Genomic DNA, 57,130 nt, shown 5'->3' with positions numbered 1-57,130 from the left:
CTTCCCGGTGTTCGCCTGGGTGCGACGCGCCGGCAGGCCGCTGCTGGCGGAACGCTTCCAGCTGCCGACCAAGCGCGATCTGGATCCGCAACTGCTGGCCGGCGCGGCGCTGTTCGGGATCGGCTGGGGTATCGCCGGCCTGTGCCCGGGCCCGGCGATTGCCAACCTGGCCGCCGGTTCGCCGGAAGTGCTGCTGTTCGTCGTCACGATGGTGGCCGGCATGTGGCTGCGTGACCGGACAGCGGCCATCACCGGCTAGCCCGCGCGGCCACAAAAAAGGCGGCGCGGTGCCTGAGGCACCGGGCCGCCCTGGTGGCGCCGGAGCGCCGCCGATCAGCTGGCCTTCGGAATCACGAAGCGGCCGTCGTAGCAGAACTCGTGGATGCGCACGGCGTTGCCGACGTTGACCGAAAGCAGGCCCGGCACCAGCGACACCGTCACCTTGTCGTACGGCCGCGTGGCCTTCAGGCCGATCCAGGCCGACGGAACAGTGCTGCCGTTGATGCCCAGCAGCGAGATCGCCGACTGGTTCAAGGTCGCTACTTCCTGCGTGAGGCCGAGCAGCGAGGTCTGCACGGTGATGGAGTTGAACAGCGACAGGTTGGCGACGCCGCCCGGGAAGCTCAGGCCGGCGATCGCGTAGTAGCCGGACGGCACCGTGCCGCCATCGCGAACCACGGCGGTGAGGTCGACCGAGGTCAGCACGCCGCCGAGGAGGCCGGCGGTCAAGGTGACGCCAGCGGCGGTATCGAGATTGCCGTCGGCAGCCGCTTCCGGCGTCGAGACGCTGTTGAGCAGATTGGCCACCACATCGAGCCCGAGCGAGCCGAGCAGGTTGGTCAGCACGCCGCCGACCAGGCCATTGCTGCCGACGACCATGTCCGGCTCGGTGGCCGAAACGCTGTGCGAGCAGATGAAGTTGCCGGGTACCGCGTTGCCGCTGTCGGTGACGACGGTCGGGGCGCCGCCATCGTTGAGCAGGCCAGTGGCTGACTCCGGTTCGCCGCCGACAACATCGCCATTGAGGTTGTCACAGCCACCCAGCGCCAGGGCGACTGCGCCGGCGCCGATGACCTGGGTCGTGATCTTGAAAATTCGCATCATTGTGAAACTCCTGATCTTGAAGGGCGATTCATCAGCACTGATGTTGCCCGCGACCAGCCGGATCGGCGGCTCGTCATTTAGAAATGTCCCTTTGCTCATCCGGCCAGTCCCGGCCCCGCCGTTCTGTGGCGACCGACAGAAACCCTTGTTTCCTGAACGATTCGTCGGCACCGCTGCTCCCGATAATCATGGCGCGATCTGTTATCGACCCGACTATTTTCCGGGAAATTTTCATGAATCGCCCGTCAGAAGAAGAAAAAGCCGCCTCAGACCTGATCTGTGAATTTTTTGCCATGGTCAACAGACCGCCCACCGAGAAAAGAGGCTTGGCGGCTGCGGCGGCGGCAAACCAAAAAAAACGGCCCGAAGGCCGTTTTTTTCATCTGCAACGACAATCAGGCAGCCTTGCGGGCGGCATCCGGCGCGGTCATGCGGATCAGGTGATCGAAGGCGCTGAGCGCGGCCTTGGAGCCTTCGCCCATCGCGATGATGATCTGCTTGTACGGCGTGGTGGTGACGTCGCCGGCGGCGAACACGCCCGGCATCGAGGTGGCGCCGCGAGCATCGACGACCACTTCGCCACGCGGGCTCAGGTCGACCGCACCCTTCAGGAAGTCGCTGTTCGGCAGCAGGCCGATCTGCACGAAGATGCCTTCCAGCGCGATCGTGTGCAGCTCGCCGGTGCCGCGATCCTTGTAGACCAGACCGTTGACCTTGGCGCCGTCACCGGTCACTTCGGTGGTCTGCGCCGAGGTGATCACCCGCACGTTCGGCAGGCTGTTCAGCTTGCGCTGCAGCACGGCGTCAGCGCGCAGCTGGCTGTCGAACTCGATCAGCGTCACCTGCGACACGATGCCGGCGAGGTCGATCGCCGCTTCCACGCCCGAGTTGCCACCACCAATTACCGCGACGCGCTTGCCCTTGAACAGCGGGCCGTCGCAGTGCGGGCAGTAGGCCACGCCCTTGTTGCGGTACTGGTCCTCGCCCGGCACGTTCATCTGCCGCCAGCGCGCGCCGGTGGCGACGATCACGGTCTTGGACTTGAGCGTGGCACCGGACGCCAGCGCGATGCTGACCAGTTCGCCATCGCTGGAAATGCCGTCGGCGCGCTGCAGCTTCATCACGTCGACATCGTAGTGGCCGACGTGATTTTCCATCGCCGCGACCAGCTTCGGGCCTTCGGTTTCCGGCACCGAGATCAGGTTCTCGATGCCCATGGTGTCCGCCACCTGGCCACCGAAGCGCTCGGCAACCAGACCAGTGCGGATGCCCTTGCGGGCGGCGTAGATCGCCGCTGCTGCGCCGGCCGGGCCGCCGCCGACGATCAGCACGTCGTACGGCGCCTTGTCCTTGAGCTTCTCGGCTTCGCGAGCGGCCGCGCCGGTGTCGAGCTTGGCGAGAATCTCGTCGACACCCATGCGGCCGGCCGCGAACGGTTCGCCGTTCAGATAAATGCTCGGCACCGACATCACCTGGCGCGACTCGACCTCGCTCTGGAAGGCGCTGCCTTCGATCGCGGTGTGCTCGATGTTCGGGTTCAGCACCGCCATCAGGTTCAGCGCCTGCACGACATCCGGGCAGTTCTGGCAGGACAGCGAGAAATAGCTTTCGAACTTCAGCGGCCCCGGCAGCGCCTTGATCGCGGCGATGACGTCGTCGCTGACTTTCGGCGGGTAGCCGCCGGCCTGCAGCAGCGCCAGCACCAGCGAGGTGAACTCATGGCCGAGCGGAATGCCGGCGAAACGCAAGCGGATGTCGTGGCCTGGGCTGCCGATCGCGAACGACGGCGCGCGCAAGGCGGCGTCCGAGGTTTCGCGCACGGTGATGCGGCTGCAGACATCGGTGATGTCGGCCAGCAGCGCCATCATTTCCTTCGAGGCGTCCGAGCCATCGGTATTGGCCACGATCTCGAGCGGGCGGGTCAGGCGCTCGAGGTAGCCCTTCAATGTTTCCTTCAGGTCCTGGTCAAGCATGAGATTCTCCGTTCGAAACCACGACAGCCGACATCGTTACTGAATTCGGGAACTGCGGGATGCAAAACGCCCTGCCGCCACCCCGGTGAAGGTGCGGGCAACGGCAGGGCGCGGGTGTTGCGGAATCGGGCCAGCAGCGAAGCCGGCCCGAAGCAGGATCGCTTAGATCTTGCCGACCAGATCCAGCGACGGCGCGATGGTCTTCGCGCCTTCCTTCCACTTCGCCGGGCAAACCTGGCCCGGGTTGGCGGCGGTGAACTGCGCGGCCTTCAGCTTGCGCAGTGTTTCCGACACGTCACGGGCGATCTCGTTCGAGTGGATCTCGACGGTCTTGATCACGCCTTCCGGGTTGATCACGAAGGTGCCACGCAGTGCCAGGCCTTCCTCGTCGATATGCACGTCGAAGGCGCGGGTCAGCGCATGGGTCGGGTCACCGACCAGCGGGAACTGGGCCTTGCCGACCGCCGGCGAGGTCTCGTGCCAGACCTTGTGCGAGAAGTGGGTGTCGGTGGTGACGATGTAGACCTCGGCGTTCGCCTTCTGGAACTCGGCGTAGCTGTTGGCGGCGTCCTCAACTTCGGTCGGGCAGTTGAAGGTGAAGGCGGCCGGCATGAAGATCAGGACCGACCACTTGCCCTTCAGCGAGGCGTCGGTGACTTCGATGAACTTGCCATTGTGGAAAGCCTGCGCCTTGAACGGCTTGACCGCAGTGTTGATCAGCGACATGAACGTGTCCTTGGTGTGTGGGGTGGGTTGATTTGATAGCGAGATACTACTTACACGACCCGCGGGATTGAAATCATTTATCGGAATCCGGGCCATTGATGAAACCTATGGACCGGTGGCGGACAACCGCCTCGAACGCCGTACGGTGCATGGCGGCGGCCGTCCACGATTTCAATTGCCGCCGCCCCGGATCGTCGCGCGATGGATCGCTCCGGGGCCGAATCATCGCCGAATTCCGGTGCCGGACACAGGCAGCTGCATCGTCACGGTCGTCCGGTCGGCCGAGGCCGGAAACGACAACGGCCGCTCGCGCGGCCGTTGTCGATGCAGCACGCTGCGCTCAGGCCGCGCTGCGGTCCGCCATCATCGCGGCGGCGGCCGCCGGCGAGCCTTCGAGATAGGCCAGCGCTTCCTCGGTCGAGCCTTCCTTCGCCGGGTCGTACCAGGGGCTGAAGAACGGCAGCTGGCGAACCAGCAGGGCCGGCAGCGACGGCAGCATCCCGGTCTTCGACTGCCGCTGCCATTCCAGCCACACCCACGGCCGGAAGACGCTCGGACGCTTGGCGGCAAAGCGCGGGTCCTGCTTCATCAGGTGCGCAGCACCGTGGGCCCACAGGCCGAAGATCACCGGCATCGCGATCAGGCTCAGGTAGTAGCGCGACGGATAGGTGCCGCCCAGATGGCGGTAAAGGTCGAAAGCGACGCAGCGATGCTCGACTTCTTCGGCCCCGTGCCAGCGCAGCAGGTCGAGCAGCACCGGGTCGGCGCCGACGGCATCCCAGTTCTTGTTGTCGAGCGCGTACTGGCCAAGCACGCAGGTCATGTGCTCGACGGCGGCGATGATGCCGAGACGGAACACCAGCCACTGCTTCTTGGCCCAGTCACTTTTCAGTTCGCGGCCGGCCAGCTTGTCGCCGAGCAGGTTCTCGAACAGCCAGTCTTCCTGCCGGGTGTTCGATTCAGTCTCGATGCCGCGCTTGTTCAGATAGTCGGCCACGGCACCGCCGTGGGCGCGGGCATGCATCGCCTCCTGGCGAATGAACATCTGCACGTCGTCTCGAAGCTTGTCGTCGGTGACCATCGGCAGCGCCTGGTTGTACAGGCGACAGAACCAGAACTCACCGGCCGGCAGCAGCAGGTTGATCTCGTTGATGAAATGGCTGGCGAACGGATGGCCCGGAATCCAGTCGACCGGGGTGTCCGACCAGTCGAACTTGACCTTGCGCGGAATCAGCCGGCCACGGGTCTTGGAAGCCCTGGCGGGCTTGCCGGAGGTGACTTTGCCGAGCAGCGCGGTGATGGGAGTGACGGCCATGGGAATGCTCCGTGGGCGATGGTGAAAGGGAATCAGGGCAGCAGATCGAACCGAGCGAGGCCGCGCGACAGCTTCGGGAACAGCCGGGAGATGAGGCGAGCGCCTTGCGCTTCAGCACCCACCGGCACTTCGTCGCGCCGGTTCTCGACGGCATCGAGGATGGCCTTGGCGATCTTGTCCGGCGTCAGGTTGCGTCGCTGGTAGAGCCTGGTCGCCCGCGCCTGCTTCTCGGCTTCGGCTCGGGCATCGAGGCCGACGAAACGCGTGCTCTGCGTGATGTTGGTGATCGACAGGCCCGGACAGATGGTCGCCACGTGGATGCCCTTGTCGGCGAGTTCGGCGCGCAGGCAGTCGCTGAGCATCATCACTGCCGCCTTGCTGGTGTTGTAGGCCGACATGAACTTCGACGGCGTGAAGCCGCCCATCGACGCGACATTGACGATATGGCCCGTTCGGCCGGCCTTGATCATTTGCTGGCCGAACAGCTTGGAGCCGTGGATCACGCCCCAGAGGTTGACCCGCAGCACCTTTTCCCAGTCTGCATCGGAAGTATCGAAGAACGAGCCGGCGACCCCGATGCCGGCGTTGTTGACGACGATGTCCGGCGCGCCGAAATCGGCTTCGACCCAGTCAGCAAGCGCGGTCATCTGTTCGACATTGCCGACATCGACCTTGCGCGCCCAGGCCTGGGCGCCGAGCAGGCGCACCAGTTCCACCGTCCGCGCCGCCGCTTCAAGGTTCAGGTCGACGCAGATGACATCCGCGCCGTGTTCGGCGAACAGCAGCGCGGTCTCGCGGCCGAAGCCGGAACCGGCGCCGGTGACCACGACCAGCCGGCCACGCTGGCGATCCGAAATCCGGCCGCTGCGCGACTCACGCGCATGTACGCGAGCCCGGGCGAGCGCCGGCGTCTCTGCAGCACCTTCGACGTGGTCGATGAACTCGGACGCCCAGTCGATCACCAGCTGCGGATGGCTGGCCTGAATCCAGTGGCCGGCATCGGCTTCGCGCCGCCACAGGTTCGGCACCCATTGCGGCAGGTCGTCCCAGATCTCGGCGACCATGAACTTGTCCTTGCGCGGCACGATCAGCTGCACCGGCACCTTGGTGCGTCGCTCGCCGGGCTTGAGCAGGCGCCTGGCGAAATTGGCGCGATACAGGTTGACGCCGTTGGCGCCATCCTTGCGCTGGCTGTCGCTGGCGTCGACACGCACGCCGTCGAGCTTTTCCAGCAGGCCCGGCCACAGCTTGTCGAGGCCGGCTTTCCACAGCGTCGGCGCGACGGCCGGCAGGTGGAACATGCCGACATACCAGGAATGGGCGATCTGCCGCGCGACCTGGGCCATCTGGTCCGGCGCGCCGCTTTTCAGCCGCTGCATGATCCAGTAGGCCGCGTGATCGAGACTGGGGCCGGAGATCGTCGTATACGAGGCGATCCGCCCCGCCATGCGCTCGGTGGTCACCGCTTCCCAGCTCTGGATCGAGCCCCAGTCGTGGCAGATCAGATGCACCGGCTGGGCCGGGCTGGTGGCGTCGACGACGGCCGCGAGATCGGCGACTAGGTGGTCGAGGTCGTAGGCCTGGGTGTGATCAGGCACCGACGAGCGGCCGGCACCGCGCACGTCATAGGCGATGACGTGATAGCGCTCGGCCAGCCCTTCGGCCACGGTGGACCAGATGCTGGCGGCATCCGGATAGCCGTGCACCAGCACCACCACCGGCTTGGCGCCCGGCGCGGCGGGCGGCGTGCCCCAGCTGTAGACGGCGAGTTCGACGTCGCCTGATCGGACAATCTGCACCGGCTCGAGCGCCATGGTTCAGGCCGCCCTTTTCACGTTGTCCAGCAGGCCCCGCTCGCGCCAGCGGCGTACATGCGGCACATCGTCATCGAGCCAGAAGGCATCGTCCTCGGTGACCACCAGCAGCTCTTCCCACTTGGCGCCGACATCGCGGAAGCCCAGATGCGGCTCCACCGCCCACAGGCCCGGCGTCGGCGGATGATCGGACTTCGCGTTGCTCGACCACAGCGGCGAATGGCCTTCGCGACGGCCATCGGCCACGCCTTTCAGCAGTTCGCTGATGTTGCGGACGCCAAAGTTGAACAGGCTGAGGTGCGACTTGGCGCCATCGTCGGCGAGCTTCTCGACCCGATGCGCCAGCACCTCGAACGGGTACGCCTTGTGGCGAGGATCGTAGCCGTGGCGCTGACACAGACGATCGACCGCCTGGCTGACTTCCGACAGATGCTTGCGCTGGCGGACCAGGCTGACGATCAGTTCGCGGTACTCGCGCAAGTCGTCCATCAGCCGGTCAAGCACGCGGTTCTCGCCGATCACGCCGCAATAGCCGATATCGGCGGTATAGCCGTTCATCGACGGCGCGCAGTCGAGAATGTAGGGCATGCCTTCCTCGAGTCGGCGCAAGCCTGGATAGAACGCCGGATTGAAGCCGCCCAGCTGCTTGAAGCCGACGGCGCCGCGGAACGCCGTGCGATCGCCGAACCAGGCGAACGGCTGATGGAACCAGTCGTCGACGCCGTGATCGAGCAGCCAGGTCTTCATGCGCGCTGCCGCCTGCCGCTCGGTCATGCCCGGCACCAGCTCGGCCCCGATGGTTTCGGCGCAGCGATAGGCGAGGCGCTGGATGGCGCGAAAGCCGTCGAGATCCTGCTGGCTGGGTGCGGCGTGTCGCGTCGTTGTCATTGTCATGGCGCCCTCCTCATCTGACATTGCCATTGATCAATGTTACTTTGACATCAAAGCGCAGCGCCAGCGCCGCCAATCAGCCCGCCGCGTACCCCCCCCCGCCACAGCCTCAAGGAAATCGGGGTCAGATACATATTGTTTGCGTTCGGCGGCAACGCCGGAACGACGCGTATCGGCTTGAATGATTCACCTTGGCCGACCGACATGAACGCCCGATCACTATTCGATCCGCGCCGTGCCTCGGGGGGTTGATGCGCCGGTCGCCGGCCCCGCCCAAAGGCTTGTAACGATAGAACGATTCCGGCAGACTCCGCCCACGTCGAAACAACAAACACAAAGTCGACGCCCAAAAAAAAACCCCCTGTTGCAGGGGGCAAGGTGCGAGAAAGGCCGAAGCCTTTCTGGAGGAGACATCCACAACGCGTTCGAATTCTTGTTCGCGTTGTGGTGAGTGACTGTTGTTGCGGTGCAGTATAAGTACGTTGCGACGGTTCGTCAAGAAAACGCCGATTTGAGATTTTCAATTGAATCAATAGTTTGTCGCAATCGCACAAAATATTTGACGTCGGCGTCAAAAACATTGGGACAAACGGTGGGGTAAAAGGGGTTCAAAGGCGCTTCACGGGACAATCCCGGCCGGCGCTGGCACTACCGCCTTGCCGACTACTGAAAAGCCCCGGATCGGCAGCCGATCCGGGGCTTTCCTTTGCCACTCGCCGAACAACGCTCGCCGGCAACTGCCCGCGCGGCCGACTGGCCGGACGGGAGATCCGGCCAGCTGGCCTTTACATGTTGCGCCGGTACTCGCCGCCGACGTCGTACAGCGCGTGGCTGATCTGGCCGAGCGAGTTGTACTTCACCGCTTCGAGCAGCGCCTCGAAGATGTTGCGGCGATCGCGCGCGGTCTGCTGCAGCACCTGGAGGCTGTCGGCCTTCAGCTTGTTGCGCGCGGCACGGAACGACGCAACGTTGTCGATCTGCTGCCCTTTCTCGTCCTCGGTCGAACGGATCAGTTCGATGGTCGTCGCGATCTCGCCGCCGTGGTCCTTCGGCAGGAAGGTGTTGACGCCGATCAGCGGCAGGCTGCCGTCGTACTTCTTGTGCTCGTAGTACAGCGACTCTTCCTGGATCTTGCCGCGCTGGTACATGGTGTCCATCGCGCCCAGCACGCCGCCGCGTTCGCTGATCGACTCGAACTCCTTGTAAACCGCTTCTTCGACGAGATCGGTCAGCTGGTCGATGATGAAGCTGCCCTGCCAGGGGTTTTCGCAGTAGTTCAGGCCCAGCTCGCGGTTGATGATCAGCTGGATCGCGACCGCGCGGCGCACGCTCTCTTCCGTCGGCGTGGTGATCGCCTCGTCGTAGGCGTTGGTGTGCAGGCTGTTGCAGTTGTCGAACAGCGCGTACAGCGCCTGCAGCGTAGTGCGGATGTCGTTGAACTGGATTTCCTGCGCGTGCAGCGACCGGCCCGACGTCTGGATGTGGTACTTCAACATCTGGCTGCGTTCGTTGGCCTGATAGCGCTCGCGCATCGCCCGCGCCCAGATGCGGCGCGCCACGCGGCCGATCACCGAGTACTCCGGGTCCATGCCGTTGCTGAAGAAGAACGACAGGTTCGGCGCGAAGTCGTCGATCTTCATGCCACGCGCCAGGTAGTACTCGACGAAGGTGAAACCGTTGGCCAGCGTGAAAGCAAGCTGGCTGATCGGATTCGCGCCGGCTTCGGCGATGTGATACCCGGAGATCGACACCGAGTAGAAGTTGCGCACGCCGCGCTCGACGAACGACTGCTGGATGTCGCCCATCATTCGCAGCGCGAATTCGGTCGAGAAGATGCAGGTGTTCTGCGCCTGATCCTCTTTCAGGATGTCGGCCTGCACAGTGCCGCGGACAATCGCCATCGTCTCGCGCTTGATCTTGTCGTAGGTCTCGGCATCGACCAGCTGATCGCCGGTGACGCCGAGCAGCGCCAGGCCCAGCCCGTTGTTGCTGGCCGGCAGCTCGCCGGAATAGACCGGACGCGGCTGGTCCTTGAACAGCGCGGCGATCTTCTTCTCGGCTTCCGCCCAGCGCGCGGCATCGGCTTTCAGGTACTTCTCGACCTGCTGGTCGATCGCGGTGTTCATGAACATCGCGAGGATCATCGGCGCCGGACCATTGATGGTCATCGATACCGAGGTGCTCGGCAGGCACAGATCGAAGCCCGAGTAGAGCTTCTTCATGTCATCGAGCGTGGCGATGTTGACGCCGGAGTTGCCGATCTTGCCGTAGATGTCCGGGCGCGTTTCCGGATCTTCGCCGTACAGGGTCACCGAGTCGAAAGCCGTCGACAGGCGCGTCGGCATGCCCGGCTGGCTCAGGTAGTGGAAGCGGCGATTGGTGCGCTCCGGCGTGCCTTCGCCGGCGAACATGCGGATCGGGTCCTCGCCGACGCGGCGGTACGGATACAGGCCGGCCGTGTACGGATAGCCGCCCGGCAGGTTCTCTTTCAGCAGGAAGCGCAGCAGTTCGCCCCAGCCCTGGAACTTCGGCGCGGCGACCTTCGGGATCTTCGAGTGGCTCAGGGATTCGGTGTAGTTCTCGCCAGCCACCGGCTTGCCACGCACGTGGTAGACGTACTGCGAATCGGTCACGCCTTTGAGCCGTTCCGGCCATTCGCGCAGCAGCGCGATCGACTCCGACTTCAGGCCCTTGATCGCTTCGTTGTACCGGCTGCGCAGCACCAGCAGGCTCTTGTCGCCGCCAGCGCCGAGATCTTCGCCGGCGTAGACATCCAGCGGCTTCGGCAGCTTCGGATCGTCGAGTTCCTTCAGCGCATCCCACAGCGACTGGGCGCGATCGGCGATGTCATGCTGCTGCTCGACCTCGCGATTGAGGCCACGACCGTTCTCGGCGATTTCGGCGAGATAACGCGTGCGCTGACCGGGGATCAGCACCGTGGCGCGCGGCTCCTTGACGCTGGTGTCGAGCGCCGGCGTCCAGCGGTCGGCCGGCAGGCCGAGCTTGTCGCGCAGCAGGCGGCACAGGTTGGTGAACATCCAGGTGACGCCCGGATCGTTGAACTGGCTGGCGATCGTCGGGTAGACCGGCACGTCTTCATCTTTCAGGTCGAAGCGCACGCGGTTGCGCTTCCACTGCTTGCGCACATCGCGGAGCGCGTCCTCGGCACCGCGACGGTCGAACTTGTTGAGGATGACCAGCTCGGCGTAATCGATCATGTCGATCTTCTCGAGCTGGCTGGCCGCGCCGTAGTCGCTGGTCATCACGTAGATCGGGAAGTCGACGAGGTCGACGATTTCCGAATCGCTCTGGCCGATGCCGGCGGTTTCAACGATGACCAGGTCGTAGGTCAGGCTCTTCAGGAAGGCGATGCAGTCCTTCAGCACCGTGTTGGTCGAGGCGTGCTGGCGGCGGGTGGCCATCGAACGCATGAAGGCGCGCGGATTGCGCAGGGAATTCATGCGGATGCGGTCGCCGAGCAGCGCGCCACCGGAGCGGCGACGCGTCGGGTCGACGGCCAGCACGGCGATGCGCATCGTCGGGAACGCCTGCAGGAAGCGCAGCAGCAGTTCATCGACCGCCGACGACTTGCCGGCGCCGCCGGTGCCGGTGAAGCCGATCACCGGGGTCTTGGCGCCGGCCACCTTCCATTCGGCGCGCAGCTGGGTCAATTCGGCCTCGCTGAACAGATCGTCTTCCAGCGCCGACAGCCAGCGGCCGACGGTGATTTCGTCGTCGATCGATGCCGCACCGGGCTTGATGCTGCCCTTGCGGTGCGTCTCGGCGCGCTTGATCAGGTCCTCGATCATGCCGACCAGGCCGAGCTTGCTGCCGTCGTTCGGGTGGTAGATGCGCTCCACGCCCTGCTCGTGCAGCACGGCGATCTCTTCCGGCGTGATCGTGCCGCCGCCACCGCCGAACACGCGGATGTGGCTGGCGCCGCGCTCGGCCAGCATGTCGACCATGTACTTGAAGAATTCGTTGTGGCCGCCCTGATAGCTCGACAGGGCGATGCCGTCGGCATCTTCCTGCAGCGCGGCGCGAACCACGTCCTCGACCGAACGGTTGTGGCCAAGGTGGATGACCTCGGCGCCCTGGGCCTGGATCAGCCTCCGCATCACGTTGATGGCGGCGTCGTGACCGTCGAACAGGCTCGCCGCCGTGACAAAGCGCAGCGGATTGCGGGTCTGGGACAGGTCGGCGTCCAGCGGCTTCAGCGAAGGGGAGTCAGGCATGGCGAAGGTCTTCGGTAATCGAAACTGGATAACAGGCGGACCCCGCCCCGGAACGAACCGGGGGCGGGTCGAACATCATGCAACAGACCCCTGATGCGAGCGGGTCATCGACATTACGGAACGCGCTTCCGAGGGTGCGCCACCCGAACGGGCAGAAATCAGGATTTCCCCGCAGCGGCACGCGCCAGCTCATCGCGCACCACGCGCTTCAGCACCTTGCCGGTCGCGGTCATCGGGAAAGCGTCCACCAGCCGCACTTCCTTCGGCACCTTGTAGCCGGCGATGTGCTGACGACAATGGGCGATGATCTCCTCCTGCGTCGGCCGCTGGCCGTCGCTCGGCATGATCATGGCAACCACGCGCTCACCCCATTTTTCATCCGGCAGGCCGATGACGGCGCACATCCGCACGCCCGGATGCTTGGCCAGCACCTGCTCGACTTCGGCCGAATAGACGTTCTCGCCGCCGGTGACGATCATGTCCTTGACCCGGTCGACCAGGTACAGCAGGCCTTCGGCGTCGCGGCGGCCGGCGTCGCCGGTCTTGTACCAGCCGTCCTGGAGCACGGCGGACGTGGTGTCCGGCTGCTTCCAGTAACCGCCGAACAGCGACGGCGAACGGACCACCAGTTCACCGATCGCGCCTTCCGGCACCTCGTCACCATTGGCGTCGACGAACTTGACGTCGATCAGCGGCAGCGGCGTGCCGCAGGACTTGAGCTTGGCCTCGTCGTCGATCACATGCTGTTCCGGCCGCAGCAGCGAGATCGCGCCCGAGCTTTCGGTGGCGCCGTAGAACTGCATGAACTTGCACTTCATCTCGCGCAGCGCGCGCGCCAGCAGGTGAGAGCTGATCGGCGAGCCGGCGTACATCACCAGCCGCAGGCTGGAGAAATCGGCGGTGCTGGCGGCCGGATGATCGAGCACCATCTGGATCGCGGTCGGCACCAGCGCGACGATCGACGGGCGATCGCGCTGGATCACCTGGATCAGCTGGCCCGGATCGAGCTGCGGCAGGATCGACAGCGTGCCGCCGTTGTACAGCGACTGGATGCTCAGGCCACTGCCGACCAGATGGAAGTTCGGCATCACCATCATCATCACGTCGTCGTCCTGCCACTGCAGCGCCGGCTCCAGATGTTCGCAGAGCCGCATGTAGTGGAAGCCGCGATGGGTCAGCTCCACGCCCTTCGGCTTGCCGGTGGTGCCCGAGGTGTAGATCAGCAGCGCCGCCTGCTCGGCATCGAGCGGCATTCGCGGATCGACGTCCGAGACGCCCGCCAGCGCCTGATCAAGCGCGCTGTCGGTATTGAGCGGATCCAGGCTGATGACCTTGAACGGCCGGGGGCTGATCGCCTGCACGGCTTCGATCAGCGGCGTCAGATCACGGTCGACGAACATCAGCGGCGCTTCGGCATCGGCGATCACCGCCGCCAGTTCCGGCGCCGCCAGCCGCCAGTTCATCGGCGACATCGTGCTGCCGGCCTTGTTGATGCCGAACAGCAGCTCGAAATACAGCGACGAGTTCTTGCCGAGAAAGCCGATGTTCGAGCGCGCCGGAATGCCGTGGCCGAGGATGAGGTTGGCGACGCGATTGGAGCGCTCGTCCAGCCTGGCGAAGCTGATCGCGCCGCGGCCATCGACCAGCGCAGTCTTCTCCGGCCGGGTCTTGCCGTACAGGCGGGGGATGTCGGCGAGAGTCTTGATGTCGGCATACAACCACATGGTGTCGTTCCTCCTCGCTACCGCATGATGGCGCTGCTTGCTCGCAAGCCCGATGACGCCCGTGGGCCTGTGGTTCAGCGTCCCTTGAAATCCGGCGCTCGTTTTTCGACGAACGCGGTGATGCCCTCGCGGGCGTCGGCGCTGGCCGCGCAGCCCGACAAGGCCTGCGCCTCGTCTTCCAGCTGCGATTCCAGCGGCGTGCGCAACGCCTTGTCGATCAGGCGGCGAATCTCGCCGAAGGCGCGCGTCGGCCCCAGCGCCAGCTGCCTGGCGGCCTGCTCGGCGGTGTCGGCCAGCGCGGCATCGTCGACGACGTAGTCTGCAAGACCGGCCGTCAACGACTGGTTAGCGGTGAGCATTTCGTTGAACAGCAGGAAGCGGCGGGCGCGGGCGATGCCCATGCGCGAGGCCAGCGCAAACGAGGCACCGGCGTCGCAGGAGTAGCCGATCTGCGGGTAGGCCGCGCCGAAGCGCGCGCTCTTGCCCGCGTAGACCACGTCGCAGGCGCCGACCAGCGCTACGCCGCCGCCCATGCAGATGCCGTGGACGCTGGCGATCAGCGGCGCGTTGAGGCGCTTGATGCGGGCCAGCCCCATGTGCAGGGTCGAGGTCCACTCCAGGATCTGCGTCGGCAGCGTGTCGAGCTGTTCGGCGAACATGCGGATGTCGCCACCGACCGAGAAGAACTTGCCGCGCGCCGACAGCAGCACGGCGCGGACATCGCCACGGCCCAGCAGTTCGGAGCCGACGCGGCCCATGTCGGCGCACATCTGCGCATTGAACGGGTTACCGAGCGCCGGCTGGTTCAGCACCAGCCGCGCCAGGCCATCTTCCACCGTCAGTTCCAGCGTTTCGTATTGCATGTTCGACTCCGTGGCATGGCGTGGCAGCGGAACCTCAAGTTCCGCGCGGCGCCACCGGCCGGTGCGTCATCGCTGCACGCGGCGCGGTCGTGATCCAAACAAAAGCCCGCCCCGGTGACGGTCGGCGGGCTGTTCCTTCACCGCACTGGCCTCAACCGGCCAGCCGTTTCCGGTCGGCGCCGGAGTCGATCGCCTTGACCTTTTCGTGACCCTGCTGACGACCGAACAGCGAGCGGCCGATGATCAGCTTCATCACTTCGATCGAACCGCCAGCGATCTTGACGATGCGGCAGTCGGCGAAGGCGCGCGAGATCGGGTACTCCCACATGTAGCCCCAGCCGCCGAACAGCTGCAGGCACTCGTCGGCGCACTTGCAGTGCAGGTTCGACAGCCACATCTTCGCCATCGCGGCGTCGACCTCGTCGAGCTCGCCGTTCATGAACTTGGTGATGCAGTGATCGGTGAACACGCGGCCGATCGTCGCCTCGGTATGCAGCTCGGCGAGCTTGAACTGGGTGTTCTGGAACGCGCCGATGGTGGTGCCGAAGGCCTTGCGGTTGGCGGTGTAATCGACCGTCATCTCGATCAGCGTCTCGGCGACCGTAGCTGAACGGATCGCCTGGGCCAGACGTTCCTGCGCCAGCTTGGTCATCATCAGCTTGAAGCCTTCGCCTTCCTTGCCGAGCATGCAGCTGGCCGGAATGCGCATGTCCTCGAAGAACAGCTCGGACGTGTCCTGCGCCTTCATGCCGAGCTTTTCGAGATTCTTGCCGCGCTTGAAGCCCGGCGTCTTGGTGTCGACCAGGAACAGCGTCACACCCTTGGAACCGGCGTCGCTGTCGGTCTTGGTGGCCAGCACCAGCACGTCGCAGAGCTGGCCATTGGAAATGAACACCTTCTGGCCATTAATGATGAAATCGTCGCCGTCGCGCACGGCGCGGGTGCGGATCGCCTTCAGATCCGAGCCGGCATGCGGCTCGGTCATGCCGAGGCTGCCGATGGCTTCGCCGGACACCATCTTCGGCAGCCACTGCTGCTTCTGCTCCTCGGTGCCGAACGATTTCACGTAGGTGGCAACCAGATCGCAGTGGATCAGGAAGCCCGGGCCGGTGAAGCCGCTGCGCGCCATTTCCTCGAAGACGACGACGTCGAACAGGTAATCGAGGCCGAGGCCGCCGTACTCCTCCGGAACGGTGCAGCAGAGCATGCCGGCCGCGCCCGCCTTGAGCCAGAGATCACGCGGCACGATGCCATCGTGTTCCCACTGCGCGTGGTACGGCGCGATCTCGCGTTCGATGAACTTGCGGACCGTATCGCGGAACAGTTCGTGCTCGTGGGTAAACAGGGTGCGCTTGAACATGGGCCGATCCCGATGGAAATCTGAGAGTAATCGTAGGGTACCGTACGACTATTGTAAAGCCGCGTCGCCAGGCAACCGGACCAGCAGCCGGTGCCCGATGGCGGCGCCGATCAGTACGACTTGGGCTGGTCCAGCACCTTTTCGGCGATGAACGACAGGATCAGCTGCTCGGTGATCGGCGCGATGCGGGTCACGGTGACTTCGCGCAGCAGTCGTTCGACGTGGTACTCCTTGGCGTAACCGAAGCCGCCGAAGGTCAGCACCGCCTGCAAGCAGGCGTCGTAGCCGGCGCGCGCGCCGAGGAACTTGCCGGAGTTCGCCTCGGCACCACAGGGCAGGCCGTTGTCGTACAGCCATGCCGCCTTCTCGACCATCCGCTGGGCGGCTTCCAGGTACATCCACTTTTCCGCCAGCGGATGCTGGATACCCTGGTTCTGGCCGATCGGGCGCCCGAAGACGACCCGTTCGCGGGCGTACTTGGACGCGCGACGCAGCGCGTCCTGACCGATGCCGATCGCCTCGATGCCGATCAGCACCCGCTCCGGATTCAAGCTGTGCAGGATGTAGCCGAAGCCCTTGCCTTCCTCGCCGATCCGGTCGGATTCGGGGATGAACAGGTCGTCGATGAAGATGGCGTTGGAATCCACGGCCTTGCGGCCCATCTTCGGAATCTTCTTGACTTCGATCTTGCTGCGGTCGAGGTCGGTGTAGAAGATCGTGATGCCGTCGGTCGGACGCTTGCAGTCCTCGAGCCGGGTGGTGCGCGTCAACAACATGATCTTGTTGGCGACCTGGGCGGTCGAGGTCCAGACCTTCTGGCCGCGCACCACGTAACCGCCGTCGACCTTGGTTGCGAAGGTCTTGATCGCCGTGGTGTTCAGGCCGGCGTCCGGCTCGGTGAAGCCGAAGCAGCACTGATCCTGGCCGGCGATCAGCCTCGGCACCCAACGGGCCTTCTGCTCAGGCGTGCCGTGCACCACGATCGGGTGCGGCCCGAACAGGTTGATGTGCACCGACGAGGTCGCCGCCATGCCGCCGCCGTGGCTGGCGATCTCATGCATCATGATCATTGCTTCGGTGACGCCGAGGCCCGAGCCGCCGTACTCCTCCGGCATCGTCAGGCCCAGCCAGCCGCCGTCGGCCATGGCCTTGTGGAATTCGCGCGGGAACTCGCCGTCCTCGTCGCGCGCCAGCCAGTATTCATCGCCGAACGAACGAACCACGGCGCCCACGCCGTCACGGATCGCCTGATGATCGGGATTGATCGAGAAGTCCATCGGGAAAAACTCCGGAGAGATTGAGAATTCGGTGACCAGCGACGGGGGCGCGCAGCAGCGGCGCTCAGGCGGCCGGCTTGCGCAGCATCAGCGCCTGGCGCTGGGTGGTGCAGATGATTTCGCCGCGCTGGTTCAGGCCTTCGTGCAGGAAGGTCACGATGCCGGCGTTCGGCCGCGACTTGGACTCGCGCACTTCCAGCACCGTGGTCCGCGAACGGATGGTGTCGCCCGCGAACACCGGCTTCGGGAAGCGGGTGTCGGTCATGCCGAGATTGGCCACCGTGGTACCGAGCGTGGTGTCCTGGATCGACAGGCCGATCACCAGGCCCAGCGTGAAGATCGAGTTCACCAGCGGCTGGCCGAACTCGGTGTTCTTGCAGTACTCGGCGTCGATGTGGATCTGCGCCGGGTTGTAGGTGGCGCCACAGAACCAGACGTTGTCGGATTCGGTGACCGTGCGGCGGATCTCGTGCTCGATGACCCGACCGACCGTGAACTGCTCGAAGTACAGACCCGCCATTGCCGACTCCCGGGAAAGGCCGGCCGATGGCCGGTGGTTATTTAGTATGGTGCCATACTATCACGACCGTCCAGCAGATCAACAGGGCCGGCGCGCCCGGCATCACAACGTTCGCGAGATCAGTTCACGCATGATTTCGGAGGTGCCGCCGTAGATGCGCTGCACGCGGGCATCAGCGTACAGCTTGCAGATCTCGTACTCGCGCATGAAGCCGTAGCCGCCGAAGAACTGCAGGCAGGTATCGACCAGGCGGCCGTGCATCTCGGTGCACCACAGCTTGGCGATCGACGCCTCGGAGGACGTCAGCGCGTGGCGATCGTGCTTGTCCAGGCACTGGTCGACGAACGCCCAGCCCACCGACAGCTCGGCCTTGAGGTCGGCCAGCTTGTAGCGGGTGTTCTGGAAATCCATGATCGACTTGCCGAACGCCTTGCGGTTATTGACGTAGTCGCGGGTGATGTCGAACGCCTTCTGGGCGGCGGCGAGCGACGACACCGCGAGCGTCAGCCGCTCCTGCGGCAGTTCGTTCATCAGGCTCGCGAAGCCGGTGCCTTCGGCACCGAGCAGGTTGTCGACCGGGACCCGTACGTCGTCAAAGAACAGCTCCGAGGTGTCGGACGACAGGTGACCGAGCTTGTCCAGATTGCGACCGCGACGGAAGCCGGGCCGGTCGGCCTCGACAACGATCAGGCTCATGCCTTTCGAGCCCGGCGCGTCGGAGGTGCGGGCGACGACGATGACGATGTCCGAATGCTGGCCGTTGGAGATGAAGGTCTTCGAGCCGTTGATCCGGAAATGATCGCCGTCACGCTCGGCCCGGGTCTTGATGCCCTGCAGGTCGCTGCCAGTGCCCGGCTCGGTCATGGCGATGGCGCAGACGGTCTTGCCGCTGACCATGCCGGTCAGCCATTTCTGCTTCTGCGCTTCGCTGCCGAGGCTCAGCAGGTAGCCGGCGCAGACATCGTTGTGGACCGACAGGTCGGTCTGCGGACCGGCCATGCCGGCGTAGGCCAGCTCCTCGACGACGATGGCGTTGTGGCGGAACGTGCCGCCGACGCCGCCGTAGGCCTCGCCGACCTGCGGGCACAGCAGGCCGGCCGCGCCGGCCTTGTCCCACATCCAGCGGTCGACGATGCCCTGTTCCTCCCAGCGGGCGAAATGCGGCGTCAGCTCGGTCCTGATGAAGCCGCGAACGGCGTCGCGGAACATTTCGTGCTCTTCGGTATAGACGGCGCGGGCGGGCAGCATGGGCGTTCTCGGTCAGGTGGGAAGCGGTTCAGGGCGCTCAGGCGCGGAAGCGGGTGGCGAACGAGGCGGCTACCGACTGGTATTCGTCGATCAGCTGGGCCGCCACTTCGGCCGTGGTCGCCGCGCGATCGACCTGTCCAACACCCTGGCCGGCGCCATAGATGTTCTTCCACGGCTTCAGTTCGCCGTGGACATCGCTGAAGTCGATCTTGGCGGTCGACGCGATGCGGGTGTCGTCGAAACCCGCGGCCACCAGGCTTTCCTTGAGCCAGCTGCACTGCACGCCGGTGACCGATTTGGTGGCGACCACCCCATCCATGTTGGCGGTGATCATCATCCGCCGGTAATCGTCGTTGATCATGGTTTCCGGGCAGGCGATGAACCGCGTGCCCATGTAGACGAGATCGGCGCCCAGCACTTCGGCGGCGAGCACGCCGCGGCCGTCGGAGATCGCGCCGCCGACGACGATCGTGCCGTTGAAGAAGCGGCGCACCTCGGATACGAACGCGAACGCGCTGTTGGCGCCGGTGTGGCCGCCAGCGCCGTGGCAGACCAGCACCAGGCCGTCGGCGCCGGCATCAGCCGCCTTGCGCGCATGTTCCAGCGACATCACATCGGCGAACACCGCGCCGCCGTAGCCGTGCACCTGGTCGAGCACCCGCTTCGGGCTGCCGAGCGCGGTGACGACGATGTCCGGCCGATACTCCTGCAGCATTTCCAGCTCTTCCGGAAAGCGGTCATAGCTGTTGTGCACCAGCACGCTCGCCGCCCAGCCGCCGGGCGTGTGACCCGCCGCACGGAAGGCGGCCAGTTCATCGCGGATCTCGTCGAACCATTGGCGGAGCTGGGCCGTGGTGCGGGCGTTCTGGGTCGGCAGCGAGCCGATCAGGCCGGCCTTGCAGGATTCCAGCAACAGCTTCGGCGTGGAGACGAGGAACATCGGTGCGACGATCACCGGCAGCTTCAGCGGCTGGCGCAGGCGGCTGGCGGTGGTCGGGGTGGCAGGGGACATGGCGAACTCGGGTTCCAGTGGCGGCCCGCACCGTAAGTCGTCACGGCACGGCGGAAAAGGCCAACCCCGTAACTAAAGCCGGCGCTCGCCGTTTCCCTGGGGCGATCCCCTGCCGTTCGTCGCCTACCATACGATCTCCGTTGACAGGGCCCAAGAACGCCCTGCTAGTATCGAAACTGAACACGGTGTTTAATTTTGTTGTGCAGTGCGTTTCGCACCCGCAGCATCGACACCGCGCCCCATTCGAACCTGCATGCAAGGCCTCGAACGCTCCATGCAGCCGCAACACGGACAAACAGCAGCCTGAGGAGGCGATCACGATGGACTACTTGAAATATTGGATCCCGGTCGGCGTCGTCGCCGCCGCGTTCTACGGCTTCGTTGTCGGCGGCGATGCCGTGTGGATCGGCATCCTGTCGTTCCCGGTACTGGCCGTGCTCGACACGCTGGTCGGCCGCGACTACAGCGTCCGCAAGATGAGCAACGCGACGCTGGCCAACATCCCGATCTGGCTGTGCGCGATCGGCCCGGTCAGCCTCTACTTCGCGATGGCCTGGCGCGTCGCCCAGGGCGATCTGAGCACGATGCAACTGGTCGGCTCGGTGCTGAGCCTTGCCTGGATGGGCGTGATCCCGCTGGTGCCGGCGGCACATGAGCTGTACCACATGCGCGGCGCGCTGCCGCGCACGGTTGGTCGCTACTCGCATCTGTGCATCCTCGACTGCACGCGCGACATCGGCCACGTCGTCGGCCATCACATCGACGTCGCCACGCCGGACGACGGCGACACGGCCGCCCGCGGCACCAACCTGTACTCGTTCACCTGGAATGCGTTCCTGGAATCGACGCAGTACGCGATGAACATGGAAGCCAATGCGCTGCGCAAGAAGGGCAAGGCGCCGTACGGCATCAGCCACCGCCTGTGGCGCGCGCTGCTGGCGCTGGCGCTGTTCCACGGCGCGATCTTCCTGATCGGCGGCCCGCTGGCCAATCTGGTGGCCTTCGGCGGCCAGATCATCGCCCGCTTCTGGGTCGAGTCGTTCAACTACTTCCAGCATTACGGCGTGGTCCGTCTGAAGGGTGCGCCGATCGGCCGCCGCCACCTGTGGAACCACCTCGGCTGGTTCAGCCGCGTGATGGCGTTCGAGATCACCAACCACGCCGACCATCACCTGAACTCGTATCAGGTCTACTACAAGCTGGTGCCGCACAAGGAAGCGATCACCATGCCGAGCGTGTTCGTCTGCTTCCTCGCCGCACTGGTGCCGCCGCTCTGGCACAACGTGATCATCAAGCCGGCGCTGAAGCGCTGGGACCTGGAGTTCGCGACCCGCGAGGAACGCGCGCTTGCCGCCGAGCAGAACCGCAAGGCCGGCTGGCCGGACTGGCAGAACGAGCCGGGCGCCGAAGTCGGCCGCGCGGCAACGGTCGGCGTCTGATCCGGAACTGATCCGGGCCTGATGTGGAAAAGGCGGCGTCCTTCGGGACGCCGCCTTTTTCATTCATGCCCGCCGGATGTCCTGGCGCTGCAGCACGCAGGCTGCTTTCCGGGCGTCAGGATTTCTCGTCGGCGAAGATCGCGCTGGCGCAGATGTCGGCCACCGCCTTGATCAGCCGTTCCAGCGCTTCGCCCTCGCGCAAGGGGCTGAAGCGGCCGAGGTAAGTGACGACGAACCAGGACAGTGCATCGGCCACGTCATCGCCGGTGCCGGGCCGGCAGCCGCCGCTGCGGTTGACGGCCGAGATCGCGGCCCGGCAACGGCCGCAGATGGTGTCCATCATCTTCTGGAACTGCTGGCCGAGCGCATCGTCCTGGCGGGCGCTGTCGGCAAACGCCGACAGGATCGCCCGATGCTTCCGGAACGTGCGGCTGACGCCGACCATGGTCGTCTGCATTTCCTCGCGCCTTGGCCGCTGGCCACCGGGATCGGGGCCCAGCCAGTTGCCGGCGCTGTCGACGATTTCGTCGGTGATCAGCGCCATCAGCCGGGCGATCAGCTCGTTCTTGTCGCGAAAATGCGAATAGAAGGTGCCGCGCGACATGCCGGCCTCGGCGGCCAGCTCCTCGACCGACAACGACACATAGCGCTGGCCCTGCTCCAGCATCCGCTCCATCGCCGCCAGCAGGCGCTCCTCGATGGTCGGCTTCTTGCCGCCATGCTTGGAACGGGTGCGGCGCGTGGGGCGGGGTGCAATCGGCAGCATTCGGCTTTTCGTCAGGGGGCGAACGGACAGACAGCGCGAGTGTAGCGTCCGCAGCCTGCTTCAGGCCGTCTTGCGCCAGGCCCGGGTGAACAGCGTGACCAGCGATTCCACCCAGCGACGCCGGCTTGCCGGATGCCGTCCGGGCGTCAGCAGCACATAGCGGCCGGCGCCGCTGGCCAGCCCGGAAATCTGCGCCGCCGCGTCGTACGGCGAATCGAGATCCACCTGCCCGGCATCCTTGAGCCGCTGCAGGTAGGCCACCAGCGGTGCCGACACCTGCGCGGAATCGTCGAGCATCGCCCGCCCCAGCTTCGGGAAGCGGCCGGCTTCGGCGATCACCATCCGCATCACCGCCAGGTACTCCGGATGCGTGTAGCCGTCGTAGAGCTTGCTGATGATCTGCCGCAATGCGGCTTCCAGCGGCACGCCGGCATCGGCCACCGTTCCCAGCCGTTCGCGGACGCCGAGCTGGGCGCGCCGCGCCACCTCGACGAACAGCTGCTCCTTGCTTTCGTAATGCCGGTACAGCGTGATCTTGGCGACGCCGGCCGCGCGGGCGATGCCCGCCATGCTGGCGGCCTCGAAGCCGCGGGCGATGAACACCGACAGCGCGGCGTCGAGGATGGCCTTGCGCAAGGCCTCGCCTTCCTCCCGCGTCGGCCGGCCACGGGTACGGCGTTGCGCGCCCGCAAGGGCCTGGCTGTCGAGCGGTGGGGGAGCGGCCGTCATGGCGTGATCATGCGGCATCGCGCGGCTTCGTCGCAGCACCCGTTGCAGGGGTGGCACATTGAAGCATCGCCGCAAATATCGTATGGTGCCATATTAATTAACCCCACCCGCAGGAACTGAACATGGCGCTTTATTCGTCGGATGCACTGGCCGGCAAACGCATCCTCGTCACCGGCGGCGGCACCGGTCTCGGCAAGGGCATGGCGAAGCATTTCGCGGCGCACGGCGCGACCGTGCATCTCTGGGGTCGCCGGCTGGACGTGCTGGAGGCCGCTGCCGCCGAGATCAATGCCGAACACGCCAGTCCGCGCGCCTTCGTGCAGACCGTCGACATCCGCAAGGCCGAGCTGGTCGATGCCGCCGTCGGCGAGATCTTCGAGAAGTTCGGCCCGCTGACCGGCCTGGTCAACAACGCCGCCGCCAACTTCATCGCCCCGACCAAGGACCTGTCGCCGCGCGGCTTCGAGGCCATCACCTCGACGGTCATGAACGGCGGCTTCTTCACCACCCACGCGGTGGCCAAGCGCTGGATCGCGCAGGGCCTGCCGGGCTCGGTGGTCTCCACGCTGGTGACCTGGATCTGGACCGGCTCGGCCTATGTCGTGCCGAGCGCGATGGCCAAGGCAGCGATCAATGCGATGACCATGTCGCTGGCCGTGGAGTGGGCGAAGTACGGCATCCGCCTGAACGCCGTGGCGCCGGGCCCGTTCCCGACCGAGTACGCCTGGCAGATGCTGTCGCCGACCGGCGACGCCGCCGTCGGCGCGACGCAGGCCGACGAAGTGCCGGCCGGCCGCTACGGCCGGATCGAGGAGCTGGGCAACCTGATGACCCTGCTGATGAGCGATGGCGCCGACTACATCACCGGCGAAACCATCTGCATCGACGGCGGCCATCACCTGGCAGCGCCCTCGACCTTCGCCGGTCTGAACAAGCTCGACGATGCGGCCTGGGCCAAGATCAGGGAAGCGGCGCAGGCCGCGACCCAAGCCAGCAAGGCCCAGCGCTCGGTCTGACGTCAGGCCAGCCCGGTCCGCCGACCAGCCGCCTCGCACACCGTGCCAGGCGGCTTTTTCGCTTGTAGAGTCGCTGTTGCGGCAACAGCCGCGAACCGCCACGCCCGGCAGCAGCACAGACCAGAACAGGCGCACGGGCACGCCATCGAGGAGCGCACATGAACGCCTTGCACGCCAGCACCGCGAGCCCCGCGACCGTCGAACGGAAAACCTTCTGCGGCATCTGCGAGGCCGCCTGCGGCATCGTCGTCACTGTGCAGGGCGACGCGGTGCTGAAGATCCGCGGCGACGTCGACCACCCGAACTCGAAGGGCTTCCTGTGCCCGAAGGGTGCGGCATTCGGCGCCGTGCGCGACGACCCCGACCGCGTGCTGCAGCCGCTGCAGCGGCAGGCCGATGGCGGCTTCGTGCCGGTCAGCTGGGATGCGGCGCTCGATGACATCGGCGCCCGGCTGCGCGGCATCATCCGGCGTCACGGCCGGGAGTCGATCGGCGTCCACCTCGGCAATCCGAATGGCTGGAACTACGGCGCCTTCATGTGGCTGCTGGGCATGGCCGCCGCGCTGAAGACCAAGCACCTGTACACGGCCTCGTCGGTCGACATCAACAACTACTGGGTGGTCGGCGAACTGCTCTACGGCCACAACCTGGTGACACCGTTCCCGGACATCGCCCACACGCAATTCCTGATCGTGCTCGGTGCCAATCCGGTGGTCACCCACGGCAGCATGATGACCGCCGGCCGGGTCAAGGAGCAGATGGCGGCCATCGTCGAACGCGGCGGCAGAGTAGTGGTGATCGACCCGCGCCGCTCCGAGACCGCCGCCCAGTTCGAATGGCAGCCGATGCGCCCGGACGGCGATCCCTGGCTGCTGGCCGGCATGCTGAAGACGATCCTCGACGAAGGCCTGGCAGATACCGCCGCGCTGCATCGGCAGACCCGCGACGCCGACGCGCTGCCGGCGCTGCTGGCCGCCGTCAGCGGCGACCGGGTGGCGGCCGAAACCGGCATCGCCTGGGCCGAGGTGCAGGCGCTGGCGCGCGCGTTCGCCGCCGCGCCGGCGGCGGCGCTGTACGGCCGCTGCGGCGCCTCGCTGGGGCCGTTCTCGACCCTGACCAACTACCTGATCAACCTGCTGAACATCGTCACCGGCAACCTCGACAAGCGCGGCGGCATGGTGTTCGGCCAGCCGATGCTCGACACCGAGGGCTTCACCCGGCTGTTCGGCATCAACGGCTACGACCGCTGGCGCACGCGCGTCGACGGCATTCCGGAGGTGATGGGCACCTCGCCGCTGGCCACCCTGCCGCGCGAGATCCGCACGCCGGGCAAGGGCCAGCTGCGGGCGCTGCTGATCGCCTCCGGCAACATCGCCACCACGTCCTGCGCGTCGGGCGATGTCGGGGCCGCGCTGGACGAACTGGACCTGCTGATCTCGCTCGATCCCTACATCACCGAAACCAGCCAGCGCGCCCACTACATCCTGCCGCCGACCTTGTGGCTGGAGCGCGACGGCATGCCGATCTTCAGCCAGATGCACGCCGCCGTGCCGTACGCGCAGTGGACGCCGGCCAGCGTGGCGCCGCGCGGCGAAGCGCGTGACGACTGGTGGATCATCGACGAGATCTGCAAGCGCATCGGCCTGGTGCCGTCGGCTTCGCGCGCCGCGCAGTGGCTGGGCAAGCTTGGCATCCGCCTGACGCCCGCCACCGCCGTCGACCTGTTCATGCGCCTCGGCAGCGCCGGCGACCGTTTCGGCCTGAAAGCCGGCATCAGCCGCCGGCGGCTGTTCGAGCGGACCAGCGGCGTGGCCCTGGCCGATGCACCGGCGGTCGGCGTCAGCCGTCAGCGCGTGCACCATCCCGGCGGCCTGATTCCGTTGCGGCAGCCGCTGATGACGGCCGAGATGGCGCGTCTGGTTGCCCGCCCGGCAAGCCATGACCCGGCCTACCCGCTGCAGCTGGTGTCGATCCGCGAACTGCGCTCGCAGAACAGCTGGCTGCACAACGTGCCGAAGCTGACGCCCGGCGACCGCCGGCCGCACCTGCGCGTGCATCCGGACGATGCGCGGGCGCTGGCGCTGCAGGATGGCGACGAGGCGGCGATCACCTCGCCGTGGGGCGAGATCACGGTGCCGGTCACCGTCAGCGACGAGATGATGCCCGGCACCGTGGCGCTGCCGCACAGCTGGGGCCATGCCGGCGGCTGGCGGCGCGCGGTGGCGATCGGCGGCGGCCGCTACAACGATCTGACCTCCAATGCCGCGACCGAAATCGACCTGCCGTCCGGCAACGCGGTGCTGAACGGCCTGCGGGTGCGGGTGGCCCGGCGCAACGTGGCACTGGCGGCGGCCAGCTGAGGGCCGCAGCAGCGCGCGGGAATCAGGCCGCCAGCGGCGGCGTCGACAGGTAGATGCCGACGATCGCCGCCGTCGCCAGCAGCACCCAGGCTTCGAAGATCAGTCGCCACGGCCGTGGCGCCTGCTTCAGCTCCATGAAGTGGAGCAGCACCAGACGCACCTTGAAGGCGGCGATCGCGAAGATCGCCACGGTGCCGACGCGCGCCGAGAAGCCGTCCTTGGACAGCCACCAGGTGGTGGCGATGGTCGCCGCCATCAGGAACAGCCAGACAAGGGTTGTCGTGGACTGACGGATCATGGCCACGCTCAGCGCAGCAGGTACAGCAGCGGAAACAGCACGATCCACAGCAGATCGACCATGTGCCAGTAGCTGGCGCCGCATTCCAGCACCACACAGTTGCCGCGACTGAAGCGCCGTGCCCGGGCCTGCTTCCACAGCACGATCAGCAGGATGTTGCCGGCGAACACGTGCAGCAGGTGCAGCCCGGTCAGCGTGTAGTAGTACATGTAGAAATCATTGGTCAGCATCGAGATGCCGGCCTTGATCTTGCCGCCGTACTCCAGCGCCTTGGACACCATGAACGCCACGCCGAGCAGGAAGGCGCCGGCGATCAGATGCGGCACCCGCGCCAACGCATCGCGCTTGACCGCTTCCACCGCCAGCACCACGCACCAGGAGCTGGTCAGCAGGATCAGCGTGTTGATGCCGCCGAAGTTGATGTCCAGCGTCTGCCGCGACGCCTCGAAGACCGGCGTCGCTTCCTGCCGGCCGAGCATGAACGACACGAACAGCAGCGCAAAGAAGCACATGTCGGCGGCGATGAACACCCAGACGCCTTCCACACCGGGAAGGCGTCGGGCGGCTTCGGCGCCTCCGCGAACGGCGGCCACGGTCAGGCGCGGCGCCGCTCAGCGCGAGGCGATCGCCGCCGCGCCACGCACGGGGTGTTCCTTCGGCTGCGCTGCACCATCTTCGATCTCGATCCTGTTGACGGCCTTAATGATGAAGATCGACATCGAAACAATCCAGACGTACCAGGTCGGGAAGGCGATCCAGAAATTGAACAGGCCGTGAAACGCGAACGGGCCGGTCTTGAAGAACGGGATCAGGCTGACCGGGAAGAACGAGGCGACGGTGACGAAACCCCACCAGCTGACCCAGGCCGGCACCAGCTTCTTCTCGCGCTTGTCGCGCAGGAACACGATGGCGGCCGCGATGATCTGCCAGCTGGTCACCATGTAGGCGAGGTCGATGATCATCCAGGCGAGGTAGTACATCGTCTGCACCGCGTCCGGGGACAGGCGGTCGATCTGCATCGCACAGGTCAGCCAGATGCCGCAGGCGACGACGATCGGGCAGTAGGTGATGGTCGCGCCCATCATTTCGACGTTGGCCAGCATGCCGTCCTGGCCCTCGATGCGGCGCATCACCCGCGACACCGCCGCGCCGAAGGTCATGTAGCAGGAGCCGAGCACCATGCACACCGACATGCCGATCATGATCTCGGTCTGCAGGTCCTTGTAGTGCTGCCACATGTCCTGCGCACTGGTCGAGGCCGCCATCGGCGGGAAGTTGTCGGCCATCAGGCCCCACATGACGAAGAAGCCGATGAAGAACACCGGCCCGGTCCAGGCCAGCATCTTCCAGGTGCCGTAGTCGATGGGATTGGGACTCGTAGACATGGTGCTGCTCCTGCACGTCCGGCTGCCCCGATGGCAGCGGTTCTGGTCTGCCGATTGTTCCGATCCACGGCCCGCGATCTACCAGAATCGGCCCGCTTTCATGTCAAGATCGGCCCGCATTCGGTGTCGTGGAGACAAGCCCATGGGCGACGGATACACCCTGCAGTCGGCGGCGGCGTTCTCGTCGGCGTTCCGCGTGCCGCCGGACGTGGTCGAAGAAGCGGCGCCGGCCGATACCCGAGCCGGCCATGTCGGCATCTATGGCTGGAAGACGCCCCGGATGGATGGCTTCGAGCTGCCCGAATCCGACGAGCTGATCGTGGCCTTGCACCTGGGCGGCTCGCGCCAGGTCCGCGCGGTGACCGACCAGGGCCTCAGCCGCAGCCGCTCGGCACCCGGCCTGCTGACCATCCTGCCGCCGGGCCGCAGCGCCGCGTTTCGTACCGAAGGCAGCATCAGCCTCGTGTCGCTGCATGTGCCGCGTTCGCTGGCGGCGGAAATGTCGACCCCGGTCCCGGCCGCAGGCGATCTGCCGTGGCTGCCCCGCTTCGCCTTCCGCGATCCTTATGTCAGCGCCAGCTTCGAGGCGCTGCTGCGCACGGTCCGCGCCGGCTCGCGCCTGCGGCCGGACTACGTGGTCAAGGTGGTCGACGCCATGCTCTGCCACCTCGCGCAGTGGCGGCAGCCGGCCGAGGCGGCCGCGCTTCCGAGCTGCGATGCCGCCACCCGGATCGGGCGGACCACGCTGGGCGCGCTGTTCGCGCAGATCGATGCGCAGCTCGGCCGGCCGCTGCGCCTGGACGAACTGGCCCGCTGTACCGGCCTCAGCCGCACCAGCTTCACGCGCAGCTTCCGACAGGCCACCGGGCTGTCAGCCCATCAGGCGCTGAACCTGCGGCGCATCGACGCAGCCCGGCAGCTGCTGGACGAAACCGGGCTCGACCTGGCGTCGATCGCGCAGGAAACCGGCTGGTCCAGCCAGTCGCACTTCACGGCCAGCTTCCGCAAAGCCGTGGGCTGCACGCCGGCGCGCTACCGCGCGCGGCGCTGAGCGCGCGGTAGCGCGGCCGCTCAGGCCGCCAGACGCGGCTGCAGCCAGTCGGTCAGGTCCTTGAACACCCGCGCGCGATCGGCGGGCAGTTCGTTGAAGATCTCGTGGTACAGACCGTCGTAGACCTTCAGGGTCTTGTCCGGCGAGGAAATCCGTTCGAACACCATGCGGCTGCCGGCAACGCCCGCCAGCTTGTCGTCGCTGCCGTGCAGCAGCAGCGTCGGCACCGAGATCACCGGCAGCATCGCCGGCACGATCTCGACGAAGCGCACGATCTCCGCCAGCGTCCGCACCGGCACCTTGCCGTGCGCGTTGAGCGGATCGCCGGCGTACTTGGCGACCTCGTCCGGGTCGCGGCTGACCAGGCTCGGGTCGACCTGGAACATGCCGAGCTTCGGCGCGAACGAGGCCAGCGTCTTGGCGATCACCCCGAGCAGCGGCGGCGCGCCGTCCAGCGCCACGGCCGGGCCGGACAGGATCAGGCCTTCGAGCTTGCTGCCGTGCTTGATCGCATAGCTCAGCGACAGCGCGCCGCCCATGCTGTGGCCGAGCAGGAACAGCGGCACCGCCGGCTGCAGCCGGCGGGCGCGGTCGATCAGGGTGTCGAGATCGGCCACGGCATTGCTGAACTTGTCGATCAGCGTCCGCGCGCCGTCGGACTTGCCGTGACCGCGATGGTCGATCGCGTGCACCACGCAGCCGAGGCCAACCAGCTGCGCCGCCACTTCCCGGTAGCGCCCGCCGTGCTCGCCGAGGCCGTGGGCGATCACCACCGTCGCCTTCGGCGCGCCGGACGGCGCCCAGGTCTGGAAGTGGATGCGAATCTTGTTGACGCCGTCGAAATGACCTTCGCTGTGTTTCATCGGGACTCGGCTCTCGTCGTCTGGCTGCGGCTCTTGCTGCGGGTCTTGGGGGCGGCCGGCGCGGCCGGCGGCGGCTGATGATGCCTGTCCGGCGCGGTCGCCACACGGCCCAGCGCCAGCACCTCGTCAAGCCCTTCGCGGAAGCATTCCAGCAGCAGTTCCGGCTCGGTGACGGCGGCGCGGTCGCTGTTGATGCCGATGCAGCAGCGGCCGTCGTGCGACAGCATCGCGATCATCATTCCGCAGCCCGGCACCGGCGCGTACGGCCAGTACTGCACGACGCGGGCGCCGGCGAAGTAGACCGGATGCGGGATGCCCGGCACGTTGCTGATCTGCGCGTCCTGCGCGGTGGTGAAATCGGCGGTGAGCTTGGTGACCACGCCGATCGGCAGCCGGGTGACCACCGGCATCATCCGGATCATCACGTCCAGCGCCGGCTCGGCGCGGGTGTCGCGGACGAACTGCTGGATGTGGCGGATGCGGGCGATCGGGTCGCGTTCGGCCATCGGCGCGGCGTACTGCGAGCCGGCGAACTTGTTGCCGCCCATCGCATCGGCTTCGGTGCGCAAGGAGATCGGGAAGCCGATCGGCATCGGCCGGGGCGACACGCCGAGGCGCTCGTGATAACGGCGGAAGCCGCCGATCAGGCCGGCCAGGAACAGGTCGTTGATCGACGCTTCGGCGGCCTTCGACGCCGCCTTGAAATCGGCCAGCGGCAGCTCGATGCCATCGAGCCGCCAGGACAGGCTGCGGCGCTTGAACAACCCGGAACCGGGCACCGGCTTGATGCCCAGCATGCGCCGCGCTGAGGCGAGGTAGTCGAGTGTCTGCTGCACGTCCTCCGGATACTTGAGCAGCGCCGAAGCCTTGCGACCGAGCGCGCCGGCAGTGCCGACGGCGGTCGCCGGCAGCGCCGCCAGCCGGCTGCGCAGCGTCTTCAGGCCGAGGCGGCGGGCGCTGGCCGCCCGGCGCGCGCGCGGCACGGCCGGCGCTGGGCGCGGCAGCGCCTCGCGGTCCTTGTGGAAGATCCGCTGCAGCAGCTGGACGATGCCGAGGCCATCGGTGGCCGCGTGGTGCATCTTCAGCACCAGCGCCGCACGGCCGCCGTCCAGCCCTTCGAGCAGGGTCGCTTCCCAGGGCGGCCGGGCGCGATCGAACGGCGCCATCGCGATCAGCGCGGCGGCATCGAACATCTGCCGCTCGCTGCCCGGCGCCGGCAACTGCTGGCGGCGCAGGTGGTAGTCGAAATCGAAATCCGGGTCCTCGACCCAGGTCGGGTTGCCGATGCGCGCCGGCACCACCACCTTCTGCCGGAAGCGGCGCACCGCCGCGACCAGCCAGCGGAACTCGGCCTGCAGCCGCGCCCAGTCCGGCGTGCTGTCGAAGACCATGATCGAGACGATCGTCGAACGCAGCCGGGGATCGACCTCGGCCAGCCACATCACCGCCTCGAAGGCGCTCATCTCGTCCGGCCCGCCCCAGTGGCGCAGCTCGTCCAGCAGCGGGTCGGTTTGCCTGTTCGCCTTGCTCATCGTGTTCGGCTCGTGATTGACATCGTGGGTTGCAGGTTCAGCCGGCGCTGTCTTCGGCACCGGCCGCCAGCTTGCGCAGCCCCCGGAAGGCCTGCACCGCGCCGTGCTCGCCCTTGACCACCGCCGCGACCTCGGCGGCGATCGGCATCACCACGCCGTGCTGGGCCGCCAGTTCCATGACCACGCTGGACGTCTTGATGCCTTCGGCGACCATGTTCATCGAGGCGACGATCTCCGCCGTGGTCTTGCCGGCGGCGAACTGCACGCCGACCTGCCGGTTGCGCGACAGCGGGCTCATGCAGGTGGTCAGCAGATCGCCGAGGCCGGTCAGCCCGGCGAAAGTTTCGGCGCAGCCGCCGAGCGCCACGCCCAGGCGGGTGATCTCCGACAGGCCGCGGGTGATGACCATCGCCCGGGTGTTCTCGCCGACGCTCAGGCCCTCGGCCATGCCGGCGGAGATGGCGATCACGTTCTTCAGCGGCCCGCCGAGTTCGCAGCCGATCACGTCGCGGTTGGTGTAGACGCGGAACACGGCGCTGCTGAACAACGGCTGCAGCGCCTTGGCGACGTTCTCGTCGGTCATCGCCAGCACGGCGGCGGCGGCGTAACCCTGCAGCACCTCGCGGGCGATGTTCGGCCCGGCCAGCAGGCCGGCCGGATGGCCCGGCAGTTCCTGCTGGATGATCTCGGTCATCCGGCTGTGGCTGCCCTGCTCCAGGCCCTTGGCCAGGCTGATCACCGGCACCCAGGGTCGCAGCAGCGGCGATACCGCGCGCAGGGTATCGCGGAAGCTGTGCGAGGGCACGCCGACCACCAGCACGTCGCAGTCGCGCACCGCTTCGGCCATCGAGGCGGTCGCCAGCAGCCGCGAGCACAGCGGCAGATCCTTGAGGTAACGGGTGTTGCGGTGCTCGCGGTTGATCTCGTCGGCGGTCGCCGGATCGCGCGCCCACAAAGTGGTTTGCGTGTTGCGCGAGGCCAGCGAAGCCACCGTGGTGCCCCAGGAACCGGCGCCGAGCACGGCGATGCGGATGCGGCGGCTCATGCGCCGCCCGCCGGCCAGTGGTCCAGCGTGTCGATGTACTGCTGCCGCACCTCGGCGATCCGCATGTCGAGCTCCTCGTGGTGCCAGCCGCGGACATCGATCGGCGGCAGCACCGCCACCTGCACGGTGCCGGCGCGCATCGTCTGGTCGTTGCGGCCCATGATCTCCCCGGCGTTGCGGATCACCACCGGCACGATCGGCACGCCGGCCTGCATCGCCATGTGGAAGGCGCCCTTCTTGAACTTGCCGACCTTCGGCGTCCACGAACGTGTGCCTTCCGGCGCGATGCACATGCTCAGCCCCGCCTTGATGCGATCGACCGCCGGCTTCAGCGCATCGATCGACTTCTGGGTATCGGCGCGATCCAGGAACGCCACGCCGGCCATCTTCATGTAGCGGCCGAAGCCCGGCACCTTGGCGGCTTCCGCCTTGGCCACGCCGCTGAAGCTGCGGCGGACGATGTTCATCATCACGAACATGTCGAACTTCGACTGGTGGTTGATGATGAACACGCAGGGCCGGTGCGCCTGCAGGTGCTGTTCGCCGATCACCTCGATGGTCACGCCGAGCACCGCCATCGCCGCGTCGCTGGCGGTGGCGGTGATGAAATCGGCGGCGGCACGGCTGTCGCCGGTCAGCCGTTCCAGCCCCAGCCCGGCGACGAAGCTCGCGCCCATCGCCGCATAGGCGCCGACAGTGCGCGCCATCGCCTTGACCGGGCCGCGCGAACGGCGCGGGAAGCGCAGGATCGGCCAGCCGGATTCGCGCGCCACCTGTTCCAGCTGCGGCTTCGGCTGGATCGCGCTCGGAATGCCGACGGCCTTCAGGAAGGCGATGTCCTCGTTGCCGTTGGCGTAGCCGTAGCTCGCCTTCAGGTTCACGCCCTTCGCCTTGGCGAAGGCCCGCACGCCCGCCGCCTTGCCTTCGCCCCAGGCCGGCAGGCCGTCGAGGCCGCCGGTGAGCTTGCCGTTGCGGATCAGCGCCCGCGTGCAGACGATGTGCTCGATGCCGTACTCCTCGGCCAGCGGCTCGATCTGGTACAGCGTGGCCGACGAGGCGATGGCCACCGTGTGGCCCTTCTTCTGATGAGCGTCGATCAGCTTCCAGGATTCCGGGAACAGGGTCGTCGCGGTCTTTTCCAGCCACAGGCGCCGCCACAGCGCGCGCAGGTCGGCCTCGCTCTCGCCCGCCCAGTCGAGGATGCCGTTGGCGATCACCTCGAAGAATTCCTCGTCGCTCAGATCGCCCTTGCGGCTGAGCTTCAACGTCTCGACGATCTCCTTCGTGGCCATGTCGCCGCGCTTGATGCGATCGACGAAATAGGCGGCGGCCGAGTAGCCGTCGATCAGCGTGCCGTCGTAATCGAAGAAGGCGCCGATCTTCGGCCCCGACGGGCCGTCGGCGATCCGCTGCAGCTGCTGTTCGAGGATGGGGTTGGCCCTGGTCATGCGCTGATCGGATCCGGAGTGACGGCGTGTGCGGCGGCGTGGCGCGCCTGGTCCAGCGTGTCGATGGCGGCAAGTCGTTCGACGACGGAGGCGAGTTCGTCGGCAAAGGCGCGGCGGCGCTCGGCGAGGTTCGGCGCGCCCGGCTTCAGCAGGTCGCGGTTGGCGGCCAGCGACAGGGCGTTGCCGAACACTTCGCGCGACACGCATTCCGGGCTGCTGAGCCGTTTCTGCAGCACGTACTGGCGACCGACCTTGACGCATTCCTCGGTCAGCTTCTTCTTGTCGATCGCGGTGTCGACCGGCTGCGCGGCGAGCCGGTCGGCGACGATGAAGTAGGCCTCGATGAACGGCGTCAGCACCCGGTGAGCGATCAGGAACGGTGCGCCGAGCAGCAGCGCGCGGCGGCCCTCGGCGGTCACCGCTCGCTGGCGGAACTTGGCGTCGAACAGCCGCGACTCGGCCTTCTGCTCCTCGCGGTAGCTGGCCTTGTCGCTGAAGAAGAAATCGAACTTCAGCAGGTCGCGCAGCGCGAACGCCGACTGCCAGGCGCGTTCCAGCGGCCCGGTCAGCTCTTCGGTCGAGGTATCGAGCAGCGCCACTTCGAAGATCGCCCGGTTGATGAACCAGTGCACCGCGCTGTTGCGGTAGAACGCCGCCACCGAGTGCTGGCCGGGCTCGATGGCATAAACCGCCTCGGTGCCGCCGTCGTAGCGGCTGACCACGCCGCCCGCGTTGAGGTTGCCGAGCGTCTCCGCCACGCCGTCGCGGCTGCGCAGATCGTCGAGGTGCGAGTTCGGCAGGCCCCGGGCGTCGGCGTAGTCGAGCAACGGCAGCACCAGTTCGTGGACTTCGGCCAGGGTCAGCGCCCGATCCTTGACGCCGAGCAGCGCCAGCGTCACCAGCGCGTTGGCGGTGACCGGCGTCGCCCGGTTGATGCGCTGGAAGACCTCGAAGGCGATCTTGGCGACCGTCCACTTGCCCGGGCCATCGGCATCGGCGCGGGCCAGCGCTTCCTTCAGGCTCAGCGGCTCGCCGAAACGCACGTAGGCGTTGCCGATGCGCTTCTGCTGGGTGCGCGCGTAGCCGGCGAGCCACAGCAGGTTCTCCTTCGCCTTGGCCGCACCCGCTTCCTCGGCGGCCATGACGCCGACCTCGTGCATCTGGTCGTAGGTGGTCGACACCGGCACCAGCAGCATGTCGTCGGCGCCGCCGCTCTCGATCGCGGCGACCAGGTAGCTCAGCAGGCCGTACTTCGGCGGCCGCAGCTTGCCGGTGCGGCTGCGGCCGCCTTCCATGTACCACTCCAGGTTCAGGCGCTGCGACGCAAGCCAGGCCAGGTATTCGCGAACCACCAGCTTGTAGATTTCGTCGTCCTGGAAGCTGCGCCGGATCAGGATGCCGCCGGAACGCCGGATGATGGTGCCGAGCGGCCAGAAGCCGAGGTTGTTGCCGCCCAGGATGTGGTTGCGCTTCAGGCCGTTGTCGCGCAGCAGCCGCGACAGGATGAAGGCGTCGGCGTAGGAGCGGTGGGTCGGCAGGTAGACCAGGGCGTGATCGCGGTTCAGCGCCTTCAGCCGCGCCAGTTCGCCGGGATCGGCATCGACCGTCCAGGCCCGCGTGTGCAGCGGGCCGAGGCCGTAGTCGAACATCGCCGCGAACGCCGGGCTCTGCACGGTGACGATTTCCTCGAGGCCCCTCAGCGCCTCGGCGGCGACCTGCCCGACCGGCAGCTGCAGCTGCCGGGCCAGCTTGTCGATCTGTTCGACGAAGCGCGGCGACCGCGCCACCTTGCGGGCCACCTGGCGGCGCTGGATCAGCGTCGCCGCCAGCACCGGGTTGAGGTCATCGAGCGTCATGAGCAGCGCTCCGCTGCGTCGCCCGCCGGAGTGGCCTGTGCGCTTTCGGCGCGCGTGGTGGTGGCGAGAATCACCGCCGCCACCTGCTCGGGATCGTCATACATCGGCACGTGACCGCAGCCGGTCACGGTCAGCCCTTCGGCGCCCTGCACGGTGGTGGTCAGCGAAGCCCCGTAACGCCGGTACGGAATCACCTGGTCGTGCTCGCACCAAGCGATGCGCACCAGCGGCGGGTCGACCTTGAACGGCTTGATGCCGCCGACCGACTGCATGCTGTCGAGCAGCGCCGGCAGCATCCGGGTGTCGCGCATCGAGCGCATGGCGCGCCGGCTTTCATCCGGCGGCACGCGGTCACCGTGCTCCATGGCCTGATTGTTGAGCGCCCGGCGAATCACGCCGAACACCAGCAGCCACGAGAACAGCACGATCAGCAGCGGCAGCAGCGCGTAGATGATGCGGAACGACTTGGCGATCGCCTGGTAATCCTTCTGCGTCTGCCAGCCGCCGGCCGGCGACAGCGCGGTGACCGACTGCGCGAAGCCGCGCCGCGCCAGTTCCAGCGACAGCCAGCCGCCGAGCGAATTGCCGGCGACATGGGCGCGGGTGATGCCGCGCGCCTTCAGGTCGGCGATCAGCAGATCGGCCAGCACCTCGACGGTCGGCGTCACGCCTTCGGGAATCGGTGGCCCGCCGGGATGGCCGGGCAGCGTCGGCGCGATCACCCGATGGCGCCGCTCCAGCAGCGGCAGCACCGGCTTCCAGATGTGCCAGGTACCACCGAGACCATGCAGCAGCACCAGCGGCGAGCCGCTGCCGCCTTCATGCGCATCTCCCACTGCCCTGATGGCGTTCACGTTTTCCCCTGCACCGTGTCGTTGCCTGCCGGTCGTCCTGCCCTTGCGGGTGCAGGCGCCAGTCCTGTAATCCGGTTTACCGCACGAGCGCCGCAGTATCCCCGTACTAAGGTCCTGCGTCAGTCCATCCTCCGCCGATCGACATCCAGACCCAGGCGCGTTGTTCGCGCTAGTAGTATGGTGCCATACTATGTTGCAAGGCCCGGCCAAACAAGCGGTGCCGGTGCACAAGCGTCAACGCAGCGACGCCGCCGCCCGGGCCTGATCTACGAGCAGCACCCTCAATCCGGAGAAGAATCTTGCGTGGACTGAAAGACAAGGTGGCCCTGGTCACCGGCGCGGCGAGCGGCATCGGCCTTGCGATCGCCAAGCGTCTGGCCGAAGAAGGCATGGTGGTCGGCGTGCTCGACATGAATGCGGACGCAGCGGCCAAGGCCGTTGCCGAAATCGAAGCTGCCGGCGGCCGTGCCGCGGCCGGCATCTGCGACATCACCGACTACGAGGCGGTCAAGAAGACCGTCGCCGAGGTCGAAGCCAAGATCGGCCCGACCTGGGCACTGGTCAACAACGCCGGCTGGGACAAGCCGATCCCGTTCCTGAAGACCACCCCGGACTTCTGGAAGAAGGTGGTCGACATCAACTACATGGGCCCGCTGCACATGACCCATGCGGTCGTGCAGGGCATGGTCGCCCGTGGCGGCGGCCGGGTGATCTTCATCGCTTCGGATGCCGGCCGCGTCGGCTCCAGCGGTGAAGTCGTCTACTCCGGCACCAAGGGCGCGACGATCGCCTTCGCCAAGGCGCTGGCCCGCGAAGTGGCACGCAAGAACGTCACGCTGAACTGCGTCGCCCCCGGCCCGACCAACACGCCGGCGATGGACGCTTTTGTCGGCACCGGCGAAGAAGGCCAGAAGATCCGCGACGCGATGGTGCGCGGCGTGCCGCTGGGCCGCATCGGCGAACCGTCCGACTATCCGGGCCTGGTCGCCTTCCTGGCCAGCGACGATGCGGCGTTCATGACCGGCCAGACGATCTCCGTCTCGGGCGGCCTGACGATGCACGGCTAAGTAGCCGCCGCAACGACTGCAAGCAACGTCAACGGTTAAACGCAAAGGCGCAGAGGAAAGCCAAGAAAGGGCGCAAAGAAGGAACATCGAGCCTGTATCGATGCTGATCGAATCCTTGTTGTTCTTTGCGTCCTTTCTTTTCCCATTGCGCCTTTAGCGTTTAACGGTTGCCTTTCACCCCGCCAGCAAATGAACAACCGCCAGATCACCCTCAAGTCCCGCCCGGTCGGCATCCCGCAGCCGGAGCACTTCGCGCTGCAGACCGTGCCGGTGCCCGAGCTGCGCGATGGCGAATTCCTGGTCGAGAACCTTTACCTGTCGGTGGACCCGGCCCAGCGCGGCTATGTCAACGACGAGAACAACTACGCCCCGCCGGTCGCGATCGGCGCGGTGATGCGGGCGATGGCGGTCGGCAAGGTGATCGCTTCAAAGCACGCGGACATCGCCGTGGGCCAGCATCTGTACGGCTGGTTCGGCTGGCAGGACTACTGCGTGGCGACGCCGGCCGCCGTGCTGCGCCGGGTCGATCCGGCGCAGGCGCCGCTGTCGACGGCCGCCGGCCTGCTCGGCATCAACGGCCTGACCGCCTATCTGGCGCTGCACGACATCGGCCGGCCGCAGCCCGGCGAAACGGTGCTGGTCACGGCCGCCGCCGGCGCCGTCGGCAGCATCGTCGGTCAGCTGGCCCGGCAGGCCGGCGCGCGCGCAGTCGCCGTGGTCGGCTCTGACGAAAAAGGCCGGCAGGCGATCGCCGACTACGGCTATGAGGCCTTCATCAACTATCGCCAGCCGCTGGAGCCGCAGCTGAAGACGAGCTGCCCGAATGGCGTCAACGTGTTCTTCGACAACACCGCCGGGCCGATCGCCGACACCGTGATCCGCCACATGGCCTGGTTCGGCCGGGTGATCCAGTGCGGCACGATGTCGATCGCCTCCTGGGTGCCGAACCCGACCGGCCCGCGCATCGAACGCGAAATCCTGACCCGCCGGCTGCGTATCGAAGGCTTCGTGATCTTCGATCACCTGCAACGCTTCGACGACACCGCTGCCCGGCTGGCGGCGATGCTGCGCGACGGCAGCCTGCGCCACGCCGAGGACATCGGTGATGACATCGCCCTGGCCCCGCAGGCGCTGGTCGATGTCTATGAAGGACGCAACACCGGCAAGAAGCTGATCCGGCTGCGCTGAGCGCCGGCGCGGGCACCGACTGCGGGCTCGCCATTGCAGTCCGGGCGGTGGCCCGGTGTCACACTCGGCGGCGTCCACAAACCGCACGCCGGGGTCCGCCATGTCCGCAGCCGTCAATACCGCCTTCGACTTCCGCTCCCATGACGTCGAGGTACTCGGCAGCCGCCTGCACTACATCGACACCGGCCCCGTCGCCGGCAACGACGAGGTGGTGCTGTTCCTGCACGGCAACCCGACCTCGTCGTACCTGTGGCGCAACATCATTCCGCCGGTCGCCGCCCGAGGCGCCCGCTGCATCGCGCCGGACCTGATCGGCTTCGGCCGCTCCGACAAGCCGGACATCGACTACCGCTTCGCCGACCATGTCCGCTACATCGATGCCTTCATCGAAGCGCTGGGTCTCGGCCGGGTCACGCTGGTGATCCACGACTGGGGCTCGGCGATCGGCCTGCACTGGGCGCGCCGCCATGCCGAGCGCGTCAACGGCATCGCGATGATGGAGTTCATCGCGCCGGTGCCGGCCTGGTCCGACTGGCCCGAACACCTGCAGCCGGTGTTCCAGGCCTTCCGCACGCCGGGGCAGGGCGAGGCGATGGTGATCGGCCAGAACATCTTCATCGAACAGGTGCTGCCCGGCGCCGTGGTGCGCGGGCTCAGCGAAGCGGAGATGGCGCACTACCGCGCGCCGTTCGTCGATCCGGCCAGCCGCCGGCCGCTGCTGGCGTTCCCGAGGCAGCTGCCGATTGCCGGCGAGCCGGCCGACGTGGTTGCCGTCGCCGAGGCCTACATGGCCTGGCTGGCGACCAGCCCGGTGCCGAAGCTGCTGTTCTGGGGCACACCGGGCGTGCTGGTGACGCCGGCGCTGGCGGCGCGCTACGCGCAGACCTTCCCGAACCTCACCAGCGTCGACATCGGCCCGGCGCTGCATTACGTGCAGGAAGACTGCCCGGACCGGATCGGCGCCGGCATCGCCGCCTGGATCGACAGCCGCCGCCCGGCCCGCGCCTGAGCGCAGCGGCAGCCTGCCGTCAGCGACCGCGAAACTGCGCCGGCCGCCATTCGATGAAGGCGCTGATGCCTTCGCGGGCATCGGCGGTCGAGGCGGCGCGGATCAGGCCCTGAACCTCGTCTTCCATCTGCCGCTCGAAGCCGGCGCCAAGTGCGCTGGTCATCAGCCGCCGCAACTCGCCATAGGCGCGGGTCGGACCGCTGGCCAGCCGGATCGCGGCAGCCTCGGCCTCGGCCACCACCGCCGCATCGTCGACCAGGTAGTCCACCAGCCCGGCGCGCTCGGCCTGCTCGGCGCTCAGCAGTTCGCCCAGCAGCAGGAAGCGGCGCGCCCGCGCCAGCCCCATGCGCGACGCCAGCGTGAAGGTGGCGCCCATGTCGCAGGTGTAGCCGATCGTCGTGTACGCCGCGCCCAGGGTCACCGAACGGCCGCAGTAGACGAGATCGCAGCCGGCGGCGAGGCCGACCGCGCCGCCCATCGCCGTGCCGTGGATCGCCGCGACGATCGGCGCATCGAGCCGCGCCAGCCGCGCGACGCCGAGGTGCAGGCCGCCGGTCCAGGTGCGGATCTGCTCCGGCAAGGTGTCGAGCGTGCGCGAGAACATCTTGATGTCGCCGCCGACGCTGAAATACGGCCCGTTGGCGCGCAGCAGTACGGCCCGGACATCGCGCCGTCCGGCCAGCGCGCCGGCCGCTTCGGCGATTTCCCGGCAGAACGCGGCATTGAACGGATTGCCGAGCGCCGGCTGGTTCAGCACCAGGTGGGCGACGCCGTTGTCGCGGATGTCCAGCTGCAGCGATTCGTAGTGCATGGCGGTCTCGTCGGATCGGAGGGGCAGGCCAGTGCCGGGGTCTTCGGGTGTCCATGAGCCCACCACGGGCACTGCCGCCTTGATATTATTGTATGGTTCCATACCATATGGCGACAGCGGGCGGTCAATGCGGTATCGACCGAGCCGTCGCCGAACCTGGCCTGCCCCAACAACCCTGCCCGAGAAACGCCATGTCGAACTACAAGGACATCACCTACGAAGTCGGCGAGAACGCCGTCCGCATCACCATCAACCGTCCGGAAGTGTTCAACGCGTTCCGCAACCAGACGGTCGAGGAACTGATCGACGCCTTCCGCAAGGCGGACGAGGAAAAGTCGGTCAACACCGTGATCTTCGGCGGCGCTGGCGACAAGGCGTTCTGCACCGGCGGCGACCAGAAGGTGCATTACTCCGACGATGGCCTGTACGGCCCGCGCGGCATGGTCGGCTTCCCGATCGAGGAACTGCAGACCGCGATCCGCGACTGCCGCAAGGTGGTCATTGCCCGCGTGCAGGGCTTCGCGATCGGCGGCGGCAACGTGTTCTGCACGATCTGCGATCTGACCATCGCCTCCGAGAAGGCGCAGTTCGGGCAGGTCGGCCCGAAGGTCGGCTCGGTCGATCCGGGCTTCGGCACCGCCTACCTCGCGCGCTGCGTCGGCGAGAAGAAGGCGCGCGAAATCTGGTTCCTGTGCCGCCGCTACAAGGCCCAGGAAGCGCTCGAAATGGGGCTAGTCAACAAGGTCGTGCCGCACGATCAGCTGGATGCCGAGTGCGAAGCCTGGGCCGCCGAGATCAATGCGCTGAGCCCGACCGCGATCGCCATCGCCAAGCGCTCGTTCAACGCCGATTCCGAGAACATCCGCGGCATCAGCTTCATGGGCGTGGCTGCGGTGAAGGGCTACTACCAGAGCGAGGAATCCAAGGAAGGCGTCAAGGCCTTCAACGAGAAGCGCAAGCCGGATTTCAAGAAGTACGTCTGATACGCGCCGTTCCCACCGAACCAGCACCCACCCCGAACCTGACCATGTTCAACGACGCCAACATCCAGACCGAACTCGACGCCGACGGCATCCTCGTGGCCCGCATCGACATGCAGGGCCGCACGATGAACGTGTTCTCGCGGGCGATGATGGATTCGCTGGACTCGCTGATGAGCTTCGTCAGCGGCGAAGCGGCCGTGAAGGGCGTGGTGCTGACCTCGGGCAAATCGGCCTTCCTCGCCGGTGCCGACCTGGACATGATCCGGGTCTTCACCGAGCGGGCGAAGGTCGATGCGGTGCCGGAACTGAACCAGCTGTTCGGCCATCTCGGCCGGCTGTTCCGGCGGCTGGAGCTATCGAGCAAGCCGTACGTCGCGGCGATCAACGGTCTGGCGCTCGGCGGCGGTCTGGAAGTGGCGCTGGCCTGCCATGCCCGCGTGGTGCTCGATGACGAAAAGGCCGTGCAGCTGGGCCTGCCGGAAATCAAGCTGGGCCTGCTGCCGGGTGCCGGCGGCACCCAGCGGCTGCCGCGCCTGATCGGCACCGCGAAGGGCCTGCAGATGCTGCTGACCGGCGATCCGGTCGGCCCGGCCGAAGCGCTGTCGCTGAAGCTGGTCGATGCCGTGGTGCCGGCCGATCAGCTGATCGCCAAGGCAAAGGCGATCGCCCGGTCGATGCCGCAGCCGCGTGCGCTCTGGGATCGCCACGGCGCCAGCTTCAGCGCCGCGCCGTACGACTTCGCCAGCCCGACGATCACCCAGACGATTGCCCGCGCGGTCGGCGTCAGCGACTACCAGCTGCGCTACTACCCGGCTTACACCGCGATCATCCATTGCGTGGTCGGTGGCTGGTCCTTGCCGCTGACGGCGGCCTGCGATCACGAGATGGACATCTTTGTCGAACTGATGCGCGACCCGGTGGCCGGCAACATGGTGCGCACGCTGTTCCTCAACCGCCTGAAGGCCGCGAAGCTGGGCCTGCTGGCACCGGATTCGGTACTGACCCGCGGTCCGCAGGCGCTGCTTCCGGCGCTCAAGGCCGCCAACGACCAGGCCAAGGCCAGCGGCGCCGACGAGGCCACCCAGCTGGCACAGGTGACGCTGGCGGCGCTGCGCTGCGCCGCTGCCGGCGCGGTCGAACAGCCGGAGCTGGCCGATGTCGCGGCCGTCGTCGGCGGCCTGTTCCCGTCCTATGCCGGCGGCCCGTTCACCCACGCCCGCCAGCTCGGCGCCGCTGCGCTGGCCAAGCTCGCTGGCGACGATCCGGCTATCGCCAGGTTCTTCGCCGAACCGGCCCAGGCAGCGGCCTGACCCGCCCTCCATGGCCATTGATCGCCGTCACCTCGGCTATGCGCTGCCGCCGTTCACCGTCGAAGTGACGCCGGCGCGCATCGCGCTGTTCCGCAAGGCCATCGGCGCCGATGCCGGCGCACCGGATGTCGCACCGCCCACCTTCATGAAGGCGGTCGAAGGCGAGCAGAACAGCTCACGGCGCATCCTGGAAGCACTCGGCGTCGACCTGAAGCGCGTGCTGCACGCCGAGCAGCAGTTCGACTACCTCGGCCCGATCCGCGCCGGTGACACGCTCGCCGTGCAGCGCACGGTCACCGACCTCTACGACAAGAAGAACGGGGCGATGGATTTCATCGTCATCGAATCCACCGTTTCCCACGCCGAGCGCGGCCTGCTCGGCCGTTCGCGGCAAGTGGTGCTGGTGCGCAATCCCCAGGCCCGCGCCGGCGCCGAAACTGGAGCCGCCGCATGACGCTTGATCAGGCCCACCCCGGCGAGCAGGTGGCCGAATACCAGACCGGCCCGATTCTCCGCGAACAGCTGGCGCTGTACGCCGAGGCCTCGGGCGACAGCAATCCGCTGCACCTTGATCCGGCGTTCGCCCGCAAGGCCGGCTTCGACGACGTGATCGTCCACGGCATGCTCGGCATGGCGCTGCTCGGGCAGCTGCTGAGCACGCAGTTCGCCGCGTTCACGCTGAACCGCTTCGATGCCCGCTTCGTCGCGGTGCTGCCGGTCGGCCAGTCGCTGCGCTGCACGGCCACGCTGGCCGAACGCACGACAACGATGCTGACGCTGGACCTCGAAGCCTTCGACAACGCCGGTAAGTCGATCATCGTCGGCCGTGCCAGCCTGACGCCGCCGGCCTGACGACCATGAGCCGCAAGCTCGACGTCTCGGCCGTCGTCGCCGGCCTTGCGCCCGGCATGACCGTCTTCGTGCCTGGCCTGTCCGGCGAAAGCCTGGCCTTTCACGAGGCCCTGCAGGCGGCACCCGACAAGGCCGCCGGCGTGACTTTCACCGGCCTGCATTTTCCCGGCATCAACCGCAGCGACTATCTGGGCCTGCACCCGGACGCGCGCCAGCGCGCCTACGTGATGACGCCGGGGCTGCGGGCCGGTCTGGTCGACGGCCGCGCCGAACTGCTGACCCTGGACTACCCCGGCATCTACCGCGATCTCGCGGCCCGCGCCGGCGAGGTCGACCTGGCCATCGCCCAGGTCAGCCCGCCGGATCGCGAAGGCCGCTGCAGCTTCGGGCCGAGCAGTGATTTCCACCCGGCGATCTGGGCGCGCGCCCGTCGCCGCGTGCTGCACGTCAACCCGCAGGTGCCGCGCACCCGGGGCGCGTTCTCGGTGCGGCTCGACGGCGCCGATGCCTACTTCGAGGCAGCCAGCCCGCTCGTGCAGTACGACGCGGGCGGCAGTTCGCCGGCCATCGCGCAGCACGCCGCCAGGGTTGCCAGCCTGGTACGCGATGGCGACACGCTGGAGTTCGGCGTCGGCAAGCTGCCGGGCGCCATCCTCGCCGCCCTCGTCCATCATCGCGGCCTGCGCATCTGGTCGGGCATGGTGACCGATGCGGTATCGACGCTGCTCGACGCCGGCGCCATCGCTGCGCGCGGCGCGATCGACGCCGGCGTCGCGCTGGGCGATGCCGCGTACTACGCGCGCCTCGAACGCGACGACAGCTACTACTTCCGGCCGGTTTCGCAGACCCATGACGTCCGCCGGCTGGCGGCACTCAACCAGTTCTGCGCGATCAACTCGGCGGTCGAGGTCGATCTGTTCGGGCAGGTCAATGCCGACTCGCTGAACGGCCGGCTGATGGCCGGCGTCGGCGGTCTGCCGGCATTCGTCGCCGGTGCGCAGCTGTCGAACGAAGGCCGCTCGATCGTTGCCTTGCCGGCCGCGACCGACGACGGCCGACACTCGCGGATCGTCGCCCGCTTCAACAACGGGCTGGTCGCGCTGCCGCGTCACGCGGCCGATTACGTGGTCACCGAACACGGCATCGCCGAGCTGCGCGGTCGCGATCTTCGCGGCCGCGCCGAGGCGCTGATCGCCGTCGCGGCACCGGCATTCCGCACGCAGCTGGCGGCCGACTGGGACGCGATCCTGCGCAAGCTCTGAAGCCGAATTCTTCCGAACAACCCCTTCATCCAAGGAACGCTCTCCATGTCCAATCCGACTGCAACGGGCCTGCTGGCCGGCAAGGTCGCTCTCGTCACCGGCGCCGGCCGCGGCATCGGTCGCGGCATCGCGCTGGAGCTGGCGCGTGCCGGCGCCAAGGTGGTCATCAATGATCTCGGCGTGTCGCTGAGCGGCGACGCCACGGCCGAATCACCTGCGGAAAGCGTGGTCCGCGAAATCAAGGAACTGGGCAGCGACGCCATCGCCAACACCGATTCGGTGGCCAGCTTCGAAGGCGCGCAGCGCATGGTCGAAGCGGCGCGTTCGGCCTTCGGCCGCATCGACATCGTGGTCAACAACGCCGGCAACCTGCGCGACGTGATCTTCCACAAGATGTCGGAAGAGGAATTCGACGCGGTGATCGCCGTGCACCTGAAGGGCTCGTGGAACACCAGCCGTGCTGCCGCCCCGTACTTCAAGGAACAGGGCTCGGGCAGCTTCATCCACATGACCTCGACCTCCGGTCTGGTCGGCAACTTCGGGCAGGCCAACTACTGCGCGGCCAAGCTCGGCATCGTCGGTCTGAGCAAGGCGATCGCGCTCGACATGCAGCGCTTCGGCGTGCGCTCCAACGCCATCGCGCCGTTCGCCTGGACGCGCATGGTCAGCTCCATTCCGGACGAGACGCCGGAACAGAAGAAGCGCGTCGAAGGCCTGAAGAAGCTGATCCCGGAAAAGATCGCGCCGTTTGTCGCGGCGCTTGCCAGCGATCAGGCCAAGCACGTCACCGGCCAGATCTTCGGTGTGCGCAACAACGAGATCTACCTGTTCAGCCAGCCGCGCCCGATCCGCACCGCGCACACCAGCGATGGCTGGACGCCGGAAGCGATCGTCGACCGCGTGTTCCCGCAGTTCCAGAACGATTTCTACCCGCTGCACCGTTCGGGCGACGTGTTCACCTGGGACCCGGTCTAGCCGTTTCGTTCTTCCCCGCCGACCAGCGCGGGTAGGTGGCGATGCTCGGTGGCGTTGCCGCCTAGAATCCGCGCGCCGGCGGGTCCGGCGCGAGTAGTCCCTATTCAGGAGATCAAGATGTCCAAGCGGGAAGTGGTGGTGGTGGGCGCGATGCGCACGGCGATCGGCAGCTTCGGCGGCACGCTGAAGGATGTGCCGCTGGCGACGCTGGCGACGACCGCAGTGAAGGCGGCACTCGCGCATGCCGGCGTCAAGCCGGACGACGTCGGCCACCTGGTCATGGGCAACGTCATTCCGACCGAGCCGCGCGACGCCTACCTGAGCCGCGTGGCGGCGATCGAGGCCGGCATCCCGAAGGAAACGCCAGCCTTCAACGTCAACCGGCTGTGCGGCTCGGGCGTGCAGGCCATCGTGTCGGCAGCGCAGTCGATCCTGCTCGGCGATTGCGACATCGCCGTCGGCGCCGGCGCCGAGTCGATGAGCCGCGGCCCGTATCTGCTGCCGGCCGGCCGCTGGGGCGCGCGGATGGGCGATGCCAAGATGCTGGACTACATGACCGGCATCCTTCACGACCCGTTCCATGCGATCCATATGGGCATCACCGCCGAAAACGTCGCCGCGCGCTACGGCATCACCCGCGAAATGCAGGACGCGCTGGCGGTGAACAGCCAGCAGCGCGCCGCCCGGGCCATCGCGGAAGGCCGCTTCAACGGCCAGATCACGCCGGTGGAGATCCAGACCCGCAAGGGCGTGGTGAGCTTCGTCGTCGATGAGAACGTGCGCGGCGATTCCAGCGTCGAGACACTGGCCAAGATGAAGCCGGTGTTCAAGAAGGATGGTCTGGTGACGGCCGGCAATGCCTCCGGCATCAACGACGGCGCAGCGGCCGTGGTGCTGGCCGAAGCCGGCCGTGCCGCAGCGCTGGGCCTGAAACCGCTGGCGCGGCTGGTGGCCTACGCCCATGCCGGCGTCGAGCCGGAATACATGGGCATCGGCCCGGTGCCGGCGTCGAAGGCGGCGCTGGCGAAGGCTGGCCTGACGGTGGCCGACATGGACGTGATCGAGTCGAACGAGGCCTTTGCAGCCCAGGCCTGCGCGGTGGCCCAGGAACTGGGCTTCGATCCGGACAAGGTCAACCCGAATGGCTCGGGGATTTCGCTCGGCCACCCGGTCGGCGCCACCGGCGCGATCATCACCACCAAGGCGGTCCACGAACTGCATCGCATCGGAGGCCGCTACGCCCTGGTGACGATGTGCATCGGCGGCGGCCAGGGCATCGCGACGATCTACGAGCGGCTCTGACACCCGCGACAGCCGCATGAGAAAGGCCGGGACGCTTGCGCGTCCCGGCCTTTTTTATGTCCGCTTCCGAGGTTCCGGCCGGATCGCTCAGGGGCAGCTTGCCCCTTCGCAGGCCGGCGCTTCGGGCACCGCGCCGCGACTGTCGAGGTTCGGCGTGTCTTCCAGCCGCGCCAGCGACAGCAGGGCCGTCTTCAGGTAGTCGCGGGTGGTCGTGCGCCGGGCATTCAGACGGGTCTTGATCGTCGTTTCCGCTTCGTTGGCCATGCTGCTGCGCTGGCGGCTCAGCCAGGTCTCGAAGCTGTTCAGGCGCGCGAACAGATCCGGCGAAACGGTCGGTCCGGCCTCGCTGGGCTGCTCCAGCCGCTGGCGGGCCTCGGTCAGCGTCTGCTGCAGGCGATTGCGCTGCTGCAGCCGGTCGAGCTTGGCGTACAGCGGGAAAGTCGATTCCTCTGGCGGCAGGTGCAGCTGATCGAGCATGCCGAACAGCGCGGCCTGATCGGTCATCGTCGTCAGCGTGTTGCGCAGCGCGCCGCCCGTGGCATAGGCGGTTTCGGTGTCGATGGCGGCATCGACCTTGCGCAGCGATTCGATCGCCACCGCATACGCTACCCGCGCCTCGGCACCTTCGCGCAGCTGGTCGTGCGCGTAGGCCACGGCCAGCTTGGCTTCCTGGACGGCGGGATCGCGCTCGTCGCGGACCACCAGCACGTTCCAGATCCGCAGCGCCCGCTGCAGGCCCTCGCGGCGATCCTTCGGCGGATCGTCACGTTCGAAGCTGCTCGGCCCGAGCCAGCTGCCGTTGACCTCCGGCTCCAGCACCCGCAAACGCTCCAGCGAGTTGCGCACCGGTGCCGGCAGGTCGCTGATCTGGTCGGTCGAACGGGCCGAGTTGTCGCCCAGCTGCGGGCGTTTCAGGCGCTCGCCGGCCGGCGCCAGCTGCGCCCAGCCCATGCCGAGCAGCGCGCGGTTCGAAGCCAGCCCTTCGCTGCGGATCCGGCCGAGCACGCCAAGGGCGGTGCGGCCCTGCTTCTGCTGCAGGAAATGCCAGCCGAGCGCGAGATTGGCCTTGTCGCGCAGCGACAGCAGCTCGGGATCATTGCTTTCCGTGCGGCCGAGCAGATCGAGCCAGCTGAGCGCCATCTGCACGTCGCCGTTGCGCAAGGTCGCGATCGCCAGGTTGTAGCGGCTGTAGGCCGTGGCGCGGACCGCTTCGGTCGAAGACAGCATGTAGCGGAACGCCTCGATCGATTCCGGCGAGCGCGTGTTGAGCGTGGCCGTGGCTTCGCGCGAGCGCTTCTGCGCCAGCTGCAGCATGCCGAGTGCCGAGCGGAGATCGGGCTGGCGGAACTCCGGCAGATGCGGCTGGGCCAGGGTCAGCTGCTTTTCGGCGCCCGTCAGGTCGCCGATCGCGAGCCGCGCTTCACCGAGCGCCAGTCGCTCGATGGCGACGGCGGCGCGGATCGCGCGGCGCGGCGACAGGTCGTCGCAAATCTGCTGGGCGCGATCCAGCAGCCCTTCCTGACGTAGCAGCCGGGCGGTTTCCAGCCAGTACGGCGCTTCGAAGGTCGGCAGGCTGCCGTTCGGCAGGCGGCGGCGTTCGGCGATCGACAACAGCTCGACCAGCGCGCCGCTGCTGTCGTCCAGCTGCAGCAGCTTGCGGGCATGGCCCAGCGCCGGGTCGTGGTCATCGCCCGGCCGATAGCGGCCGGCGCTGCCGATCAGGCCGTCGAAATCGATGCCGAGCAGCGAGCCCTCGCCCGCCTCGCGCGCCATCGCGCGTTGCAGCCGCAGGCTGGCACCGGTGAGGGTGCCGGTGTCGAACAGCGCCGCCAATTCGATCGGGCCGCTGGCGCGGTCCAGCGGGAAATCGGCGCTCAGCCGGCGGGCTTCGGCCTCACCCGACTTGGCGAGCCGCAGCAGCACCTGCAGCCGCTGGGCACCAGCGGGAATCGGCAGCCGCGCGATCCGCAGCGGGCTGTCCTTGTCGGACAGCGCCTTGGCCTGCGCAGCCGAGAAATCGACGGTCACCGCCGGGGCGTCGTCGATCGCGTACTGCAACGATTCGACCGTGCCGCGACCGAGCCCGGTCTGCCGGATGTAGAGATCAAGCCGATGCGCCACCGGGATGCTGCGCTCGTCGGCCAGCACGCCGGCCACCGCCAGCAGGCGGTGCGCCTCGTACTCCAGCCCCTGGGCGTCGCGGCTCGGGACGGCGGCCGCGAGATTGGCCGGCGCGATCACTTCCGCAGCCGGCGGCGGCACGACGGCGGCCTCGGGCGGCAGTACCGGCGCCTGCTCGGTCGGCAGCACCACCGAAGGCGGCGCGGCATCAACGTTCGGGGAGCCGCCGTTGTCAGTGCCCGGAAACGGCGAAGCCGCTGCCACGCCATCCTCGGCGTGCAGCGGCTGCGTCGTCAGCAACAGACTGGAAAGCAGCAGTGAAAACGTTCGCGAATTCCTCTTTTCCCGCCTCACTGCGTCTCCTTCTGGGACGGGACCAACGTCAGGCTTTCGCTTGCGTCGGCTCCTTGGTCATGAACTGCGACAGGTCGATGTTCTCGCCCACCGCCAGATCTTCATTATCGGCGAACTTCGGCTTCACGAGCCAGACGATCAGCGGCAGCACCACCAGCGACAGCACCATGTTGATCAGCATGATCGCCACCAGCAGCATGCCCATGTCGGCCATGAACTTGAATTCCGACAGGAAGTACCACGGCAGGATACCCGACAGCATGATGGTGGCCGTGAACATGATGGCCTTGCCGGTGGTGGTCAGCGCCACGGTGATGGCCTTCTCCCAGTTCTTGTTGTGCGCCTGGTATTCCTCGACGATGCGCGACAGCAGGTAGATGCCGTAGTCGATGCCGACGCCGACGCCCATCACCGCGACGATGACAGCGTTGATGTCGAGGCCGATGCCGAGCGAGTACATCGCGGCGTTGAGCAGGAAGTTCGACATGTTCACCGGGATCAGCAGCAGCATCGCGGCAACCACCGAGCGGTAGGCGTAGCCGGCGATGATCGCGATGGCAATGTTGACCATGCCGAGAATGAACCAGTGGTAGCGGTGCACCACGTTATTCATCGCCTGCTGCAGCGCGATGAAGCCGGTGCCGAGGCGAACCGTGAACGCTTCATGGTCCTTGCCGACCGTATCCACCGCACGCTGGGCGCTGGCGAGCGCGGCATCGACGGTTTCCTGCTTGTTGTCCGCGTACCACAGCGACACCGTGGAGTGCTGCGCTTCGAAGTCCATCACGTGGCCGAAGTTCAGCGGGCTGGAACCGAACATCACCGCCTGGCCGGCCGAGAACGCGGCGCGCTTGTTCGGATCCACCGGCAGCCACTGCGGGTTGCCACCGGAGAACAGGCGGTTGCCTTCGTACATGTAGTCGCTGAACGACAGCGTGGCACGCGGCTTCAGGATCGGATCGGATTCGACGATCGCCTGGATTTGCGAACGAATCTTCATCGCTTCGGCCGACAGCGCGACGCGATTGGTGCCGTCCTTGTCGTTCTTCGCCTCGATGACGATTTCCAGCGTGTTGGTGCCCGGGAACTGCGAGTTGATCGCGCGGATGGCCGTGTTGAACTCGGAGTCGTAGTGCAGCAGGTTCGAGCCTTCGACCGGGTTGCCGATCTTGATCTCCATCGACGCCCAGACACCCCAGATCAGCAGGAACACCGAGAAGATGCTGGTGTACAGCGCCGGCTTTCCGTAGGTCAGCGTGGCGATCTTGCGCAGCAGGTCGCCCTGAATCTTGTGAATGCCGGTTTCCTTGCCACCGCCGCCGGTGATGCGGTCGATGTTCTTGGGCAACGGCAGGTAGGACAGCAGGATCGAGATCAGGAACACGCCGGTCGGGATGATCCACAGCGCCCAGGCGCCGCAGAAAATCGCGTGGCCGTACATCGTGCGGATCGGCGCGATGGCGATGAAGATGATGCCGAACACGTCGGTCATGATGCCGAGGATCGACGGCGCCATCATCACGCCCATCGTCACTTCGGCCGCCTTGCGCTTGTCGCCGAGGTGCTTGAGCACCTCGTAGTAGCGCTCGGTGAACTGGATGCAGTGCGAGAACGTTCGCGCCACCAGCAGCAGCGGCACGATCATCAGCAGCGGTTCGACCGGGAATCCGACCCAGCCGATAAAGCCGAAGCCCCAGACGCCGGCCATCGCCGCGCAGACCACCGGCACGACCACGCCGGCCACGTTGCGCATGTACAGCACCAGCGCGATGAACAGCAGCGCGACGGTGACACCGAAGATCTGGTAGGTCTGCTTCTGGAAGCGATAGACCCAGCCGGTCAGCGCCGGCTGGCCGGCGAGGAACACTTCGTGGTTCTCGTCGGCGGCCGCCTTGACCAGGCCATCGACGTAGTTGAACGCCACGCCGTACTGGACCGAGGTCTGGAAGGTGGCGCTGATCAGGGTCGACGAGCCGTCGGCCGACACATAGAAGTTGCGGGCGTTCGGCGACTGGGCGACGCGACGACGGAAATCCTCGACCTCCGCCGGGTCCTTCGGTACCGCGTCACCCATCAGTGGGCGAACGTCCACACCCTGCGGCGTGGCTTCGACGTAACGCAGCTTTTCGGTGGAGATCGAGATGATCTGGTCGTGGTCCACGCCCTCGGTCAAGTCGATGTTGCGGGTCAGGTCCCAGACCTTCTGCAATGTCTCGGCGTGGTAGATGTCGCCGTTCTTGCGCTTCAGCATCACGAACATGGTCAGCGGATTACCGAAGTTCGGATGCGCGTTGTAGATCTTCACGAACTCGTCGTCCTGCGGCAGCAGGTCGGCGAAAATCGTGCGGATTTCCACTCGCGGAATCCCGGCTGCGAAAGCGAGCGTGACGATCACGAACCACACCGAAACCATGGCGCGGCGATCCATCACCCACTTGGCGATCCGGAAGCGAAGGGGCATTGCGTTGGGGGCAGAGGACATGGCGTTCTTCAGATCAAGGGTTCAACGGATACCGTTCGTACGACGGAGCAGTGCCGGTACGACGGTACGGCGAATCGTGGACGGTGCAGCAGCGCCTTCCACTTTGTAGACGAACCGGATGGCATTGCCCATCCGGTTCGTCCCTCCAGATGGCCGCCTGCGGTTCTCGCCGACACTGCAGGTGGCCGGCGCATCAGAACTGGTAGCCGAGTCGCAGCGTCAGTTCGTTGGTCTGGCCGATCAGGCGCACGATGTTCTTGTTGGCGTTGTTGCCCCAAGCGTTGTCGTGCACGAAGTTGTAGAACATGTTCAGCGTGATGTTGCCGCGCGGCTTCCAGACCACACCCGGCTGGAACAGCACACCGCCCTGGACGTCCACCAGCGTTGCCGCGCTGAGTTCCCAGATGTAGTTCGGGAACGGCTGCAGCATCGCGAACACGGCATAGTTCGCACCAGCCTTGACTCCCGGCGTGATCTTCGGGTTGTTGCTGGTCGGAATCGTCGGATCCAGCACCACGCCATTGCTGGAGTAGTTCTCGCTGCCGTAGCCATCGAGCAGCAGGCCCACCAGATCGCTCTCCTTCTGCCACAAGTACTGGAACACCATGTAGGTGGCCGGGAACTCGGTGGAGAAACGCTGGTACTTCTCGGCCACGAAGCCGACCTGGATTTCGCTGCGCTTGTCGAAGCCCTGGCGCAGGTCGATTGCGGTGAAGACGCGCTTCGGCGTGTAGGTCGCTTCCAGATTCATGATGATCTGGTCGAAGATCGAGCCCGGCTCCGCTTCGGTCACGTAACCGCCGCCGAGGCCGAAGACGTTTTCCTGGAAGTACTTGCGCTCGATGTGGCCATGCAGGCCTTCGGCTGCCACGAAGAAGGCGCTCAGCTCGCCTTCGGCCGCAGCGAAGTCACCGTTGACAGTCCGGGCCAGCAGCATCTGTGACGACTCGAACTCATCGATCGCGCGATCGAGACCTTCCATGGCATCGAGCTTGATGTAGCCGGCGTAGTTGAACCATTCCTCGGCGGTGAACACGCCGGCCGGGGCGACTTCGAACGGCGTGCCGGCCAGGATCGGGCCGCAGCCATCGCCGCCGGTGCCGAGCACCAGGTTGCAGTACTGATTGAAGGCGAGACCGAGGATGTTGGAGTTCGGCAGCGACTTGTTGACGCCGGACTGCGTCCAGCGGATGGCGCCCAGCGGGTTGTAGCGCCGGGTGTACATCGCCTGCAGGTTGTAGTTACCGAACTCACCCTTGAAGCGGATGCCGAAATTCGCCTTCTTGTAGGCGCCGTCCTGCCAGTAGCGATCGTGCAGGTAGAACTGCGACGGCACCACGTTGTACGAGGTGTTGACGTTGTTGATGATCGTCGGGATGAACTGCTGCGCGAAGAAGTCGCCCGAAATCTGGTCGGTGATCTGCGTGGTGATGCGGATGCCCGGCGCCGATTCACGCGCGTCGGCATATTCCTCGACCGCACGGTTCAGAATCAGGTGACGGCGAAGGTCCAGGCCATTCGCGGTGTCCATGATGCGGAAGAACAGCAGCTGGCCCCAGGCCACCGTCTGGTTGCCGACGCGGACCGTCGTGTTGCCGCTGTTCCATTGCAGGAAGAAGGCCGGCAGGTCGACCTGGTAGTTGCGGCCCGAGCGTTCGAAGAACAGCGGATTCTTCTTGCCGTCGACCGCGAAGCCGAGCTTGTCGGGCCGCCCCTGGAACTGGCGATCAGGCGTGGTGCCGCCGTCGAAGCCGCCATTGATGTTGGCGTAGTCGCCGGCCGCGAACTCTTCCATCCCCAGATGGTCCGGGTGGTAGGCGGCACGCAGGCGGGTGATCAGCGACCAGTCGCCCCAGGCGAGGGTCGGCGTGATCTCGAAGCGCAGCAGGTTGTAGTTGACGAGCTGATTCTTCTTCGGCACGTAGCGAGTGAACGTGTCGTTGGTGCCCTGAAGATTGGTCACGCCCTCGGTCGGCGGCAACACGGCGAGGCTGCCCAGTGGAATGATGCCGGCCGGGCCGATCAGCGCGTCGGTCGGCAGCAGCGGCTGGGCGTAGTTCAGCGCCGGGTTGCCTACAACTCGGCGAATCGGCACGCCGTTGGCAAGATCGCCGAACTGGTTGGCCTGCTGCACGCGGTCGTCGGTGCTGAAGGCAACGTCCCAGCGCACGAAGCCGTTGTAGGAAAAGTCACCGCCAAGAAACTTGCTGCCGGCACCGCCGGCAGCCTGCACGAACTGCGGCGTCAGCGCCGACAGCCCGATCGCAAGAATCCCCAGTTGTTTCGCCTTCTTCAGTCGCATGTTGCCCCCTCCAGCGTTCTAGTAATCGATTCCAGGTCCACGCACGCCGTCGCACTTGCAGCGTTGCGGGACCCGACCCTGCCGTTGAATAACTTGTTTCAGCCCGCGATCTCGATGATCCGGCCCGAGTGGCCAACTGCCATGACCCTGCCCGAGGTCGTTTCGGTTCTCACGGCCTGATACCAGTCGGTGGTGACATCTCCTTCGGTCACCTGCGTCCAGTGGATGCCGCCGTCCTTGCTGGTCGCCATCACGCGCATGCCGGTGATCACCACCTTGCCGCCCGGTGCGGCCGCGACACCGAGGAAATTCGATTCGGTCTTGACCGGGTTCTTGAACCAGGTGCTGCCGCCGTCGGTCGAGATCAGCACCTGCCCGCGCTGGCCGACCGCGTAGCTGTTGCGCGTGCGGCTGTCGGAGATGTGGGTCGCGAAGATGGTCGGCGTACCGGCTACCAGCGGATTCAGCACCTGCCACTCGCTGCCCCCAGCAGCAAGGCGGAAGATCAGGCCGAATTCGCCGGCAATTGTGATGTCGCCGGATTCGGCGACGTGCACGCTGTAGATGGTCGGCTCGCCAGTGCCCGGCGCGCTTTCGTCGGCGTAACGACTCCAGTCCGGCGCCGCCTGGGCCCAGGTCTTGCCGCCGTCGTCCGAGCGGATCAGCGTGCCGAACTCGCCGCCGGCCACGGCCAGCCCTGCGGAGTTCACGCTGACCGACAGCAGGCGCCGTTCGATGCCGCTTTCGCCTTTGGCCCATTGGCCGGGCGCGTCTTCGACGAGCACCAGGCCCGCCTGGCCGACGGCGACGGTGTGACTGCCGCGGCGTTCGACCGCCAGCAGTGCTGAATCGGTAAGGGTCTGCTTGACCGGATTCCAGGTCGCACCGGCATCGTCACTGAATGCGATCGCGCCGCCCATGCCGACCGCCACGCCTTTGCCGGCGTCGAAGCTGATGCCGAAGAACGCGGAATGCGGGATGCCCTGGGCAAGGGTACGGATGACGCCGTTGCCCTTGTCCGCCGCGCTGGCCGCAGTGACCAGACCGAGTGCTGCGGCGCCGATGAAGCTGAGAATTGCTGAACGCACATCAATCTCCTGAAAGCCTCTCCGCCCGGCTGCACGCCGGGCGGAGAGGAAGGTTCTGGGCCGGAGGATGGCCTCAGACAGTGCCAAGTCGCGCGATGGCGGATTGGGTGCAGAACTTCTCGTAGACGGCGTTCTCGTCCGGCGAGTAGTACGAGCTGGAGTAGCCGCCCGAAATCTGCTTGACGTGGTTCAACAGCGACATGCGGTTCGACTGGATGTCGTGGATGTGCACCGAGGTCCACGACCAGTTCGGATGACCGGTCTCGTCCTTGTTGACGAACTTGCCCTGGATCTGCGGGCCAAACGCCGGGTCCACCTGCTTCCAGATCGCGCCGCGACGGTCGTAGGTGATGTAGGCGATGACCATCGCATTGCGGACGTCGACCCAGATCTTCTTCTTGCCGACCGGCGCGCGCGGATAGCCCGTTGGCTCCGATTCGATCACCACGCACTCGGGCACCAGTTCCATCGTGTAGTCCATGAAGGTCTGACCCTTCGGACCGCCGTGACGGTTGTGGTTTTCCCAGTTCGGATGCTCTTCACCGCGGAAATTGCCGCCGAGTGCCGCGAGGTGCGGTTCACGGCCGACGATCTTGGTGTTGCCCCAGGTGCGCATCGGATCGCCGGCGGCCCAGGCATCGGACAGGAACAGCGTGATGCCCGGCACCAGCGGTTCGAAGCGCTGGTTCGCCGGGAACTGGCGCACGCGGCGGAACTGCGGCAGGTAGCCGTAGATTTCCGGGAACTTGCGCTGGTCGTAGTACCACGGCACCAGGAACGAGGCGCCGGCCTGTTCCTGCGGGCTCGTGAAGAACACCGACTGGAAGCGCAGCATGTCCTTCTTGTCTTTGAAGTACTTGTCCTTGCCGGTACGAGCGGTGGTGTTCAGCTCGGTCCAGAAGAAGTCGTACGTGTACGCCGGCGAGCCGTCCGGGTTGATGTCGAAGTCGCGCACGGCGTACTGCGACATGTCGTGGCGGCCCCAGCTCAGCGTCAGGTTGGCGATGCCTTCGTCGCCGGTCTTGATGTCCGGGAACGGGTTGCCGCCGATCCACGGACCACCGGTGGCCGCTTCCACGACGTTACCGGTGTCGTCGAACTTGGCCTTGCCGTAGTTCTTCAGCGTGGCTTCCATGTACTGGTACGGGAACATCTCGGCGATGTTCTTCGTGGGGGCACGGATCTTGAACTTGCGGCCGTGCTTCGACACCTGCTCATAGAAGATCGGGTCCAGCAGGTGCTTTGAACCGCCCCGTCTTTCTCGGAGGCTTCAAACCTTGAGAGGATGAAGCCATGAACAAGTTGACGCGTTACGCACCG

47 protein-coding genes (1 of these 47 cut by a window edge) are annotated in these 57,130 nt (G+C 66.7%); 16 read left to right on the top strand and 31 right to left on the bottom strand.

The genetic code is table 11. From position 1 onward, the window contains the following. Positions 1-259, top strand: the 3' portion of a protein-coding gene (locus tag ACTIGJ_RS08765) for a DUF6691 family protein (protein ID WP_439639921.1). 161 nt of this gene lie to the left of the window's left edge; the window shows 259 of its 420 coding nt (coding positions 162-420); its start codon lies off the left edge, out of view; the stop codon is at positions 257-259. Between the two features lie 74 nt (positions 260-333). Here ACTIGJ_RS08765 and ACTIGJ_RS08760 read toward each other — a convergent pair whose 3' ends face one another. Beyond that, positions 334-1,104, bottom strand: coding sequence for a hypothetical protein (locus ACTIGJ_RS08760; RefSeq protein WP_439639920.1), 771 nt, complete (start codon positions 1,102-1,104; stop codon positions 334-336). Between ACTIGJ_RS08760 and ACTIGJ_RS08755 the strand changes: the two genes are divergently transcribed. After that, entirely contained in the window at positions 1,088-1,387 is a 300-nt protein-coding gene (locus ACTIGJ_RS08755) for a hypothetical protein (RefSeq protein ID WP_439639919.1), read from the top strand. The two genes, ACTIGJ_RS08760 and ACTIGJ_RS08755, sit on opposite strands and share 17 nt — an antisense overlap. Before the next feature lie 112 nt (positions 1,388-1,499). Here the strand turns inward: ACTIGJ_RS08755 and ahpF are convergent, their stop codons facing one another. From ahpF to ACTIGJ_RS08690, 13 genes are all read right to left on the bottom strand, one after another. Beyond that, positions 1,500-3,077, bottom strand: coding sequence for an alkyl hydroperoxide reductase subunit F (ahpF, locus tag ACTIGJ_RS08750; protein ID WP_439639918.1), 1,578 nt, complete (start codon positions 3,075-3,077; stop codon positions 1,500-1,502). Positions 3,078-3,239: 162 nt separating this feature from the next. Continuing rightward, entirely contained in the window at positions 3,240-3,803 is a 564-nt protein-coding gene (gene ahpC / locus ACTIGJ_RS08745) for an alkyl hydroperoxide reductase subunit C (protein ID WP_439639917.1), read from the bottom strand. Between the two features lie 340 nt (positions 3,804-4,143). After that, positions 4,144-5,118, bottom strand: coding sequence for a metal-dependent hydrolase (locus tag ACTIGJ_RS08740; protein WP_439639916.1), 975 nt, complete (start codon positions 5,116-5,118; stop codon positions 4,144-4,146). Between the two features lie 32 nt (positions 5,119-5,150). Further along, entirely contained in the window at positions 5,151-6,932 is a 1,782-nt protein-coding gene (locus ACTIGJ_RS08735; RefSeq protein WP_439639915.1) for an SDR family oxidoreductase, read from the bottom strand. Between the two features lie 3 nt (positions 6,933-6,935). Beyond that, positions 6,936-7,820: a M24 family metallopeptidase gene (locus ACTIGJ_RS08730; protein WP_439640047.1), complete on the bottom strand. Its 885-nt coding sequence runs from the start codon at positions 7,818-7,820 to the stop codon at positions 6,936-6,938. Positions 7,821-8,608: 788 nt separating this feature from the next. Beyond that, positions 8,609-12,058: a methylmalonyl-CoA mutase family protein gene (locus tag ACTIGJ_RS08725; protein ID WP_439639914.1), complete on the bottom strand. Its 3,450-nt coding sequence runs from the start codon at positions 12,056-12,058 to the stop codon at positions 8,609-8,611. Positions 12,059-12,216: 158 nt separating this feature from the next. Beyond that, positions 12,217-13,782 carry a long-chain-fatty-acid--CoA ligase gene (locus tag ACTIGJ_RS08720; RefSeq protein ID WP_439639913.1) on the bottom strand — a complete coding sequence of 522 codons (1,566 nt, stop codon included), beginning with the start codon at positions 13,780-13,782 and terminating at the stop codon, positions 12,217-12,219. A gap of 74 nt (positions 13,783-13,856) precedes the next feature. Further along, positions 13,857-14,645: an enoyl-CoA hydratase/isomerase family protein gene (locus tag ACTIGJ_RS08715; protein ID WP_439639912.1), complete on the bottom strand. Its 789-nt coding sequence runs from the start codon at positions 14,643-14,645 to the stop codon at positions 13,857-13,859. A 151-nt stretch (positions 14,646-14,796) separates the two neighbouring features. Next, positions 14,797-16,005, bottom strand: a complete 1,209-nt coding sequence (locus tag ACTIGJ_RS08710; RefSeq protein ID WP_439639911.1) for an acyl-CoA dehydrogenase family protein — start codon at positions 16,003-16,005, stop codon at positions 14,797-14,799. Positions 16,006-16,115: 110 nt separating this feature from the next. Continuing rightward, entirely contained in the window at positions 16,116-17,282 is a 1,167-nt protein-coding gene (locus ACTIGJ_RS08705; RefSeq protein ID WP_439639910.1) for an acyl-CoA dehydrogenase family protein, read from the bottom strand. A 64-nt stretch (positions 17,283-17,346) separates the two neighbouring features. Then, complete coding sequence (locus ACTIGJ_RS08700) at positions 17,347-17,802, bottom strand: MaoC family dehydratase (RefSeq protein ID WP_439639909.1); 456 nt, start codon at positions 17,800-17,802, stop codon at positions 17,347-17,349. A gap of 102 nt (positions 17,803-17,904) precedes the next feature. Beyond that, entirely contained in the window at positions 17,905-19,050 is a 1,146-nt protein-coding gene (locus tag ACTIGJ_RS08695; protein ID WP_439639908.1) for an acyl-CoA dehydrogenase family protein, read from the bottom strand. A 37-nt stretch (positions 19,051-19,087) separates the two neighbouring features. Continuing rightward, complete coding sequence (locus tag ACTIGJ_RS08690) at positions 19,088-20,062, bottom strand: NAD(P)H-dependent flavin oxidoreductase (protein ID WP_439639907.1); 975 nt, start codon at positions 20,060-20,062, stop codon at positions 19,088-19,090. A 320-nt stretch (positions 20,063-20,382) separates the two neighbouring features. On the opposite strand from ACTIGJ_RS08690, the gene ACTIGJ_RS08685 reads away from it, so the two are divergent. Further along, complete coding sequence (locus ACTIGJ_RS08685) at positions 20,383-21,501, top strand: alkane 1-monooxygenase (RefSeq protein WP_439639906.1); 1,119 nt, start codon at positions 20,383-20,385, stop codon at positions 21,499-21,501. 115 nt (positions 21,502-21,616) lie between these two features. On the opposite strand, the gene ACTIGJ_RS08680 is transcribed toward ACTIGJ_RS08685, so the two are convergent. Beyond that, a complete protein-coding gene (locus tag ACTIGJ_RS08680; RefSeq protein WP_439639905.1) occupies positions 21,617-22,267 on the bottom strand; it encodes a TetR/AcrR family transcriptional regulator in 651 nt (216 codons plus the stop codon). Positions 22,268-22,327: 60 nt separating this feature from the next. After that, the gene (locus ACTIGJ_RS08675; protein ID WP_439639904.1) at positions 22,328-22,996 is read right to left on the bottom strand and encodes a TetR/AcrR family transcriptional regulator; all 669 of its coding nucleotides are present in this window, start codon (positions 22,994-22,996) and stop codon (positions 22,328-22,330) included. A gap of 122 nt (positions 22,997-23,118) precedes the next feature. Here ACTIGJ_RS08675 and ACTIGJ_RS08670 point away from each other — a divergent pair, with 122 nt between their 5' ends. Both ACTIGJ_RS08670 and ACTIGJ_RS08665 read left to right on the top strand, forming a co-directional pair. Then, positions 23,119-24,012, top strand: coding sequence for an SDR family oxidoreductase (locus ACTIGJ_RS08670; protein ID WP_439639903.1), 894 nt, complete (start codon positions 23,119-23,121; stop codon positions 24,010-24,012). A gap of 158 nt (positions 24,013-24,170) precedes the next feature. Then, complete coding sequence (locus ACTIGJ_RS08665; RefSeq protein ID WP_439639902.1) at positions 24,171-26,372, top strand: molybdopterin-dependent oxidoreductase; 2,202 nt, start codon at positions 24,171-24,173, stop codon at positions 26,370-26,372. A gap of 22 nt (positions 26,373-26,394) precedes the next feature. On the opposite strand, the gene ACTIGJ_RS08660 is transcribed toward ACTIGJ_RS08665, so the two are convergent. Genes ACTIGJ_RS08660 through ACTIGJ_RS08650 form a run of 3 tightly spaced genes read right to left on the bottom strand, consistent with a single transcriptional unit; the run spans position 26,395 to position 28,055 of the window. Beyond that, positions 26,395-26,670: a cytochrome C oxidase subunit IV family protein gene (locus ACTIGJ_RS08660; RefSeq protein ID WP_439639901.1), complete on the bottom strand. Its 276-nt coding sequence runs from the start codon at positions 26,668-26,670 to the stop codon at positions 26,395-26,397. 8 nt (positions 26,671-26,678) lie between these two features. After that, a complete protein-coding gene (locus ACTIGJ_RS08655; RefSeq protein WP_439639900.1) occupies positions 26,679-27,263 on the bottom strand; it encodes a cytochrome c oxidase subunit 3 in 585 nt (194 codons plus the stop codon). Between the two features lie 18 nt (positions 27,264-27,281). Continuing rightward, on the bottom strand, positions 27,282-28,055 hold the full coding sequence (locus ACTIGJ_RS08650; protein ID WP_439639899.1) for a hypothetical protein: 774 nt from the start codon (positions 28,053-28,055) through the stop codon (positions 27,282-27,284). 142 nt (positions 28,056-28,197) lie between these two features. Between ACTIGJ_RS08650 and ACTIGJ_RS08645 the strand changes: the two genes are divergently transcribed. Continuing rightward, on the top strand, positions 28,198-29,106 hold the full coding sequence (locus ACTIGJ_RS08645) for a helix-turn-helix domain-containing protein (RefSeq protein ID WP_439639898.1): 909 nt from the start codon (positions 28,198-28,200) through the stop codon (positions 29,104-29,106). A 20-nt stretch (positions 29,107-29,126) separates the two neighbouring features. On the opposite strand, the gene ACTIGJ_RS08640 is transcribed toward ACTIGJ_RS08645, so the two are convergent. Genes ACTIGJ_RS08640 through ACTIGJ_RS08615 form a run of 6 tightly spaced genes read right to left on the bottom strand, consistent with a single transcriptional unit; the run spans position 29,127 to position 36,704 of the window. Next, positions 29,127-29,969 (bottom strand): alpha/beta hydrolase, encoded by an 843-nt coding sequence (locus ACTIGJ_RS08640; protein WP_439639897.1) that lies wholly within the window; start codon positions 29,967-29,969, stop codon positions 29,127-29,129. After that, positions 29,966-31,501 (bottom strand): wax ester/triacylglycerol synthase family O-acyltransferase, encoded by a 1,536-nt coding sequence (locus ACTIGJ_RS08635; RefSeq protein ID WP_439639896.1) that lies wholly within the window; start codon positions 31,499-31,501, stop codon positions 29,966-29,968. The genes ACTIGJ_RS08640 and ACTIGJ_RS08635 overlap by 4 nt, the downstream gene beginning before the upstream one ends. 37 nt (positions 31,502-31,538) lie before the next feature. Beyond that, entirely contained in the window at positions 31,539-32,546 is a 1,008-nt protein-coding gene (locus ACTIGJ_RS08630; protein ID WP_439639895.1) for an NAD(P)H-dependent glycerol-3-phosphate dehydrogenase, read from the bottom strand. After that, positions 32,543-33,994 (bottom strand): HAD-IB family hydrolase, encoded by a 1,452-nt coding sequence (locus tag ACTIGJ_RS08625; RefSeq protein WP_439639894.1) that lies wholly within the window; start codon positions 33,992-33,994, stop codon positions 32,543-32,545. The genes ACTIGJ_RS08630 and ACTIGJ_RS08625 overlap by 4 nt, the downstream gene beginning before the upstream one ends. Beyond that, entirely contained in the window at positions 33,991-35,850 is a 1,860-nt protein-coding gene (locus tag ACTIGJ_RS08620; RefSeq protein WP_439639893.1) for a 1-acyl-sn-glycerol-3-phosphate acyltransferase, read from the bottom strand. Before ACTIGJ_RS08620 ends, ACTIGJ_RS08625 begins: the two co-directional genes overlap by 4 nt. After that, positions 35,847-36,704, bottom strand: coding sequence for an alpha/beta fold hydrolase (locus tag ACTIGJ_RS08615; protein ID WP_439639892.1), 858 nt, complete (start codon positions 36,702-36,704; stop codon positions 35,847-35,849). Before ACTIGJ_RS08615 ends, ACTIGJ_RS08620 begins: the two co-directional genes overlap by 4 nt. 299 nt (positions 36,705-37,003) lie before the next feature. Between ACTIGJ_RS08615 and ACTIGJ_RS08610 the strand changes: the two genes are divergently transcribed. The 3 genes from ACTIGJ_RS08610 to ACTIGJ_RS08600 all read left to right on the top strand — a co-directional run bounded on the left by ACTIGJ_RS08610 (position 37,004) and on the right by ACTIGJ_RS08600 (position 39,968). Continuing rightward, positions 37,004-37,771 carry an SDR family NAD(P)-dependent oxidoreductase gene (locus tag ACTIGJ_RS08610; RefSeq protein WP_439639891.1) on the top strand — a complete coding sequence of 256 codons (768 nt, stop codon included), beginning with the start codon at positions 37,004-37,006 and terminating at the stop codon, positions 37,769-37,771. Positions 37,772-37,960: 189 nt separating this feature from the next. Next, positions 37,961-38,959: an NADP-dependent oxidoreductase gene (locus ACTIGJ_RS08605; RefSeq protein WP_439639890.1), complete on the top strand. Its 999-nt coding sequence runs from the start codon at positions 37,961-37,963 to the stop codon at positions 38,957-38,959. 100 nt (positions 38,960-39,059) lie between these two features. Beyond that, on the top strand, positions 39,060-39,968 hold the full coding sequence (locus tag ACTIGJ_RS08600; protein WP_439639889.1) for a haloalkane dehalogenase: 909 nt from the start codon (positions 39,060-39,062) through the stop codon (positions 39,966-39,968). A gap of 19 nt (positions 39,969-39,987) precedes the next feature. Here the strand turns inward: ACTIGJ_RS08600 and ACTIGJ_RS08595 are convergent, their stop codons facing one another. Continuing rightward, positions 39,988-40,779: an enoyl-CoA hydratase/isomerase family protein gene (locus ACTIGJ_RS08595; protein ID WP_439639888.1), complete on the bottom strand. Its 792-nt coding sequence runs from the start codon at positions 40,777-40,779 to the stop codon at positions 39,988-39,990. A 191-nt stretch (positions 40,780-40,970) separates the two neighbouring features. Here ACTIGJ_RS08595 and ACTIGJ_RS08590 point away from each other — a divergent pair, with 191 nt between their 5' ends. The 7 genes from ACTIGJ_RS08590 to ACTIGJ_RS08560 all read left to right on the top strand — a co-directional run bounded on the left by ACTIGJ_RS08590 (position 40,971) and on the right by ACTIGJ_RS08560 (position 47,463). Next, a complete protein-coding gene (locus tag ACTIGJ_RS08590; RefSeq protein WP_439639887.1) occupies positions 40,971-41,762 on the top strand; it encodes an enoyl-CoA hydratase-related protein in 792 nt (263 codons plus the stop codon). 44 nt (positions 41,763-41,806) lie between these two features. Then, on the top strand, positions 41,807-43,072 hold the full coding sequence (locus ACTIGJ_RS08585; RefSeq protein WP_439639886.1) for an enoyl-CoA hydratase-related protein: 1,266 nt from the start codon (positions 41,807-41,809) through the stop codon (positions 43,070-43,072). A gap of 10 nt (positions 43,073-43,082) precedes the next feature. Then, positions 43,083-43,526, top strand: a complete 444-nt coding sequence (locus tag ACTIGJ_RS08580; RefSeq protein WP_439639885.1) for an FAS1-like dehydratase domain-containing protein — start codon at positions 43,083-43,085, stop codon at positions 43,524-43,526. Further along, positions 43,523-43,924, top strand: a complete 402-nt coding sequence (locus ACTIGJ_RS08575; RefSeq protein WP_439639884.1) for a MaoC/PaaZ C-terminal domain-containing protein — start codon at positions 43,523-43,525, stop codon at positions 43,922-43,924. The genes ACTIGJ_RS08580 and ACTIGJ_RS08575 overlap by 4 nt, the downstream gene beginning before the upstream one ends. A 5-nt stretch (positions 43,925-43,929) precedes the next feature. Continuing rightward, on the top strand, positions 43,930-45,186 hold the full coding sequence (locus ACTIGJ_RS08570; RefSeq protein ID WP_439639883.1) for an acetyl-CoA hydrolase/transferase family protein: 1,257 nt from the start codon (positions 43,930-43,932) through the stop codon (positions 45,184-45,186). A 45-nt stretch (positions 45,187-45,231) separates the two neighbouring features. Beyond that, the gene (locus ACTIGJ_RS08565; protein WP_439639882.1) at positions 45,232-46,161 is read left to right on the top strand and encodes an SDR family NAD(P)-dependent oxidoreductase; all 930 of its coding nucleotides are present in this window, start codon (positions 45,232-45,234) and stop codon (positions 46,159-46,161) included. A gap of 117 nt (positions 46,162-46,278) precedes the next feature. After that, positions 46,279-47,463 (top strand): acetyl-CoA C-acyltransferase family protein, encoded by a 1,185-nt coding sequence (locus tag ACTIGJ_RS08560; protein ID WP_439639881.1) that lies wholly within the window; start codon positions 46,279-46,281, stop codon positions 47,461-47,463. 87 nt (positions 47,464-47,550) lie between these two features. Here the strand turns inward: ACTIGJ_RS08560 and ACTIGJ_RS08555 are convergent, their stop codons facing one another. From ACTIGJ_RS08555 to ACTIGJ_RS08535, 5 genes are all read right to left on the bottom strand, one after another. Beyond that, positions 47,551-49,884: a hypothetical protein gene (locus tag ACTIGJ_RS08555; protein WP_439639880.1), complete on the bottom strand. Its 2,334-nt coding sequence runs from the start codon at positions 49,882-49,884 to the stop codon at positions 47,551-47,553. Between the two features lie 82 nt (positions 49,885-49,966). Continuing rightward, positions 49,967-52,399 carry an efflux RND transporter permease subunit gene (locus ACTIGJ_RS08550; RefSeq protein ID WP_439639879.1) on the bottom strand — a complete coding sequence of 811 codons (2,433 nt, stop codon included), beginning with the start codon at positions 52,397-52,399 and terminating at the stop codon, positions 49,967-49,969. Positions 52,400-52,613: 214 nt separating this feature from the next. Further along, the gene (locus ACTIGJ_RS08545) at positions 52,614-54,722 is read right to left on the bottom strand and encodes a DUF1302 family protein (protein WP_439639878.1); all 2,109 of its coding nucleotides are present in this window, start codon (positions 54,720-54,722) and stop codon (positions 52,614-52,616) included. 98 nt (positions 54,723-54,820) lie between these two features. Then, the gene (locus tag ACTIGJ_RS08540) at positions 54,821-55,810 is read right to left on the bottom strand and encodes a WD40/YVTN/BNR-like repeat-containing protein (protein ID WP_439639877.1); all 990 of its coding nucleotides are present in this window, start codon (positions 55,808-55,810) and stop codon (positions 54,821-54,823) included. A 73-nt stretch (positions 55,811-55,883) separates the two neighbouring features. Then, positions 55,884-57,044, bottom strand: coding sequence for a DUF1329 domain-containing protein (locus ACTIGJ_RS08535; RefSeq protein WP_439640046.1), 1,161 nt, complete (start codon positions 57,042-57,044; stop codon positions 55,884-55,886). Positions 57,045-57,130 lie beyond the last annotated feature (86 nt).

Source organism: Nevskia sp. (assembly GCF_051860985.1).
GTDB lineage: Bacteria > Pseudomonadota > Gammaproteobacteria > Nevskiales > Nevskiaceae > Nevskia.
This window is presented reverse-complemented; position numbering and strand designations above follow the sequence as displayed.

What these genes read in the sequence shown, in the direction of transcription:
- ACTIGJ_RS08760 (WP_439639920.1), bottom strand. Translation starts at nt 1,104, where the DNA reads ATGATGCGAATTTTCAAGATCACGACCCAGGTCATCGGCGCCGGCGCA.
- ahpF (WP_439639918.1), bottom strand. Translation starts at nt 3,077, where the DNA reads ATGCTTGACCAGGACCTGAAGGAAACATTGAAGGGCTACCTCGAGCGC.
- ahpC (WP_439639917.1), bottom strand. Translation starts at nt 3,803, where the DNA reads ATGTCGCTGATCAACACTGCGGTCAAGCCGTTCAAGGCGCAGGCTTTC.
- ACTIGJ_RS08740 (WP_439639916.1), bottom strand. Translation starts at nt 5,118, where the DNA reads ATGGCCGTCACTCCCATCACCGCGCTGCTCGGCAAAGTCACCTCCGGC.
- ACTIGJ_RS08735 (WP_439639915.1), bottom strand. Translation starts at nt 6,932, where the DNA reads ATGGCGCTCGAGCCGGTGCAGATTGTCCGATCAGGCGACGTCGAACTC.
- ACTIGJ_RS08730 (WP_439640047.1), bottom strand. Translation starts at nt 7,820, where the DNA reads ATGACAACGACGCGACACGCCGCACCCAGCCAGCAGGATCTCGACGGC.
- ACTIGJ_RS08725 (WP_439639914.1), bottom strand. Translation starts at nt 12,058, where the DNA reads ATGCCTGACTCCCCTTCGCTGAAGCCGCTGGACGCCGACCTGTCCCAG.
- ACTIGJ_RS08720 (WP_439639913.1), bottom strand. Translation starts at nt 13,782, where the DNA reads ATGTGGTTGTATGCCGACATCAAGACTCTCGCCGACATCCCCCGCCTG.
- ACTIGJ_RS08715 (WP_439639912.1), bottom strand. Translation starts at nt 14,645, where the DNA reads ATGCAATACGAAACGCTGGAACTGACGGTGGAAGATGGCCTGGCGCGG.
- ACTIGJ_RS08710 (WP_439639911.1), bottom strand. Translation starts at nt 16,005, where the DNA reads ATGTTCAAGCGCACCCTGTTTACCCACGAGCACGAACTGTTCCGCGAT.
- ACTIGJ_RS08705 (WP_439639910.1), bottom strand. Translation starts at nt 17,282, where the DNA reads ATGGACTTCTCGATCAATCCCGATCATCAGGCGATCCGTGACGGCGTG.
- ACTIGJ_RS08700 (WP_439639909.1), bottom strand. Translation starts at nt 17,802, where the DNA reads ATGGCGGGTCTGTACTTCGAGCAGTTCACGGTCGGTCGGGTCATCGAG.
- ACTIGJ_RS08695 (WP_439639908.1), bottom strand. Translation starts at nt 19,050, where the DNA reads ATGCTGCCCGCCCGCGCCGTCTATACCGAAGAGCACGAAATGTTCCGC.
- ACTIGJ_RS08690 (WP_439639907.1), bottom strand. Translation starts at nt 20,062, where the DNA reads ATGTCCCCTGCCACCCCGACCACCGCCAGCCGCCTGCGCCAGCCGCTG.
- ACTIGJ_RS08685 (WP_439639906.1), top strand. Translation starts at nt 20,383, where the DNA reads ATGGACTACTTGAAATATTGGATCCCGGTCGGCGTCGTCGCCGCCGCG.
- ACTIGJ_RS08680 (WP_439639905.1), bottom strand. Translation starts at nt 22,267, where the DNA reads ATGCTGCCGATTGCACCCCGCCCCACGCGCCGCACCCGTTCCAAGCAT.
- ACTIGJ_RS08675 (WP_439639904.1), bottom strand. Translation starts at nt 22,996, where the DNA reads ATGACGGCCGCTCCCCCACCGCTCGACAGCCAGGCCCTTGCGGGCGCG.
- ACTIGJ_RS08670 (WP_439639903.1), top strand. Translation starts at nt 23,119, where the DNA reads ATGGCGCTTTATTCGTCGGATGCACTGGCCGGCAAACGCATCCTCGTC.
- ACTIGJ_RS08665 (WP_439639902.1), top strand. Translation starts at nt 24,171, where the DNA reads ATGAACGCCTTGCACGCCAGCACCGCGAGCCCCGCGACCGTCGAACGG.
- ACTIGJ_RS08660 (WP_439639901.1), bottom strand. Translation starts at nt 26,670, where the DNA reads ATGATCCGTCAGTCCACGACAACCCTTGTCTGGCTGTTCCTGATGGCG.
- ACTIGJ_RS08650 (WP_439639899.1), bottom strand. Translation starts at nt 28,055, where the DNA reads ATGTCTACGAGTCCCAATCCCATCGACTACGGCACCTGGAAGATGCTG.
- ACTIGJ_RS08645 (WP_439639898.1), top strand. Translation starts at nt 28,198, where the DNA reads ATGGGCGACGGATACACCCTGCAGTCGGCGGCGGCGTTCTCGTCGGCG.
- ACTIGJ_RS08640 (WP_439639897.1), bottom strand. Translation starts at nt 29,969, where the DNA reads ATGAAACACAGCGAAGGTCATTTCGACGGCGTCAACAAGATTCGCATC.
- ACTIGJ_RS08635 (WP_439639896.1), bottom strand. Translation starts at nt 31,501, where the DNA reads ATGAGCAAGGCGAACAGGCAAACCGACCCGCTGCTGGACGAGCTGCGC.
- ACTIGJ_RS08630 (WP_439639895.1), bottom strand. Translation starts at nt 32,546, where the DNA reads ATGAGCCGCCGCATCCGCATCGCCGTGCTCGGCGCCGGTTCCTGGGGC.
- ACTIGJ_RS08625 (WP_439639894.1), bottom strand. Translation starts at nt 33,994, where the DNA reads ATGACCAGGGCCAACCCCATCCTCGAACAGCAGCTGCAGCGGATCGCC.
- ACTIGJ_RS08620 (WP_439639893.1), bottom strand. Translation starts at nt 35,850, where the DNA reads ATGACGCTCGATGACCTCAACCCGGTGCTGGCGGCGACGCTGATCCAG.
- ACTIGJ_RS08605 (WP_439639890.1), top strand. Translation starts at nt 37,961, where the DNA reads ATGAACAACCGCCAGATCACCCTCAAGTCCCGCCCGGTCGGCATCCCG.
- ACTIGJ_RS08600 (WP_439639889.1), top strand. Translation starts at nt 39,060, where the DNA reads ATGTCCGCAGCCGTCAATACCGCCTTCGACTTCCGCTCCCATGACGTC.
- ACTIGJ_RS08595 (WP_439639888.1), bottom strand. Translation starts at nt 40,779, where the DNA reads ATGCACTACGAATCGCTGCAGCTGGACATCCGCGACAACGGCGTCGCC.
- ACTIGJ_RS08590 (WP_439639887.1), top strand. Translation starts at nt 40,971, where the DNA reads ATGTCGAACTACAAGGACATCACCTACGAAGTCGGCGAGAACGCCGTC.
- ACTIGJ_RS08585 (WP_439639886.1), top strand. Translation starts at nt 41,807, where the DNA reads ATGTTCAACGACGCCAACATCCAGACCGAACTCGACGCCGACGGCATC.
- ACTIGJ_RS08580 (WP_439639885.1), top strand. Translation starts at nt 43,083, where the DNA reads ATGGCCATTGATCGCCGTCACCTCGGCTATGCGCTGCCGCCGTTCACC.
- ACTIGJ_RS08575 (WP_439639884.1), top strand. Translation starts at nt 43,523, where the DNA reads ATGACGCTTGATCAGGCCCACCCCGGCGAGCAGGTGGCCGAATACCAG.
- ACTIGJ_RS08570 (WP_439639883.1), top strand. Translation starts at nt 43,930, where the DNA reads ATGAGCCGCAAGCTCGACGTCTCGGCCGTCGTCGCCGGCCTTGCGCCC.
- ACTIGJ_RS08565 (WP_439639882.1), top strand. Translation starts at nt 45,232, where the DNA reads ATGTCCAATCCGACTGCAACGGGCCTGCTGGCCGGCAAGGTCGCTCTC.
- ACTIGJ_RS08560 (WP_439639881.1), top strand. Translation starts at nt 46,279, where the DNA reads ATGTCCAAGCGGGAAGTGGTGGTGGTGGGCGCGATGCGCACGGCGATC.
- ACTIGJ_RS08550 (WP_439639879.1), bottom strand. Translation starts at nt 52,399, where the DNA reads ATGCCCCTTCGCTTCCGGATCGCCAAGTGGGTGATGGATCGCCGCGCC.
- ACTIGJ_RS08545 (WP_439639878.1), bottom strand. Translation starts at nt 54,722, where the DNA reads ATGCGACTGAAGAAGGCGAAACAACTGGGGATTCTTGCGATCGGGCTG.